This is a genomic window from Nostoc sp. CCY 9925 (assembly GCF_963920935.1).
In the GTDB taxonomy this organism is placed as follows: Bacteria; Cyanobacteriota; Cyanobacteriia; order Cyanobacteriales; family Nostocaceae; genus Nostoc.
Genome location: NZ_CAWUDO010000039.1, coordinates 1 through 57,671, shown reverse-complemented (window position 1 = coordinate 57,671; position 57,671 = coordinate 1). Strand labels below are relative to the sequence as shown.

45 protein-coding genes and 2 pseudogenes (1 of these 47 running past the window's edge) are annotated in these 57,671 nt (G+C 43.5%); 10 read left to right on the top strand and 37 right to left on the bottom strand.

All coding sequences use genetic code 11. The annotated features are described in order from the left end of the window. The 10 genes and pseudogenes from ACM0OY_RS20110 to ACM0OY_RS20065 all read right to left on the bottom strand — a co-directional run. Positions 1 to 225, bottom strand: the 5' portion of a protein-coding gene (locus ACM0OY_RS20110; RefSeq protein WP_414570621.1) for a Ni/Fe hydrogenase subunit alpha. 1,224 nt of this gene lie to the left of the window's left edge; only the first 225 of its 1,449 coding nucleotides appear in the window; it begins with the start codon at positions 223 to 225; its stop codon lies off the left edge, out of view. A gap of 62 nt (positions 226 to 287) precedes the next feature. After that, a pseudogene (locus ACM0OY_RS20105) lies at positions 288 to 368 on the bottom strand (CP12 domain-containing protein); the annotation flags it as partial. A gap of 191 nt (positions 369 to 559) precedes the next feature. Further along, entirely contained in the window at positions 560 to 1,012 is a 453-nt protein-coding gene (locus ACM0OY_RS20100) for a hypothetical protein (protein WP_414570620.1), read from the bottom strand. A 71-nt stretch (positions 1,013 to 1,083) separates the two neighbouring features. Next, the gene (locus ACM0OY_RS20095; protein ID WP_414570619.1) at positions 1,084 to 1,629 is read right to left on the bottom strand and encodes an oxidoreductase; all 546 of its coding nucleotides are present in this window, start codon (positions 1,627 to 1,629) and stop codon (positions 1,084 to 1,086) included. A gap of 56 nt (positions 1,630 to 1,685) precedes the next feature. Further along, entirely contained in the window at positions 1,686 to 2,402 is a 717-nt protein-coding gene (gene hoxU / locus ACM0OY_RS20090) for a bidirectional hydrogenase complex protein HoxU (protein WP_414570618.1), read from the bottom strand. Between the two features lie 141 nt (positions 2,403 to 2,543). Continuing rightward, positions 2,544 to 4,169: a NuoF family protein gene (locus ACM0OY_RS20085; protein WP_414570617.1), complete on the bottom strand. Its 1,626-nt coding sequence runs from the start codon at positions 4,167 to 4,169 to the stop codon at positions 2,544 to 2,546. A gap of 185 nt (positions 4,170 to 4,354) precedes the next feature. Then, positions 4,355 to 4,867 carry a bidirectional hydrogenase complex protein HoxE gene (hoxE, locus tag ACM0OY_RS20080; RefSeq protein ID WP_414570616.1) on the bottom strand — a complete coding sequence of 171 codons (513 nt, stop codon included), beginning with the start codon at positions 4,865 to 4,867 and terminating at the stop codon, positions 4,355 to 4,357. Positions 4,868 to 5,162: 295 nt separating this feature from the next. Further along, complete coding sequence (locus tag ACM0OY_RS20075; protein ID WP_414570615.1) at positions 5,163 to 6,695, bottom strand: MBL fold metallo-hydrolase; 1,533 nt, start codon at positions 6,693 to 6,695, stop codon at positions 5,163 to 5,165. Next, positions 6,692 to 8,989: a lantibiotic dehydratase gene (locus tag ACM0OY_RS20070; protein ID WP_414570614.1), complete on the bottom strand. Its 2,298-nt coding sequence runs from the start codon at positions 8,987 to 8,989 to the stop codon at positions 6,692 to 6,694. The genes ACM0OY_RS20075 and ACM0OY_RS20070 overlap by 4 nt, the downstream gene beginning before the upstream one ends. Beyond that, the gene (locus tag ACM0OY_RS20065; protein WP_414570613.1) at positions 8,989 to 10,746 is read right to left on the bottom strand and encodes an MBL fold metallo-hydrolase; all 1,758 of its coding nucleotides are present in this window, start codon (positions 10,744 to 10,746) and stop codon (positions 8,989 to 8,991) included. Before ACM0OY_RS20065 ends, ACM0OY_RS20070 begins: the two co-directional genes overlap by 1 nt. Before the next feature lie 185 nt (positions 10,747 to 10,931). On the opposite strand from ACM0OY_RS20065, the gene ACM0OY_RS20060 reads away from it, so the two are divergent. The 3 genes from ACM0OY_RS20060 (at position 10,932) to ACM0OY_RS20050 (ending at position 15,483) form a co-directional block, all read left to right on the top strand. Next, entirely contained in the window at positions 10,932 to 12,434 is a 1,503-nt protein-coding gene (locus ACM0OY_RS20060; protein WP_414570612.1) for a tryptophan halogenase family protein, read from the top strand. Next, positions 12,419 to 15,100 (top strand): tryptophan 7-halogenase, encoded by a 2,682-nt coding sequence (locus ACM0OY_RS20055; RefSeq protein WP_414570611.1) that lies wholly within the window; start codon positions 12,419 to 12,421, stop codon positions 15,098 to 15,100. Before ACM0OY_RS20060 ends, ACM0OY_RS20055 begins: the two co-directional genes overlap by 16 nt. Positions 15,101 to 15,261: 161 nt before the next feature. Next, positions 15,262 to 15,483, top strand: a complete 222-nt coding sequence (locus tag ACM0OY_RS20050; RefSeq protein WP_414570610.1) for a hypothetical protein — start codon at positions 15,262 to 15,264, stop codon at positions 15,481 to 15,483. A gap of 425 nt (positions 15,484 to 15,908) precedes the next feature. On the opposite strand, the gene ACM0OY_RS20045 is transcribed toward ACM0OY_RS20050, so the two are convergent. From ACM0OY_RS20045 to ACM0OY_RS20025, 5 genes and pseudogenes are all read right to left on the bottom strand, one after another. Further along, on the bottom strand, positions 15,909 to 17,126 hold the full coding sequence (locus ACM0OY_RS20045) for a cupin domain-containing protein (RefSeq protein WP_414570609.1): 1,218 nt from the start codon (positions 17,124 to 17,126) through the stop codon (positions 15,909 to 15,911). 9 nt (positions 17,127 to 17,135) lie between these two features. Beyond that, positions 17,136 to 18,824, bottom strand: a complete 1,689-nt coding sequence (locus ACM0OY_RS20040) for a TfuA-like protein (RefSeq protein WP_414570608.1) — start codon at positions 18,822 to 18,824, stop codon at positions 17,136 to 17,138. A 127-nt stretch (positions 18,825 to 18,951) separates the two neighbouring features. Continuing rightward, a complete protein-coding gene (locus tag ACM0OY_RS20035; protein WP_414570607.1) occupies positions 18,952 to 20,184 on the bottom strand; it encodes a YcaO-like family protein in 1,233 nt (410 codons plus the stop codon). A 552-nt stretch (positions 20,185 to 20,736) separates the two neighbouring features. Further along, positions 20,737 to 21,099, bottom strand: coding sequence for a hypothetical protein (locus ACM0OY_RS20030; protein WP_414570606.1), 363 nt, complete (start codon positions 21,097 to 21,099; stop codon positions 20,737 to 20,739). Positions 21,100 to 21,422: 323 nt separating this feature from the next. Beyond that, positions 21,423 to 21,608, bottom strand: a pseudogene (locus ACM0OY_RS20025) (transposase); the annotation flags it as partial. Positions 21,609 to 21,643: 35 nt separating this feature from the next. On the opposite strand from ACM0OY_RS20025, the gene ACM0OY_RS20020 reads away from it, so the two are divergent. Next, complete coding sequence (locus ACM0OY_RS20020; RefSeq protein WP_414570605.1) at positions 21,644 to 21,859, top strand: hypothetical protein; 216 nt, start codon at positions 21,644 to 21,646, stop codon at positions 21,857 to 21,859. A 54-nt stretch (positions 21,860 to 21,913) separates the two neighbouring features. Here the strand turns inward: ACM0OY_RS20020 and ACM0OY_RS20015 are convergent, their stop codons facing one another. Next, positions 21,914 to 23,392, bottom strand: coding sequence for a CoA-acylating methylmalonate-semialdehyde dehydrogenase (locus ACM0OY_RS20015; protein ID WP_414570604.1), 1,479 nt, complete (start codon positions 23,390 to 23,392; stop codon positions 21,914 to 21,916). Between the two features lie 768 nt (positions 23,393 to 24,160). Between ACM0OY_RS20015 and ACM0OY_RS20010 the strand changes: the two genes are divergently transcribed. Both ACM0OY_RS20010 and ACM0OY_RS20005 read left to right on the top strand, forming a co-directional pair. Next, positions 24,161 to 24,529 carry a helix-turn-helix transcriptional regulator gene (locus ACM0OY_RS20010; protein WP_414570603.1) on the top strand — a complete coding sequence of 123 codons (369 nt, stop codon included), beginning with the start codon at positions 24,161 to 24,163 and terminating at the stop codon, positions 24,527 to 24,529. Positions 24,530 to 24,604: 75 nt separating this feature from the next. Then, positions 24,605 to 25,135 carry a DUF6022 family protein gene (locus ACM0OY_RS20005; protein WP_414570602.1) on the top strand — a complete coding sequence of 177 codons (531 nt, stop codon included), beginning with the start codon at positions 24,605 to 24,607 and terminating at the stop codon, positions 25,133 to 25,135. Positions 25,136 to 25,169: 34 nt separating this feature from the next. Here ACM0OY_RS20005 and ACM0OY_RS20000 read toward each other — a convergent pair whose 3' ends face one another. The 18 genes from ACM0OY_RS20000 to gvpN all read right to left on the bottom strand — a co-directional run bounded on the left by ACM0OY_RS20000 (position 25,170) and on the right by gvpN (position 49,841). Continuing rightward, the gene (locus ACM0OY_RS20000) at positions 25,170 to 26,285 is read right to left on the bottom strand and encodes a hypothetical protein (RefSeq protein WP_414570601.1); all 1,116 of its coding nucleotides are present in this window, start codon (positions 26,283 to 26,285) and stop codon (positions 25,170 to 25,172) included. A gap of 115 nt (positions 26,286 to 26,400) precedes the next feature. Next, positions 26,401 to 28,638 (bottom strand): hypothetical protein, encoded by a 2,238-nt coding sequence (locus tag ACM0OY_RS19995; RefSeq protein ID WP_414570600.1) that lies wholly within the window; start codon positions 28,636 to 28,638, stop codon positions 26,401 to 26,403. A gap of 158 nt (positions 28,639 to 28,796) precedes the next feature. Further along, a complete protein-coding gene (locus ACM0OY_RS19990) occupies positions 28,797 to 30,071 on the bottom strand; it encodes a GAF domain-containing protein (RefSeq protein WP_414570599.1) in 1,275 nt (424 codons plus the stop codon). A gap of 29 nt (positions 30,072 to 30,100) precedes the next feature. After that, complete coding sequence (locus tag ACM0OY_RS19985) at positions 30,101 to 31,126, bottom strand: chemotaxis protein CheW (protein WP_414570597.1); 1,026 nt, start codon at positions 31,124 to 31,126, stop codon at positions 30,101 to 30,103. Positions 31,127 to 31,189: 63 nt separating this feature from the next. After that, positions 31,190 to 31,567: a four helix bundle protein gene (locus ACM0OY_RS19980; protein ID WP_414570596.1), complete on the bottom strand. Its 378-nt coding sequence runs from the start codon at positions 31,565 to 31,567 to the stop codon at positions 31,190 to 31,192. Positions 31,568 to 31,602: 35 nt separating this feature from the next. Continuing rightward, on the bottom strand, positions 31,603 to 34,764 hold the full coding sequence (locus ACM0OY_RS19975; RefSeq protein WP_414570595.1) for a response regulator: 3,162 nt from the start codon (positions 34,762 to 34,764) through the stop codon (positions 31,603 to 31,605). Between the two features lie 15 nt (positions 34,765 to 34,779). After that, positions 34,780 to 40,017, bottom strand: coding sequence for a GAF domain-containing protein (locus ACM0OY_RS19970; protein ID WP_414570594.1), 5,238 nt, complete (start codon positions 40,015 to 40,017; stop codon positions 34,780 to 34,782). A 69-nt stretch (positions 40,018 to 40,086) separates the two neighbouring features. Next, entirely contained in the window at positions 40,087 to 40,620 is a 534-nt protein-coding gene (locus tag ACM0OY_RS19965) for a chemotaxis protein CheW (RefSeq protein WP_334836078.1), read from the bottom strand. Between the two features lie 14 nt (positions 40,621 to 40,634). After that, positions 40,635 to 40,997, bottom strand: coding sequence for a response regulator transcription factor (locus tag ACM0OY_RS19960; RefSeq protein WP_414570592.1), 363 nt, complete (start codon positions 40,995 to 40,997; stop codon positions 40,635 to 40,637). Between the two features lie 169 nt (positions 40,998 to 41,166). Continuing rightward, complete coding sequence (locus tag ACM0OY_RS19955; protein WP_414570591.1) at positions 41,167 to 42,498, bottom strand: response regulator; 1,332 nt, start codon at positions 42,496 to 42,498, stop codon at positions 41,167 to 41,169. Between the two features lie 455 nt (positions 42,499 to 42,953). Continuing rightward, positions 42,954 to 43,637 (bottom strand): gas vesicle protein GvpC, encoded by a 684-nt coding sequence (locus ACM0OY_RS19950; RefSeq protein ID WP_414570590.1) that lies wholly within the window; start codon positions 43,635 to 43,637, stop codon positions 42,954 to 42,956. 75 nt (positions 43,638 to 43,712) lie between these two features. Continuing rightward, positions 43,713 to 43,934 carry a gas vesicle structural protein GvpA gene (gene gvpA, locus ACM0OY_RS19945; RefSeq protein WP_163931998.1) on the bottom strand — a complete coding sequence of 74 codons (222 nt, stop codon included), beginning with the start codon at positions 43,932 to 43,934 and terminating at the stop codon, positions 43,713 to 43,715. A 241-nt stretch (positions 43,935 to 44,175) separates the two neighbouring features. Then, positions 44,176 to 44,865: a GvpL/GvpF family gas vesicle protein gene (locus ACM0OY_RS19940; protein ID WP_414570589.1), complete on the bottom strand. Its 690-nt coding sequence runs from the start codon at positions 44,863 to 44,865 to the stop codon at positions 44,176 to 44,178. Positions 44,866 to 45,180: 315 nt separating this feature from the next. Continuing rightward, complete coding sequence (locus ACM0OY_RS19935; protein ID WP_414570588.1) at positions 45,181 to 47,007, bottom strand: AAA family ATPase; 1,827 nt, start codon at positions 47,005 to 47,007, stop codon at positions 45,181 to 45,183. A 110-nt stretch (positions 47,008 to 47,117) separates the two neighbouring features. Further along, the gene (locus ACM0OY_RS19930) at positions 47,118 to 47,867 is read right to left on the bottom strand and encodes a GvpL/GvpF family gas vesicle protein (protein WP_414570587.1); all 750 of its coding nucleotides are present in this window, start codon (positions 47,865 to 47,867) and stop codon (positions 47,118 to 47,120) included. Between the two features lie 36 nt (positions 47,868 to 47,903). Next, the gene (locus ACM0OY_RS19925) at positions 47,904 to 48,338 is read right to left on the bottom strand and encodes a gas vesicle protein K (protein ID WP_414570586.1); all 435 of its coding nucleotides are present in this window, start codon (positions 48,336 to 48,338) and stop codon (positions 47,904 to 47,906) included. Further along, positions 48,325 to 48,675 carry a gas vesicle protein gene (locus ACM0OY_RS19920; RefSeq protein WP_322673885.1) on the bottom strand — a complete coding sequence of 117 codons (351 nt, stop codon included), beginning with the start codon at positions 48,673 to 48,675 and terminating at the stop codon, positions 48,325 to 48,327. Before ACM0OY_RS19920 ends, ACM0OY_RS19925 begins: the two co-directional genes overlap by 14 nt. Beyond that, the gene (gvpN, locus tag ACM0OY_RS19915; RefSeq protein ID WP_414570584.1) at positions 48,672 to 49,841 is read right to left on the bottom strand and encodes a gas vesicle protein GvpN; all 1,170 of its coding nucleotides are present in this window, start codon (positions 49,839 to 49,841) and stop codon (positions 48,672 to 48,674) included. The genes ACM0OY_RS19920 and gvpN overlap by 4 nt, the downstream gene beginning before the upstream one ends. A gap of 212 nt (positions 49,842 to 50,053) precedes the next feature. Here gvpN and ACM0OY_RS19910 point away from each other — a divergent pair, with 212 nt between their 5' ends. The 3 genes from ACM0OY_RS19910 to ACM0OY_RS19900 all read left to right on the top strand — a co-directional run bounded on the left by ACM0OY_RS19910 (position 50,054) and on the right by ACM0OY_RS19900 (position 50,905). Next, positions 50,054 to 50,305: a gas vesicle protein GvpG gene (locus tag ACM0OY_RS19910; protein WP_099068605.1), complete on the top strand. Its 252-nt coding sequence runs from the start codon at positions 50,054 to 50,056 to the stop codon at positions 50,303 to 50,305. 109 nt (positions 50,306 to 50,414) lie between these two features. Next, positions 50,415 to 50,732 (top strand): hypothetical protein, encoded by a 318-nt coding sequence (locus ACM0OY_RS19905; RefSeq protein ID WP_414570583.1) that lies wholly within the window; start codon positions 50,415 to 50,417, stop codon positions 50,730 to 50,732. After that, the gene (locus tag ACM0OY_RS19900) at positions 50,729 to 50,905 is read left to right on the top strand and encodes a hypothetical protein (RefSeq protein ID WP_414570582.1); all 177 of its coding nucleotides are present in this window, start codon (positions 50,729 to 50,731) and stop codon (positions 50,903 to 50,905) included. Before ACM0OY_RS19905 ends, ACM0OY_RS19900 begins: the two co-directional genes overlap by 4 nt. A 288-nt stretch (positions 50,906 to 51,193) precedes the next feature. On the opposite strand, the gene ACM0OY_RS19895 is transcribed toward ACM0OY_RS19900, so the two are convergent. The 3 genes from ACM0OY_RS19895 to ACM0OY_RS19885 all read right to left on the bottom strand — a co-directional run bounded on the left by ACM0OY_RS19895 (position 51,194) and on the right by ACM0OY_RS19885 (position 54,913). Continuing rightward, on the bottom strand, positions 51,194 to 52,327 hold the full coding sequence (locus tag ACM0OY_RS19895; protein WP_414570581.1) for a S1 RNA-binding domain-containing protein: 1,134 nt from the start codon (positions 52,325 to 52,327) through the stop codon (positions 51,194 to 51,196). Positions 52,328 to 52,711: 384 nt separating this feature from the next. After that, entirely contained in the window at positions 52,712 to 52,996 is a 285-nt protein-coding gene (locus tag ACM0OY_RS19890; RefSeq protein WP_414570580.1) for a hypothetical protein, read from the bottom strand. Positions 52,997 to 53,041: 45 nt separating this feature from the next. Further along, positions 53,042 to 54,913: an ArsA family ATPase gene (locus ACM0OY_RS19885; protein WP_414570579.1), complete on the bottom strand. Its 1,872-nt coding sequence runs from the start codon at positions 54,911 to 54,913 to the stop codon at positions 53,042 to 53,044. A gap of 351 nt (positions 54,914 to 55,264) precedes the next feature. Here ACM0OY_RS19885 and ACM0OY_RS19880 point away from each other — a divergent pair. Continuing rightward, a partial coding sequence (locus ACM0OY_RS19880; protein ID WP_414570578.1) for an NACHT and WD repeat domain-containing protein occupies positions 55,265 to 57,671 on the top strand: 2,407 nt, incomplete at its 3' end.

The window sequence follows — 57,671 nt, the reverse complement described above, 5'->3', positions numbered from 1 at the left end:
TGCTTTGGCTGATGCTAACAAGTGGCTCACCGGACAAATTCCACAAATCCGCGCCGTAATTCCTGGCATTTCCCAAAGCGGACGACCCTCACAAAACTTCTCAAAACCACGAAATTCTGTGACATGAAACCGAGCATCGCTGACTTGTCCACTATCATCCAGATAAATACTGATTTTGGCGTGTCCTTCAATTCTCGTAACCGGGTCGATGATTACTTTTTTCATAATGATTTTGATCCCTAGCTAAGGTAGCTTTAAATCAAGTTAATATATTGAGGATGAGGAGCTTATCCACTACACCAGTTTTCATAAATTTCTTTGGCTTCTGGATATTCATCACAGTATTCTTCAAAGGCTGTTTTTAAAACTTTCTCTGAGGGTTATGCTGATTTTACATTCTGTGACATAGTTAGGTTTATTTTCACCGACTTACTTAGTTTCTTGACACTGTGCTTTACTGGAGCAAAAGTTAAGGTTTAAAATCTCAATTTTATGCATGAGGCTTAAGTTGCTGCATACCAATTACGAAATTAATAGTTATTACAATTTTAATTAACTGCTAAAAAGGTGAATGTTCTAGATTATTTTGCGATTTATTGGGTATATTATACAGCCGCATCCATTTAAAAGCAGTAATGTTTAATAATAAACCCACAAAGAATAACAAGACCATCAAGGCTATCTGATACCAAAGAACTGGCTGGACAAATAAATCTAAAATTATGTGTAGTAAATTCATGATGCTGTAAAAGATAGTTAAGCCAAAATGAATAATTCGATAGCGCTTGAAATCAGTAAAAGCAGTGACTATAATTGCCAATATTGGTAGCACAAAAAAGCCCAACATCAACCACATAATTCCAGAAATATCATTGATATTTGTAGCTCTTTGAGATTCGAGAACGGATAAACCGTGAAAAAGCGGCATTAAACCCAGTTGTGTATGAAACAGTGTTCCTAGTAAAAATACTGTCCATAAAGCAATAATTCTTTCCTGATAATTAATTGCCATAATTGTTTCTCAAATTCTTTTGTAATTGCCTTACCTTCAACTTAGATAAAGAAGTTGAGTAACTTGTGAGGTTAACCAAACTTAATAAATTCCCGCCCTTCTAGGTGTGGTTTTTCTCCTCTTAACAGTGGCTCTAATACTGCTTTAATCCGAGTTGCATCAGGTGGGCAACCTGGCAAATAAATATCAACTGGGACTACTGTATGAACTGGTATCACCCGATCTAGTAAAGTTGGTACGATACCAGGTTCATAGGGAATTTGACCATGAATATCTACTGCTTCGATGTAACAACGTTGAAGAACAGGTTCAGCACTACCTAAAGGGTTGCGTAAAGCAGTAACATTACCAGTGACAGCACAATCGCCAAAAGAGACAAGAATTTGCGATCGCTCTCTGACTGTCTGAATCCTTTGCAGATGTTCTTCATTAGCTACTGCACCTTCAACTAACACTACATCCACTCCTTCGGGATATTCTTTAGTATCAGCAAAGGGACTAAAAACTAAATCCACTTGTGCTGCTAAATCAATTAGCCATTCGTCCAAATCGAGAAAAGACATATGACAGCCAGAACAGCCGCCTAGCCAAACCGTTGCTAATTTTAAACGAGACATAATAATTCGTAATTCGTAATTCGTAATTCGTAATTGGGTGGATTAACAGTTGTTTTTTAAAGGTTCCATTGCTGTTTTTGTCGTGCTGTAACTAGGAAATCAAGTTTGGCGCGATCGCGTTTCATTTCACCGACGCTCGATCCTTGGGCAAAAAGCGCACCTGTCGGACAAGCATTAACGCATTTGCCGCAAGAAGTACAAGTATCTGAAGTTCCCCAAGGCTGATTTAAATCAGTGATGACGTGGGAATTTGTCCCCCTACCCGCCATATCCCAAGTGTGCGCTCCTTCAATTTGATCACAAACACGCACGCAACGGGTACAAAGAACACAACGGTTGTGGTCAACTCCGAAGCGATCGTGAGAAATATCGACTTTGCGGTTCGGGAACTGATACTCTAAACGCACATGATCCATACCCATTTCAATAGCTAAGTCTTGCAATTCGCAATTACCATTAGCTACACAAACCGAGCAAATGTGATTGCCTTCAGCAAATAGCATTTCTATAATTGTGCGACGGTATTTTTGCAAGCGATCGCTATTTGTTTGAACTTCCATTCCTTCAGTAATTTTTGTCACACAAGCAGGTTGAAGTTTATTACTGCCAGCAATTTCTATTAAACACAACCGACAAGCCCCAACATCTGTAACCCCTTGCAGGTGACATAAAGTCGGAATGTGAATTCCTGCATCCTGGGCAGCTTGAAGAACGGTTTCTTCTTCGCGGGCGCTAACTAATTTATCGTTGATTGTTAAAGTTTTTACTGACATTTATTACCTCAGTATTTTTAAATAGCTATTGGCTTTTCAAAACGCGATAAATCGCGTCTCTACAATTGCTGTATATTCTTTAACGAAACTCAGCTTGTTCAATCGTGGCAATTTGCTCACCTCCGATCACAAGTAGAGCTTTTACTTAATTAACGTCAAATACTCATCCCGGAAATAACGCAAGGTACTAAATACCGGATTCGGCGCTGACTGTCCCAAGCCGCACAAACTGGTATGCTTCACCATGTCGCAAAGTTCCTCCAGCAGTTCCAAGTCAGCAAAGGATGCTTTACCTTCACTAATCTTTGTTAACAATTTATACAACTGCACTGTACCAACTCGACAAGGAATGCACTTACCGCAAGACTCATCCATGCAGAATTCCATGAAGAAACGAGCAACATCTACCATGTTGCTACTTTCATCCATGACAATCATGCCGCCGGAACCCATCATTGAACCAAGTTGAGTGAGTGATTCATAATCTACCGCGCTATCAAAAGCTGAAGCAGGAATACAGCCGCCAGAGGGGCCGCCTGTTTGCACTGCTTTGGCTGTACCGCCATCTGGCACACCACCCCCCATTTCTTCGACAATTTGCCGCAGGGTTGTTCCCATTGGCACTTCTATGATGCCTGTATTTTTAATTTTCCCAGCTAGGGCGAAAACTTTCGTACCTTTACTTTTTTCCGTACCGATGCTGGCGAATACATCTGCACCTTTGCGAATAATCCAAGGGACGTTAGCATAGGTTTCAACGTTGTTAATTAAAGTTGGAAATCCCCACAAACCAGACTCTGCGGGGTAAGGTGGACGGGGGTGAGGTGTACCGCGTTTGCCTTCAATTGATGCCATTAAAGCGGTTTCTTCACCACAAACGTAAGCACCTGCACCGATGCGAATATCAATCTTAAAGTCAAAAGGTGAGTCAAAAATATTGCTTCCTAATAAACCGAGGCGTTGGGCTTGGCGAATAGCAATTTGCAGACGGTTGATAGCGATGGGGTATTCGGCACGAATATAAATGTAACCTTGGTTAGCACCTACAGAGTATGCAGCGATCGCCATTCCTTCTAAAACCCGATGCGGATCGCTCTCTAAAACACTCCGATCCATGAATGCGCCGGGATCGCCTTCGTCTGCATTGCAGATGACAAATTTGCGTTCGCTGTGCGCGCCGTAGGCATCGCCCTTCGCTTTGGCAACAGTTGCCCATTTTACACCCGTAGGATAACCAGCACCACCTCTTCCCCGTAACCCACTACGGGTAATATCATCCACTACCTCAGTTGGTGTCCGATCTCGCAGCACGTGATAAAGTGCCTGATAGCCATCAGCAGCAATGTAAGACTCTATACGTTCTGGGTCAACTTTGCCGCTATTCTCTAAAACAATGGGTAATTGCTTAGTAAAAAATGGCTGGTTCAAATCTCCTTTTTGTACTTTTATTTCATCTCCTTGCAATTCAGCCACAATGGAGGAGACAATTTCAGGAGTCACTTTTTCGTATAGTAGGGGTATAAAGCCTTGCACCTCTGAGCGATCAACTTGCACCAAAGGGGCTTGGCAACACAAACCCATACAACCAACACTGCGAACTTCAACTTTATCTGTCAGTCCTATTTCTGCTTTTGTCTTTTCTAAACTTTCTTTAACCGCGACAGCACCAGATGACAGACAACCAGCCGCCATACAGCAACGAATCCGAGTCGGCTTAGAGTTGGTGCGCTCCTTATGAGCTATTTCCTGTAGTTCAGTTAGATCCATGTTTTATACCAAGTTGAAAAAAGAATAGGACAGATTTAAACCTGGAAACTCTTATGACATCTGAATCTATTAATTTTTAATTTTTAATTTTTAATTGATATAGCCGTAGTCACACAGATTAGGACATTTTGAAAGCATGGAAGCTAGGAATAGTAATACTTTTACCTCCTGCCTTCTGCCTCCTGCTATATCAACCATTTTTCTATTTGCTCAGTAACTAACTCTGGCGTTTGGTGTCCGCATACAGTACCATCAAAAACAACCGCAGGCGCAATCCCACAAGCGCCCAAACATCTTGCTGTTAACAGTGAAAGTTCACTACTGGGGGTGGTTTCACCTACATGAACTTTGGCGCACTTTTCTACAGTTGTTAGTAAGTTTTCTGCACCTTTGACGTAACAAGCTGTACCCGTACACACAACGCAGGTATGTGTGCCTTTAGGTGCGAGAGAGAACAGGTGATAAAAAGTTGCTACGCCATATACTCGGCTGGGTGGGAGTTTTAAGCTTTGGGCGATGTAATGTAACAAGTCATTTTCTAAATAACCGAAAAGTTCTTGGGCTTTATGTAAGACTTCTATTAGTGCATCCTGCTGATATTGATGGCGCTTCATGGTTGCATCAAGTATTTTGAAGCGTTTATCACCGCTCGGATGCTCTTTTGGGGTATTTTTTTTATTGACTGTGTGAGAGTCCATGCTGATGTTATAAATGTTTTAGTTATAAATGTGCGATCGCAAGATGCCTACTAAAGTTTTACCTGAGCTTATATCGTTATAGATCAACAATTTGAGGAAGTTGTGAGGTTATTCTGGGCGATGCCCACTGTCACGGTTTCGCTCACGACAACCAAAACACCTGGAAGAATTTTGATGGTTTTGGTTCAGAATACAAGTCCATTCGTTATGAAGAAAAAGATTATAAGGTCGTAATAATTATGGACGTGGATGAAATTCTCAAACGCATTGAAGATGAGTGGCTCCACCTGAAACGTTATGAGCTTTCTTCACAGATTTTTGACGATATAGTCTTGCTACCCGATCGCGGTGATGCCATATATGGCCAAGATTGGTTTTGAACTACTTGCGTATCCTCTTGAGCAAATGCAAGAGCATCTCCAGGGCGAAGCAAGCAAATCGATACAGGAGAAGCGATCGCGCCATCTTTGCGGGTTCCAGAGCGCACAGTCGCTACCTGGCAAACATGCTCTGGGGTTGGATCGACAGCCATGATGTGTGCTTGCGATCCATCAAGGCAAGGACCAAGACCGCGCTGCCAATACCAAGGAGCGCCGCCATCGGAGTACGGTACAATTCGTTTGGCATTCCAGATTTCAGCTACATCAATTAAATCATCGGCATCGCACATCATTTTTTGGCGGACTTGCCAGCTTTTCTCTGGTACAAAAGGAAGATAGCGAGCGACTGATGAAAAGAGATATTGAATCGGATACAGCCCAAAACCTCGATATCCTCCAAATAAAGTATCAAGGCAACCATAACGCTCTAAGGCTGCGGCTGCCAGTTTTTTGACATCTCCCAGACAGTCACTTCCTGAATCTGCTGTCAGTGCAACACGGCGATCGCAGTACTCGACGAGATAGGTGTTACCTTCATTGCGAATCTCTGGATGCAGTGCCTCAGCAACCGTTGGCTGTTCTCCGTAGAAGGGTAAGGCAATAACTCGCATCCCACCAATTTGGGTTTCGTTAAACCAGCCAAGTGTGTGAATATTCTTGAACCCAAGCTGACGCAGCCGCAATGCCATGTCGATCGCCAACACAGATTCTCGCTTGACTTCGGGAACGAAGATTGGCACGTTTGCACCAAGTCGCAGCAAGGTTCCTAAATCAAAATGATCGGGGTGAGAGTGGGTGATGAATACAGCATTGGGTTGCCCCATTTCCTCTAAGCTCAGAGGTTGGTAGTTTGGCGGATATACCTCAGACTTGGGCAACAAAAATGGATCGAAGAGAATACTAGAGTTGCCATCACTGAGCCGCAGGGTTGAATGACCTACAAAGGTAGCATGGCCAAGTTCTAGCTTGACGGATAGTTCATTGAAGTCAACCAGTGCGCCATAGTCACTCAACACGTTCCATAACTCGCGGGCAATGGTTGTAGTCGGAGCTGTACTTCCTTGTTGCCATTCTCCTAAATACAAAGCCAAATCAGACAGGAGATGGGGTGATAGTTCTAGAATGACGATACTTTCGCCAGTATTACCTTCTAACTGAAGCGCAACAGGTTTAACAGCTTTGGTATCGGGATAAAGCCAATCTTCCAAGAGGACACCAGGACGCTGATACAAATCTGCAAGACCACCGGAAACCATTGTCGCTGCCAGTAATTCCCGGGAATGAGCCACCACATCTGCAAGCCCGTATTGATTGCGGTGTGCTGCAATGCTGGCGCAGTAGCGACGGATGAGAGTATCGCATTGTCCCGTTATGGCACTACCAAACTGGGTTTCGTCTTGGTAGATGAGTTGGAATCCAATGGTGCTGCTTAATCTTCGGCGTATCATATAACTGAGCTATTTCCTGTACGCAACGACCACCCATGTTCAGTACGGGCAAAGGGTAAGGCCAGTTCTGCCATGTAATGCTGTCCTTTTGGGTCAACTAGCCAAGGTTGATTGACTAACTCTTCTACAATTAGCCATCGGGTTTGTTTTTGCAGGTCTTTTTTGAAAAAGGATTCAAGGGCTAAAGGGCTATCTCGATGCAGAATAAGTGAATGCTTGCCCTCTATTTGCAGATTGAGCAGCATCGACCAGCTATACTCAGAAGCTAATTGCTGCCACTTTGCGAATAGCTCTGTTGCAGATAACGTGGCGAGTTCTGCTAAGATTTGCCCGCTCAAAACTGTCCTCCGAGGACGTAATATCGCTGCTTTTGGCAGTTGAACGCGAGGAGTGAAACGAGGCGCGGTCAGTTCAATCTGCATCGGTAGGGTGGCAGCACGAAAGATCGCCGTCGGATTATCTTGAAAGCTAGTCCAAAGTAATTGTTCAGAGATGGGGTCACGGGCATTAACCGCAGCCAAGGAAAACCAGAAAACTGCTACTGGGTTGGGGAGGGAATGTAGTTTTAAAAAAGGCAGTTGTGTTTTTGGGTCTAGAAAGATTTCTGCATCGGCTAGGGATGGAGTATCTTGACTCGCCCCCCATAACTCAATGGGAAGAAGGTTGAAATGGGGACGAGCCAGTACATTTGGATTTGACTCAAAAGGACTTTTTAGTTCTGCGATTTGAATTTGATGTTGGCTTGCCAAACAGTCAAGCTTTTCTTGAAACCAAGAATGCAATAAATTATTTTTATTCAATAAGTCTTTAAACCGAGCAAAGATTCGCACCGGCTCGTCACTAATCCCGTGAACTACCAGTTGAAAAGATTCAAATATACCCGCGAACAAGCAACCGAAAGGAGGTGTAGACACCGACTTTGGCGAATTGTTGCTGGTTTCGAGAACGACTACTTCTGTATTTTGCAACAGCGATCGCTCCCATGCTGCTAACCGAGTCACAACTTCAGGATGGCTATGAGCCGTTCTCATTTCGGAAACCAGGGTGGATTTGAGATCCCCTAGTGCAATACCCGTCGCAAATTCCTGTTTCAGTCGCTCACGAAACGCCATCCGCATTGCCGACGCTGGACTTGCACCCTGAATCCAACAGCATTCATAATCTGCAAGTGTTTCCAACAAAACGTTTTGCTGCACCTCATCAATGGCAATCCGAAACGGTAGCCCCAAATCGCAGTGCAACACTGGCTCGGATAGCTGGACGAGGGAAACACCAAGGGCTTGGGCGAGTTCTTGAATAAAGCTTTTTGCTTGTTGCAGAGAATCTGCAAGTGCATTCAGAGACATCACCTCAAGTTTTGCCGCGAGAGTATCACAAAGGCAATGCAGTTTTTGGATAGAACTATTCCAGAGACACCGATCTGGCTCGATTAGCTTGTCTGCCACCACTGTTAAGGCTTCCCAAGGATTTTCAAAGCGATGGGGTAAGTCTAGTCCGCCTAAAAGCACACCGCCATCAATGAAGATATTCAAAATATCTCCTATTTCTGCTGTATGGTTCCAGCGAGGTGAAGCTGCTACCGTTTTGGCTAGTTCGTCTAATGTTCCCAGATCTAGTTTGGTCAGTTCTTCCAATAAAATGTCTACGACTTCTTGGAATTCAATCTCACGCTGCTCGACTAACCCTTGTGGAGTGCGACCCCAAAAGTGCCAGGAACCATCTGCTTGTCGTCTCAAGGTGGGATTTAATCGCCAAGTTGCATTTTCACGATAAATTGAGCGTTGAGCTAGCGATCGCAATATTGTTTGAAAGGGACGCAGATCGGGTGTAAATGAATACTCAGCCGCAGCCGGATCGTGCCGCGTTGTCTTAGCAAACTCGACTAAACTCACACCAGCCCATAAGCCATAAGGTGTTGTTCGTCCCGCAGCCCGTGCTAGATAACGATACAGCGCCGTCTCCAGATGCCGAATTTTTTTAGTCCGTTTTCCCTGTCTTTGTGGCAGCCCGCGCTGTACCTCCGTAACGAGTGACGGATTAGACAACAGCAACGCTTTCATAAACCATGAATCTGCTACGGTCATCTGCCAAAGGCGATCGCGCTCGTCTTCATGCACTTGCTGATAAGCTGTTGTATATTCCTTCCAGGTATGAGCATCCTTTGTGCGGCTTGCTGCCAAAGCTAGGCTGGCAAGTTCCCGATCCCCAAAACTCTGAATATTCTCAATTGGCCAAGCAGCAGCCCGCAAGATACCAACGGGGGCAAGCTCAAATTGTTTTCTGGGATGGTTCATCAGTCGTTGGTATCCCGTCGGGAGCGGGCATATCTAGCTGTAGCTACGCGCCGATGATTGGCGAGGAGTGGCTCAATTACCCTAGTGTAATGCTGCTCCAGCTTCAGGACTGCGGTGAAATCTCGCATCACGGCTGAGTATCCCTCAAGACTCAAGCCTGCTTCCTTTAACCATTGCTCTGTATCTTCGCTATCGAGCAAATCAAACTGCTCTCGAAAAGAGTCGGACATTGTTTGAATTTCCATCTCAGAAATCTTCAGCCCCAAGCGCTCTGCTTCTTGAACTGCCAAATAAGCCAGTAGAACTTTTTTGTTCATCACTCCTTCGTTTTCCCCTAAACGGGTGAGAATCTGAATATCATTGGCACTTTTTGGTGATGGCGCTTTCTCAGACTGGTCATCAGCCTGAACGAGAGAAGTTTCGCCAGTCCCAAAATGACGGAGATAGTAAGTGAGTGGGTCTGAGGGGAAATCTTCGGGTGTCTTTGGCCACTTTGGACACTCGAAACGCCCATTGCGTACAGAAATGACCTTTTCATAACTACGAGCCTCACCCGCCAGCCAAAAAATTAGTCCCGGCATTTTGCCCGCCATCACATCGTCAAGAGCTTGTCCGGCGACGTGGGTAAAAAAGTTTGCTTCTGGATGCTCGCCTGGGAAGACAGAAAAATCCTCTGAACGAAAATCAATGGCATAGTTTAACCGTTCTCCATCTCCAGCATGAACCACCAACTGCCAAACAACCTCCTCGGCAGGGAAACTAGTCCAACTGCTGTGAGTCTGTTTGACTTGATGTTTGAGCCATGAAACCAGCGGCCCTGCCAAGAATACATCTAGCTTTTGTTGCAAGGTACGCCGTTCTTCTGGTGTAGACAATCCTGTGAGGGTGCTGATATCGATTGGTTCCCAGCGCAAGGCAGGAGATGGCTTTTCTCTAACGAAATCAGCTGACTGTTCGTGTCGTTGTGGAGGTTGTCCAGCTTGAAGTTCGATCGCATCACCGGGACGCACGGTTTTGGCTCGTTCTGGGGAACCAAGCCGACGTTGCAACAAGCGAACCGTTTCCTCCGAACTTAAGGGAAAAGCATAGCGGTTAAACCAGCTGTGCCGACCATTAAAGCACAAACCTGAAGCGTAAGGGAACACCAAAGCCGGGTTGCAAGCACACGCCGCTTCCAGCCAACTAACTACCCCTTGGCGATCGAATGTTGCTCCCATACCGTGCAAATAGCCCATACTGGCACGTACTACTGGCTGATACTTGGTTGAAATTAAATCAATAGCACCGTATTCTTGCGTAATTCGTTCTCCAATTTCCACCGTCACTTCTGCATCTGCCATGTGCCAGAATGTGCCAGTTGCATCTCGAACTAACAGCCCAAACTCTGGTTCTTCATGGTCTGAAGGAGTGGGGAGCAAGTGAGTTTCTCCCAAGGCGATCGCTTGCCAAGGCTGACAGATTATGATTTTTGAGAATCCGATCTTTTGCAGCTGTTCGACCAGTGCCGGTTCATCCGCAGTAATTACAGGCAGTTCGCGCGGCAACTTCTGGAGGGTTTCTAAATGAAAGTGATCGAAATGTCCATGAGTCACTACCAAAGCTGTCAAGTTTGGTAGTTTGTCTAATTCAAATACCCGACCGGGATGGTAAGTAAGTGTACCCCCGACAAGTGTATCCGAGAAGCATGGATCGAGCAGGATGCGTTGATCGATAGTTTCAATGTATAAAGCAGCATGACCACAGATAGTGACACGCATGAGAATTGTTTCCGTTGTTGGTACTGTCAGAAAATCCTAGCCGATTTAAACATTAGAAGGGGAAAATCTTTAAGGAAGTTAAGAAGCAAAGGATCGATTGCTAAGATTGGTAGCAAATAATTTCCAAATTCCATGAAGCTTGCATACTAGAGTACAGAACATTACTGATAGACAGTTTCATAGATGTGGAAAAAACAATACATAATGTCGTAGTTTTGGGCGGAGGTAGTGCTGGTTTTCTCTCTGCCTTAGCCTTGAAGGTGAAGATACCCTGGTTGAATGTGGTCGTAGTCCATTCCACGAACATTCCCGTTATTGGAGTGGGTGAAGCGACTACCGCCTGGATACCTTGGTTTCTTCATAAGTATTTAGAATTAAATCGAGAGCAATTTTATGAAGAAACACAACCTATTTGGAAACTAGGAATTAAGTTTATTTGGGGGGATTCTAGTCAATCTCACTTTAACTATCCTTTTGTAACTCATCTGGCAGATAAACTCAGTGTTCTGAGTAAAAGTACTGCCTATTATTGTCTTGATTCAACTACAGAATCGAGTATTTATTCACTGTTAATGGAGCAGAATAAATCGCCTTGCTTCCAAAGAGAGAATGGCGATTTTGTTGTTGATGAACGCTTTGGATACCATATTGAAAATACAAGTTTCGTTGCTTACTTAGAAAAAAGAGTATCAGAACTTGACATCAAAATTATTGATAAAGCTGTTGTAAATATTGAAGTCGGAGAAAATGGCTACATTCGCCAACTGATATTTAATGACAGCACAACATTGGCTGGCGATCTATTTGTTGATTGTTCTGGTTTTCGCTCCACGTTGTTAGGAGAAACTCTGCAAGAACCCTTTTGCAGTTTTTCTAGCAGCTTATTTTGCGATTCTGCCGTCACAGGCACATGGATGCGAGATGATCCAATCCAGCCCTTTACAACCGCTCAAACCATGCAGAATGGGTGGTGTTGGCAAATTGATTTGCAGGATAAAGTTAACCGTGGCTATGTATATTCATCTGCTTTTATCAGTGACGATGATGCTCTGCAAGAGATGAAACGTCAGAATCCCTTGATGGGCGATGAGCATAATCTTATTAGGTTCAAGTCAGGGCGACATCAACGATTTTGGGTGAAAAATGTGGTCGCCGTTGGCAACGCATCGGGTTTTGTCGAACCGCTAGAATCAACAGGATTACACATGATTGGCGAAACCATTAAATGTGTGTGTGATGTGTTGATTGATTCAGACCAGCAACCAACCCTAGGATTAATTAATCTAGCGAATCGAGCGATCGCCCAAAAGTGGGATGATATTCGTGACTTTTTATCGATTCACTTTAAGTTCAATCGCCGAGTGGAATCAGAATTCTGGCGACAGTGCTGGCAAAAAACCGATATTGGTGATGCCGAAACAGTAGTAGACTTTTTTCAAAACAATGGCCCATCGCCAATCGGTCAAATTCTACTTCGCAAAAATAGTGTTTTTGGATATAACGGCTATCTAAATCTGCTTATGGGTCAACAGGTTGCCACAAAGTATCAAAGCAACAATGACAGCTTGGATTTAGATAATTGGCGACAAGTCAAAAACTATTTCATCAAAAATTGTGCTAACGCCTTACCAATCCAGCAGGCGATTCAGGTTGTTAAAGAAAGAAAATGTCAATGGCTGACTTCATAGATAACATTCCCCAGGTGCCTCGAATTAATCCTAATGCCCATTTAATCCTCAGCGAAGCGGGTGAGGTTTGTAGTTGGGTAGGCGGCAAAGCGTTTGTCCTCGAAGGCATTCAGCCCAACATTATCCGCCAAATGTTGGCGCTGATTGATGGAGTTCGTCCCCTTGAAAGAATTTATGCTGAACTTGCAGATTTTGGCGATGTCTACGACGGGCTACGCCTACGCAATTACTTAAACGAGATTGTCTTGGCTTTAACTAAGCTAGATATTATTGAAGAGGTAGTAACTGAAGCCGCACCCCAAAATCATCACTGGGAGTTGCCCATAGCCTCTAAGCAAGCAGGCCAAAAGGCGATCGCTTTACTAGGCAATCACCAATTACTTGATACTCTCGATAAAACCTTTGCTGCCGCAGGTTTTGAGAATCGCCGCGCTTTTTACCTGAAGAATTTTGCATCCTGTCAAACGCTTGAGTTTCGCGTCCTTCAGGAAGAACGGATACTCGTCAACGGCACTTCAACATATCTGTCATCGCTAGCGCCGACAGTATACCAAGATAGTCTAGACTCTGTTAGTATCTCTGGCTTATCTCAACTATTTAAAGAATTCGACTTTGTTGTTTGTGCTTTGGAAGGCATACCATTTCAGGCACTGTTAGATGTCAACAAGTCGGCGCTAGCCAGTGGCACTCCATGTTTATTTGTCACCGCTTCCCAGGAAACAGCACTCATCGGCCCAACAGTTATTCGAGGTGCAACCGCTTGTTTTGGCTGTCGAGTCATCACTTTAGAAGGGTTGCCACCTGTTTTTGAAGATATTTGGCCGCAACTTTCAACCCCAATCGTTGCTAAGGCGGATAGCGGAATTTTATCCTCTGTAGCCCAGGCTTGTCTTGAAGAAGCTATTTCCCTTCTAGGGCCGACTTTAACACCAATTCGTGCAACTAACGTTTTGAAAATTACAGAGGAGGGTCGCACCATTAAGCGGCTTCTCCCTAGTAGTGAGTGTCACGAGTGTACCCCACGAATAGATGAACCGTTGGGAGTTATGGAACGAAGCGCGATCGCTGCTGCTGCTGAAGAAATTGGGCGGATCTGGCCAAATTCACCTAAGGCAGGAATCCCCCCAGCAGCTGACGCTTACCAAACTGTGGGCATTTTGGGGGGCGGTACGGCTGGTTATCTCACAGCTTTAGCCTTTCGCGCTTTCAGACCAGACATCAAGGTGACTTTGCTGGAATCGAGTGCCATTCCCGTGATTGGTGTGGGCGAGGCAACTACTCCAGAACTCGTTAAGTTTCTCCATAGTCCCCGCTTTTTAGGGCTAGATATCGTTGATTTCTATGAGAGAGTTCGTCCTACGTGGAAGTTAGGGATTAAGTTTCAGTGGGGACTGCCCGATGATTATGAATTTACGTTTCCGTTTCAGCGCGGACGCTTGCTAGAATCTCTCCTTTATGATTCAACGCTGAACAATCAGTCATTGGGGGCAATGCTGATGAGTGCCGATCGCGTTCCGATTTTCGATCGCGGCGATGGTACTCCCTTGTCTCTACTTCACCAGATTCGCTGGGCGTATCACCTCGATAATCGGCGGTTCGTTCGTTACCTCCAAGAAGAAGCGATCGCCGCCGGGATAGAACATATCGATGTGCAAATTTCTGATGCCCAGATATCTGCCGATGGTGAAACCATTACCCATTTAATTACCGAGGATGGGCGGCAACTAACTTACGATTTATATATTGATTGTTCAGGCTTCCGCTCGTTGTTGCTAGAGCAGAAACTTGGCTCAAAATTTGTGAGTTACCAAGACACCCTCAGCACTGATCGAGCGATCGCTGCTACTGTCCCCAATAATGGTACTGTTAAACCTTACACCCTAGCCGAAACCATGAATAATGGTTGGTGTTGGAATATTCCCTTTGAAGATGCCGATCATCGAGGTTACGTATTTTCTTCAGCATTTTGTAGCGATGACCAAGCTTTAGAGGAAATGCGTGCCAAAAATCCGGGGATGGGCGACCCTTGGCTTGTGAAGTTTCGTTCCGGGCGACACGAGGATTTTTGGAAAGGCAACGTTGTGGCGATCGGCAATTCCTATGCTTTTGTTGAACCGTTAGAATCGACAGCCATCCACACCATCGTTTTGGAATTAGAACTTTTACTTACCAACTTTCCAGCATCAAAGCGAGATGAGGCGGTCAAATCCGTACTCAACCGCAAGATGAGCGATCGTTGGGATGCCCTGCGTTGGTTCCTTGGAATTCATTACAAGTTCAATCACCGTCTATCTACTCCCTTTTGGCAAGCAGCCAACAGGGATACAGATATCTCTGGCGCAATAGAGCGATTAGCGTTGTTTACTGAGCGGGCCCCCCTCTCTTACCGAAATTCCCTGTTTTATACACTACATCCTCCAGACTTTTTCTCTGACGATCACTCCTATGACACACTATTAGCTGGGCAACAAGTACCCGCCCGCTTTATGGAACCCGTGGAAGATCGAGCCACTTGGCAACGCCAAATGGCAATTCTCAAAGGTCTGGCCAGCACTGCGATGCCCCAACATCAAGCCCTCTGGTGCTTGCGCGAGAAACGGCCAGATTTGCTTTACGACTTTGCCAAGCGCCGAGATAGTTGGTTACACACCTGGCTTCCTGCCTAGTGGTCTGTCCCATTAGTTTCGAGAGGTTTCAGAAACGAACCGCAAAGGACGCAAAGAGCGCGAAGGAAGAAAAATTAAGAATGAGCCATGATATTTAATGGCACAGACCATTAGTTACTATTTTTATTAAAATTGCTGCTTAGCATTGGGTGAGTTAATTTTTGCAGGTCGATGCAATAAAGGTGCAGGTCGATGCATCAAAGGTGCAAGTCAATGCAATAAAGGTGCAGGTCGATGCAATAAAGGTGCAGGTCGATGCAATAAAGGTGCAGGTCCATGCAATAAAGGTGCAGGTCCATGCAATAAAGGTTCAGGTCGATGCAATAAAGGTGCAGGTCGATGCAATAAAGGTTCAGGTCAAAGATTTCGTGTCTACACTGTAACTTTAACGTGAGTTCGATATTCTACCCCTCCCTAACCCTAACGCCACATGCTTCAAGTCGGCAAAGCCGCCCAACGCAGTGGCTCCCCCTTGTAAAGGGCTACGGTGTACACACAAGTCAGATCCAGTTTTATTCCAATACGCTTGGGATAAGCCAGAAAGCCCTCATGTAGAGACGCGATTTATCGCGTCTAAAAGACTGACACGTTCACAAGACGCGATAAATCGCCGTCTCTACAGAGAATTTACTCGTCAATTATTCGTTCACAGACTACTATTTCCGACTTGTGTGTACACCGTAGCTTGTAAAGGGGAGGGAACTAGATTTTCGATTTCCCCCCTTTATAAGGGGGGATTAAGGGGGGTAATTAGCTTTATCGAACTCACGTTAACCTTAGTAAGGGTTGGGTTTGTTGTATTTTCTTTTCAAACAATCGTTAACAATCCTTCTTTGAGCAAACGGCGTACCAACACGATTTTGCTATTGTCACTGGCAAAGTCGGGCAACGATTTGATGGGAAATGCAGCTTTTGACTCAGCAATGAAGCGGAAAGCTGGCTCTACATAGTCCGGCCCTTCAACTCTGTTTTGAGGAAATTGAATCATCACTGCATCTCCTTTCCTCACAGTTGTACAAATCATTCCTTGGCGTTTAACAACGAGGGTATCCAAGTCAATTTGTTGCAATTCGTCCAATTTACTGAAATGGCTATCTGCTAGTGGAGACAGTGAGCCAATAAACTTAATGGTCAGCCGTTCAACCGCATCGTCAATGTCGGCGCTACTAGCAAAGGTTTTGAGTAAATCTGTCAATTGATTTTTAGTCTGCGTCCTGGCATCATTTTCACGCAGAAAGCTAACAGGAACTGCTTTGCGAAATTCGACATTTTGCTGCACAATCGATGTCAAAGCCTCCTGAATCAGGTCAACCCAGCGATAAACAGGAATACCTACGGTGAGATGAAGTGAGGAACTATCCAAGGTCTTAACTTCATGCACAAAACCACGCGGGATATATAACAAGTCACCTGGCTTGAGTTCAACTTCATGAGTGGGTGCGTTCAGTTGTTCCCGCAGTACTTCTTGTGGTAATCGCCGAGCATCTTCAGGCAAAGGCAAATCCCAGTAGGAATCATAAGTGCGCCAGAGTTTAGTTCCAGAAAGCTGGAGAACAAAAACATCGTGTGTATCAAAGTGGGGAGGAAATCCTTGAGCAGTTTTAGGGGTTAGGTAAAGATTGACATTCGCGGGATGATTAAGATATTGTTCCAGATTTCTGCAAAGTATGGCGATCGCTTCCCAATGCTGTTGCAGATGAAAAAGACACAAAGTATTGCCTTGATGATAGGCATCATAAAATTGATAAATACTAGGAGATGCATTGGGATCGATAGAGCCTTTCCCACCTGATTTATTCCCTTGATTGGACAAATCCTCTGCCCATTTCGATACCTTAAAGTCAGAATAGCGAATGCCAGTAAAGCGAATGAGTGAGTCAAGATCCTTCATGGAAAACAGACCTGAATAGTAATCTGTGTCTCCTCTTGAAACAACAAGGGACTGCCGCTCCCAGTATTCTTTAAAGAAGGTTACGGTATCGATAGGTTGAATTAATTTCTCAAAATCAAAGTTAGGGCTAAACATAAGCTTTATTTACAGGCGTGTTTGCAGTTTTTTCACAAATTCTTCTGGTTCGCTAAAATCTAGCCAAAAAGCCACTTGGGTAATGTTACATTCCTGTGGAAAGGCATTTCCCTGAAGCCAGTTTCTCAGTTCAGCTTCCCAAGGATCGGTTTGTGTTTGTTCAGCCGACTGAATTATTTTGCTTAAAATTGAATAAAATCCAGACAGCCTTAAGGCATCGGGAAGAAAGCACTCAGTGACTGAAAAATAGTTGCTCATACCTCGCCCCCACCATCGGGGTACATTCACAAATCCCTCTAGCCGCGCGATCGCTTCCATCATCTGATAAAATTCAGCTTCAGTGAAGGAGTTGCTTGATAGCCAAGCTGGAAATTCAGCCTCGTTAGTAACTCCCCTTGCTTGGAAAAAGTGTTGCGTAATTTTTTGAGTAATACTAATTCTTAAACTCGCTTCAGATTGGCTGTTTGTCTGTTGGGCTAAAGCCCAAAGGATAGCAACCTGACGGTATAACCTACGTTCGCAACTCGCTAATTCGCTAACTGTTATTTGTTCGGCACTACTCTCTTCCTTCGCCCAGGAGATATCTTTACCAACAATCGTCAGGATGAATTGATGCAGTTGTTCCACCTGTTTGGCAAAGGCATCATGTCCGCTATGAAGTTTGAGTAATGCCTGAATGCGACCCAAACGTTCAACTAGGGCTGGCTCTAACTCTAGTTCATTAAGAGAACTCGAACCCAATATTTGAGAATTGTAAACGTCAGCTAAATCAGCTTCGGAGGGTTGCAGGTTCTTTTGTTGGGCTACAGCATCACACCAACGCAGTAGCCCAGCAAAATTACGCAATTGAATATAAACCCTACCTAAAAATCTAGCTTCCTGGGATACTTTTTCAGCCAGAGGCAACCAGGAATATGTTGTCCGTAATGGACGGATAGCAACTCTAGCCTGAAGTTCCTCGATGAAAATGGACTTGTTGAGTTGAAACTTTACCTGGTTATTAGCAGCAGTGCGATCGCTTTCTCCAACCATAGCCGCCACATGTTTCAGCAGCCCAACAGCATCTAGCTGTTTTTGATCCACATAGCCGCCATTTTGCACAAAATCCCAAAACTGGGCTAAAACTTTGCCATCGCCCCCCCGCGCCTCGGCATCAGCCACTGCTTGGCTCAAATGTCGTTGAGTGAAGAACTGCCGTTTGGCACAATTGATAATTAAATTAGCGATCGCCACATCAATAATGTTTTTATCTACCGCCAAGTTAACTGTGGCGCGGATGTTTACTAAGGCATCAGTCAAGGGTTGGAACTGGGATTCAGGGTTGCTATGTAAAATCGCCACTTCATCATCCCCGATGTACCGTCCGTCTCGGTAGGCTGTAAAAATAGCTCCAAATCCCTCCATGCCAAAGGCTTCCAGTTCGGCGGCTCGGAGTGCGCCCATGCTACTGGCCCCAAATACTCGTACGCCTGCTTCTAATGCCCAGAGAATCTCCTTATGCCAAACTGAAGCGCTTTGGTCAAAAAAACCGTCAATAATGGCAATTACACGCGGCTGTAACCGCAGACAGGCAAGAATATCGCCACAACGCACAGGAGCAAGATAACGGGCCGGTAAAATTTGACTGGCTTGGCTAACAGATAGCGTAGGGCCAAGAAAGATGAGAATTTGACTAGGTTCCAAAGAATTCGAGTGCATATTAAAATAATTCGTAATTCGTAATTCGTAATTCGTAATTATGTTTTGTGACGGGGATTTAAACTCCGACACAAAACCTGCTGCCGTAATTAGGCAGGGGACTTAAACCCCCAAATTTAGTTAAATTTTACAAAGATGAAGGGAGATGCATACCCGGCACAATGACATGCACTACTGGAATGTCATACTCCGGTCGCGTATGATTGACGAAGACAGCTTGCTTAAATCCCTGATTACTCAGACAATCAAGAATTTGTTGAATTTCTTCTGCAAAGGTTGGAGTAAAGGCAAGCTCAGGCTGAGTTTCAAAATCAATCAGGGTGGCGATCGGTCTTTTGCTGCTAGACTTCATCACTGGGCTACCTGGCATTCTGATGCGTCCAAGGGCATAACTATCTGGATGAATGTCATCTCGACTACCTGCAATAACCGTTACTCGTGACTGAGCGGCTTCAGTAATCGCCCGTGCTAAGGCTATTTCTTTGGAACTGTGGCATCCCCAGCCTGCTGCTGTGGGTCGTCCATGCCAGTTTTCGGTGTCACTAATCAAGCATTTATAAGTAGGTATCCCGATAGTCGAGGTTAAGTCAGTAATCACGCCTGTCGCGCCGGCAAGTTTAACTTGATGGAGTAAAGATTGCAGCAAAGGAGACTGGATGGTTTGACTATCAACCAAGCAGTTAATCCGTTCCTCCAGAGGAAAACGCCACCAACGCCACTCAGCTTCGCGTTCAATGACTTCAAACAATCCATGAGCGATCGCTTCTAATAAATGGTTTCCTGATGCTAGTCCATTGCTAGAAGTGCTGAAAAGATGAGTATCGCGTTTTTCAGTTGTGGTGTCTAAATCAAGATATGCCTGCGGTACGTAAACAGGTTCCCCCGTAAATAGATCGGTTCCACAAATCCAATCTAACGGCCGATCGGGATGATAAGACTGCGATCGCTTACCTGGCTCTAAAAGACTAGGATCGATTGCCTGATGATGTCGGCAGACTTCTTTATAGGAGGCAACCATCTCCGGTTCTGGGAGATTTTCTGCATGATAAGACTCCACAGATTCCATCGCCGCCGAGATCATCGCCAGCAGAAGGGAAATTCCCTTGCCTTGAGAACCAGAAAAGGCTTTTCCGTTAGGACGGATTGCTTGAGCGACAGGAATACCAATGCAGTCAAGGCCAGTAATGTCTGCAACACGCGTGATGCCAAAAACACTCAGAAGTTCTTGTAGCTTCTCCCAAGTAGAATTGGGTTCTTCAGTCCGAAACGTGCCATTAAGATTCAGCTTAGGAGCATTCAGATTTTGCCACATTCGCTTGTTTCGTTCTCCTACCATTACTGTGAGTAATAATAAGTACACGCAATTTAATGCATTTCAGTGGTTTATAATATGTCGTATTAAGCACGCAGTATATTAAGTTTTGACTAGTGCTTTGGAAAATTGCGATATCAAAACCATTCTAGTAAAAGGTTAGCGTTGCAGAAAAAAAGATGAATTTAAAACTAACTTTTTATCAGACTGGTGTTGTTAATGCTGATTTACAAAATAAAACTTAGGCATCTCCATTTCTTTCTTTGGAAGTGCCTTAAGATTTTGTTTCTCTGGTAGGCGTTGCATGAAAATATTAATATGAATTGAGGTGAATGCTGATAGCCATCAAATTGCTGATCGGACATATATTATGCCGAGGTAAACTGAGAACACAAATACTCATATGAGACATTTGGCTCGTCACTATCAGAAAACACTGTGCTATTTCAAAGGCAAAAAATACTGAGAAATTCTCTTTGATGTTACTGCACTATCTCAAATATTATTCTGTCCTTTTGTCAGCCTAAAACATATTTTTATTTAGCAACGCCCTCAGCCACAACGTTCATTCGTAGTGATACTGCAAGCCTGAAACTAAGGCTACCAGCAACACATAACTGTCTCTTTAACTGTGGATGAAGCTAGTCCACCAGCTACACTTTCTAACTCATCTTCTGACAATTCTCGGTTAGCTGGTCTTGCTTTAATACCGTTAACGCTATTAATAGACCGGATATTCACAGATGGAGAAGCAGTTGACAAACCTAGAACCTTTCTTTCGGCGGAAATCATTACAGATTTCACGTCGTCAGCGTTAAAATCAAAACCGTTAGACTGGCCTTGTTCAACAGCGATTCTTGCAAACTCGCCTGCTTCAGTAGCATCCAAAGCCTCACGCAACTGAGAATTGCCTGGTTCCGCTAAAAAATTTTCGTAGTATTCGACAAAACTTTGCTGAGACATTTTAAACTCTCCTTAAGATAAGATACTTGGCTTTATACTTTGGCATCTCGAAATAGATAACTAAATCTGAAGCTAAGCGATCGACTTCAGAAGTATTATTCTTAAACCGCTAGGCAACAGAATAGTTATATAACTTAAGTTTTAGTATTGGTCAATACAATAATTGCTTAAAAAATGCTCTAGTGTCTAGATCGTTTTGGTGAAATTTTGTAACTAATAAAACATTAATTTTGTATTTTACAATACAAAAAAGAACATTGAAATTGACAAAATAGTGCTCTTGAACCTTAGAGGCTGTTTGAAAAGTTTTGAGAAGTTAAATGTTATGCCAGTCGCCTTACCATAATACGGATGATAGCAAGGTAGATAAATGTCTCCGATGTTTCAGGCAATAATTCATAGTCTCTAACCAATCGCCGACATCCCATTAACCAACCAAAAGTCCGCTCCATGACCCAACGTTTTTTGAGCAGCACAAAACCCTTGGTTTGTTCTGGTCGCAGAACTACCTGCGGATGCTCAAGAAATAGCAGAGTTTGGGGCAGTGTTTACTGCTGAGCAACTCAATGCAGCAGTACACGCTCTAGAGAGCAGCAACGCTGAAGAACTGATTAGAAACCTCCTGATTTCAATGGTGACGCCAGGGATGTCAAAAGAGCAGTTTGAATGGATTGTTGAGTGCAATCTTCGCTTGCCATCTAATTTGATGGCATCGGTAAGTGAATTAGATCAACGCCAAACCAGGCTTTTACTTGATTGATTAACGGTATTCTGATACCTTCATTGTTAAGTAGATTACGAGCGCACGCTTGACTTAAAATTGACGCGACCATTCATTTGGCCAACGTTCAATAATAACTTTGGTTTGGGTGAAAAACTCGACTGCGTGATGGCTTTGCCCATGTAAATCACCAAAAAAGCTGTCTTTCCAACCGCTAAAAGGGAAAAATGCCATTGGAGCAGCAACACCAATATTAATGCCGATATTACCAGCTTCGGCTTCATAACGAAACTTTCTCGCGGCTGCACCATTACTGGTAAATAAACAAGCCATGTTGCCATATTGACCACTATTGACCAAAGCGATCGCCTCGTCAATATTATCTACATTTATTAAGCTCAACACTGGACCAAAAATTTCTGTGCGGGCAATTTCATCTGCTGGATTAATGTTTTCTAGAATTGTAGGACGGATAAAATTACCTTGCTCATAACCAGTAATCTGTGGATTTCGTCCATCAATCAACAACTTTGCTCCTTGAGCAGCACCTTGTTCAATTAATCTTTCAATTCGCTCTTTACTGAAAGAACTGATGACAGGGCCCATTTCTACACCCTCATCTAAACCATTACCCACTAACCGTTTTGTGGCTATTTCAGCGATTGCTTCTGTAAATGTGTGCCTTGCTTCTCCGACTGTGACCGCTATTGAGGCCGCTAAACAGCGTTGTCCTGCACAGCCAAAAGCACTCTCAGCAGCAATCCGAGTTGTCATTTCTATGTCTGCATCTGGCAAGACAATAATCGGATTTTTTGCTCCTCCTTGACATTGAACTCGTTTGCCATTGGCTGCGGCTCGACTATATATATATTTAGCTACGGTTGTCGAGCCAACAAAGCTAATTGCTCGAATTTGTGGTTGTTCTAAAATTGCATCTACGGCTTCTTTAGCACCATTGACTAAATTGATTACTCCTTTAGGTAAGCCAGTTTTTTCTAACAATTGAAAAATTTTTTGCATTGTCAATGGAACTTTCTCTGAAGGCTTGACAATGTATGTATTACCGCAGGCGATCGCGTAAGGTAGAAACCAAAAAGGAATCATCCCAGGAAAATTAAAAGGACAAATTACTGCTGCTACTCCCAAAGGTTGGCGAATCATCATTTCATCAATGCCCCTAGCAATATCCTCTAGGTTAGTTCCCTGCATAATCATGGGGATGCCACAGGCAACTTCTACATTTTCTATAGCGCGACGCATCTCACCCTTTGACTCAGCCAAAGTTTTACCACATTCTAGGGTAATGGTACGTGCTAAATCCTCCAAATGTTCTTCGAGTAGATTCTTAAGTTTAAATAAATACTGGACTCGCTCGGTTGCCGGAGTGCGTCGCCAAGTCACAAAAGCCTCAGCAGCTGCGAGGGATGCTTGATTTACTTCAGATGCTGGTGATAAAGGCACATGAGCTAGTATTTCTGCTGTAGCTGGATTAACTACATCTAAGTATTGTGTTGTATTAGATGTATACCACTCACCATTGATATAGTTGGGTAACACAGGAATAGCATTCATAGGCATTTATGGAACTCCAGCTATGTGACTATATTGTATGCCCTCAAGAATCTGGAGTAGCACAGAGAAATAAAGCTGCAAACGAAGGGTATACTTAGGGTTTTCTAGAGAAACAACGCGACCTCTATTTTTATTGCTTTTCTAAAATTAAGAATATGGGAAAGTCAAAAGAACCTTTCCAGCCATCAATCCGGAAATAGTCGGCACAATTGAAGAATTGCGTCAAATTTACTAGTTGCCCACAACAGACACGCAACCAGAAGTTTGACCTACGCTAGCTGAAGGTGTCACGAGCAACGATGCGATCGCTGTTGCAACCTCAACTTTTCACCCCATCCACTGCACGCAATCAGTAGCAACTGCAATTAACTGACCAAACTTTTGCGGGTCAATGTCCTCAAATTCAAGGGGCGACAATCGAGCTAAAGTGCTTGCTGTATAAGCGTCATAGCCCGTAAACCTCGCCGATAAGATGCCTGCTTATTGCGAATCGAACCGACCAGTTCCTCGCTTTATTCAAGTATTTTTCTAAGAAGTTTTGGTAGAATGATGCCAGCATTATTATGACGGTCTTAATCAAATTACGAGACCGTTCTTTTTTACCATTAAAGTGTCCCATTTTTTCAGCTTCCCATCAAAGAATTACATAATCGGGTAATCTCACTCGATGAATTATGGAGCGATCGCGCTTACCAATTGCAAGAAAAGCTGCTTAAAGTTTCCAAATAAGAAACTCGCTTCCGCATCTTAGAAAATTATCTCCTAAGTATGATGATGCAATCATCCCAACAATATCCAGTTGTTGATTTTGCATTACATCAGTTTGCAAAGTTACAGCCACCTACCATTAAAGAAATTACAAACCAAATTGGTATTAGTCCCCGTTATTTTGGAGAGTTATTCAGCAACTGTGTGGGATTAACACCCAAGCTATTTTGTCGCATTCAACGCTTGCGAAGAGTTCTTTCTCTATTAGCTGGAAAAACACACGCTGACTGGACTGATATCGCTTTCACTTGCGGCTACTTTGACCAAGCACATTTTATTCACGACTTTCGCAGTTTAGCTCTCTGCACTCCTAGTGACTATATCAAACACCGAGGTTTTCATCCCTGCCATATTGTATTACCCGATTAAGGTCAATTTTTTACAATATCTACCATTCTTTATCCACGAAAATTAAGATGCAACACAATCGGGAGGTCCCTATAAATGGAATCATTAACAGAATTTTTATCAGCTAACCAAAAAAACGATATTTTTACAATTGGTAAATACATTGAAGCTCACATAGCTGTCAATTGGGAAACCTTAATTCAAAAGCATAATGATAAATTACTGCGTGCATTTACCAAAGCAGGAGATATGGCTTATGGAGCTTATTTAAATTTCCTTTTCCGCTCCATTCATATGCAGCTAAAACAGGTTGGATTATATCCAAACCCGAGATTTCCTGGTGATTTTAGCATATCTAGAGAATGGGGTAATCGTGAAGAAACAAACCAACAGCGTTGGATGTGGAGTACTATCAAGTCAATAGAAGGAGATTCTCTAGGAACAATTGTCACAATTACTTTTCACGACCACAACCAGTTTCGCATTCTTCAAAAGCCCGGAATTATCGCTTTAGCCCAAACAGATAAAGATGCTGTTTTAGACGCGCTTTCGCAGTTTTCTACTGATTTCAAGAATGCACGCGAATTCAAGATTGAATATGAAGAATATTTGCAAAGTCAAAATTGAAGTTCTCAAAATTAAAAGAGAACTATCCGCCGTGTTATTCAGCACTAGGGATAAATCCAGTCTCTTTGAGCAGCCGCTCTAATTCTGCGTGCGGAAATTTCGTATCCTTGTTTTTGTTATCCCACATCGCAGAAAAGAAGTTTTGCATCAGCGCAATGATGCTACGGTATTTAACGATGCTGGCAACATAGAAATCATTTAACTTGATATCGCCGTCAGTATATATTTGTTCGATGTTGTCGAGTAATATTGAGCGCTGTTCATAAGGTTTTAAGCTTTCTTTAATGCTATATTTTTCTCTGATTCTGCGTTGAGCATTTTCTGAACATGAATCATAAGGTGCGCGAATTAAGTGCCCCAGATTCCTCAGAACTTCGCCATAATCGTAAAATTTGTTTTGCTCAAAGAAAGACTCTTCTACTTTCGTCAACGCGAAACTCTTGTCCAACACCAACCCAAAATCGCTTAAATAAATCTGCCCGCCGTCAGTGAGAACATTGCGAAAGTGTGCGTCGAAGTGGATAATTCCCTTAATCCTCAAAAAGTCAATCGTTGTACGTAACTCATCTAAGGGTTGCTGAAGTTTGTCGGGGTTTAAGAGTAGCCATGTTTCCAGAACATGGGGAATGTATTCTAGAAACAGAACTAATTCATAGTCGGCATTTGCTCTATCTAATAAATATTTTCCGGCGTTTTCACTATTGCCCCAGTACTCGACGTAACGTTTATGATGCTCTATGTCTACATCAGCACGCTGCCCAGAGAAAGGAATAATCCGATAATGGTACATCAGGGGCAAAGTAGCAATTTCACCTTCTAATACCCAGTTGGTTGTCTTGATATGGGTCACGAGTTCCCGGAAGACCCCAAAACCAGTGGAACCGAAGCCGTAATTACAGTAAGTTGGCAAGTTATAGAGGTTTTTGGTAGAGAAGAGGTTGTAAAACTCGATTTCTGTCATAGGAATAAGTTTCACAAAAACCTGGGATTCTCCTAGAGTGATGGTGTGATTTCTTCCCCAACCTGTACTCGACTCATCTGACTGACTATTGTTAAACAAAGAAAGCAATTGTGCATTATCCAACTGAGCAATTTGTGAACTGAGATGGAAGTATTTTTTTCTTCTAATTTCTAGAGAATTTTTAGCCATTTTCCTCCGTCTAGCTACAGCGCATTGAATGTCAGCAGTTAAGGAATCTAGATGGAGTGGCTTTTCCCGCATCCTCTTGACAAATGTGCAATTACCTTAACCTCTCGGGTATGGTTCAAGTTAGAGATTTTGTCAGAAGCTGACCATCCAAAACCAGACTAAGTTGCCCATTGGCAAGAATGCTAGTTCCTTGGATATAAGGAGCAACTGGGATTGTTTCCCCCAGAGGATGAATCGCAGAGGATTGCTTGCTGATGATGCAATCTACTTCTAAAGCACATCGTTTGTCTAAGTAACGAAATATTAATAACGGCTTATCCTGCTTGAAAGCATTTAGTGTATCTATACTGTAAGTGTTAACTGGGGTGGGAAGGTGGTTAGGACAAATCAGCACATCAGTCAATAAGTGGATAGGAACGAGCATTTCTGTTCTTAGATCCTCATCAGCACAACCAAGGAAGCCACTGGATCTGCCAGATGACTGCAAAAATAACATGCGTCCCGCTTGAGTTTGGATAATTTGTTCGGACTGGGATAGACAAATCTGCTCTACAGAATCGGCAACAAATGTATAGACTCTGGAGTTAGCTTGACAGACGATAAGTTGAGCAATTTTTTGATCGAGGGGAATTTGGAGCGAGAAGGCTGTACCATGTCCAACTTTAGATTTTAATATTATTGTTCCTCGAATAGCTGTTAATTGTTTACAAACTTCAGTTAATTCTACTCCTAACTCTAAGGCAGCACGATCGCATAAAACAGATGAAACCTCTGGTTCAAGTACCAGTTCACTCAGTTGAGTTGCTTGTAAGATATCTCCTGGTTTTGTAAGGGCGAGTCCTTGGGCTAAAGCCGGTTGATAAATTTGAGATAAGTTAAGTCCTGCGCCATCGTCACAGCCATCAATAATCAGTTGATTTCCCTGCTGGTAAACTTGAATTTCGATGATACCGTTGCTATTTTTACTTAGTTGTTGGCGTGTTTGGCAAGACTCAATACTTTGCTCTAGTAAATAGCAACTTATATGCAATAGGAGGGCACGGAGGCGATCGCTAAACGCCCGATCGACTTGGATATCGCTAATTTGTAAACGTAGTGTAGCAGACTTATCTTGTAGAGCTTGTAACTGAGACCAAAGCCGATGCAATGGTTCTAAGGCTACTTTTAAAGAAATAGTTGTAACTGTTTTGACTAAATTGGCAGAACTGTTAACCAACTTTTCCTGCTGTATGAGTTCTTGTTTGAGTTGGCGATGATTGTTATTAAGGGAATGAACAGTTGATTCCACTTGAGACGCTTGGGCCAAAACAGATTGAAGAGTACTGTACAATTGCTGAGAGCGAGAAGCAGCTAGAGGAGAAAGGTTATCTGAAATTGCTACTAAACGTCCTGACCATTCCTGTAGGTTATCCAGCAGGTGTTGTAATCGTTTAACTTGTCGGAGCAATTGCCCGATGGTATGTTGCTGTTGTTCTTCCTGACAAGCTTGTTGATTATAGGTAGTTAGTAATGTTGTAACCAGCGCGTTTAGTTGTTCGAGATGCTTAATATTGATGGGTGTGGCGGCTGGAATACTTGCTGCAAGAATGGTAGGAATGGATTCTTGCAAAGAGAGTGTATGGTGAAGAGGAAAAGATTTAACTAGGGATGCTTCAGTAGGTTGGGAAAAATCCCCCAACCAAGCATGAGAATCTCCTTCCTCATACTCCTTAAGGTTTGCTAGTTCCCCTACCTTAGCGGGAAGCTGCTTGGTATCTACGTGACAAAGGCTGCCAGACTCGGCGAAGCTAGTTTCACCTATTAGTTCCTCGTCCAGGTTTTCCTTGATAACTTGCTCTGGTAGAGATGCAGAAGATTCTATCTTGGCCAAGCGATCGCCAAACTCGATGACTGGTTGATCTACCGACATATCAAGGTTTGTTTCCTGGGGGATGACGCTTTGTTGGCGATCGCCAAACTCTGCTTGTAGACGAGCAACAATGGCAGACATGCGCTCCAGAATTTCTACTTCCTCAATTTTCGAGGCTGTTAAAAATGCCATCAACAGCATCTGTAAGCAATCTAATCCTTCCGACAACAGAGAGGCGATTGGGGCGTTGATAGTTGCCCGATACTGGTACAAAAGCTGAAAAATCTCCCCTAATGCAGCCGCAACTATGGCAATGGCATCTAGCTCGGCTGCTATGGCAATCGAATGCAGAGAGCGAGCAGCTTCCATGAGAGCCAAAGCTGTACCAGGGTTACTGTCTTTTGTATAGTTAGGCAACTCCTGTTCCAAGAACAGTAACAGATCGATCGCTTCTTCTAGAAAGTGATCGTCGTTCTGCGGTTGGGGGACAAAATCGGTACTCATGAACACAACTCTCAGTTTCTATGGGGTTTGTGGCAATTCTATGGCTTCGACATTAGACTTCTTGCAGAAGTGGGGAAAAGGGTAAGGGGTAAAGGGGAAAGCGGCTCATAAAAACCCTTTTCCCTTTAACCTTTTCCCTTTCCCCCCTCTTGCAAAAGTTACTTTTGCAAGAGGTCTATTGGTTTGAGGGTACAAGCAGCGATCTGGGCGATCACTCTAAATTGCTCCTGGATTTGCGCGATTGACTCCAGCCCAGCACTGATTTGGCGATCGCACGGTTCGACAGCAGAACTAACATCTGCTGCTGCCACCTGGAGTTCTTGAAACCATTCCTCTATATTTAGCGTGCTTTCGCGGGCTTGACGGGCGAGAATTTCCACCTGTTCGGCAGCAGCTAGTAAACCTTGCTCCTGCTCGCTAGTTTTTGTTGCTTCGATGGCTGTATTCAGAGACAAAACTTGAATTTTGGTACTCAAGCCTTCCACAAGGCGAACAAAACTAGAAGCTTGCTGGCAAAACTCACCAAGGTATTGCAGCTGTTTATTAGTAACAGCAACAGTATCTTGAATACACATTAAATGCTCGTTGGCAAGCTCGGCGATTCTTGCTCCTTCTTGTACAACCTGGCTCACCTGCTGAAATGGCACTAGTAACTCTGAGCGATCGCAGGATTCAGCCTTTTGGGGAGGCGATGACAGCTGTTGAACAGGTGGAGCTACTATTTCAGCCCACTGCAAGTTAATTGTCAACATCATTCCTACTTGTTGCAGCAAACTACGCTCTGCTTCCTGCCATTGTCGGGGTGCAAGGCAATGATGAATAACTAAAAAACCCCAAAGCTGTTGTTTGACAATCAAGGGCAAGCACAAGCTAGCTTGCACCTGAAAGCGTTGCCAAAATTGCTGTTGGCGCCCAGTTAGTTCTAATACTTCAGTTAGGTTCTTGAGCAAGTTTTGTCTGTCACCGCCATCGGTAGTAACAAACAAATTTATCGGTAGGGATTGGTTGAGCAGGGATGTCCAACCCGCTTGTGTCGCTTCAGTGATCGCCCGACTGCGATTATCTTCCTCAAAACGATAAATCAGGATGCGATCGGCGTTGAGAATATCTCGAAGGCCGGTGACTGTAACCTCCAAAAGTGCAGTTTGACCTTTTGCCTGCTGCATCTGTCGGTCGATTGCCGCAAGTTGTTCTCGCTGGATCTGAAAAGCCCCTTGAACATTGTCATCATTGTCATTGGGCGAATCCTTAGCCAAAGCTTGGATAAAAGCTTCGATTTGACTCACTTTCTGCTGCAATTGAGCGACCTTTGGCCCCTTAGCAGATAGAAAGACTGCTTTGAGTACAGCCACATTAGCCAAAATTTCTTCTATTTGGATTTGATTGTCAACAGGCTGGGTTTCAGAATTAGGGTTTAAGGTTGCGATCGTCACGGAAAACTCCTTGGCAGCATCAAGTTAAATCAGTGGGTTTGCCATTGCAATGTCTGGGCGATGGCTCTGGTGTCTAAAATCCAGCGATCGCCTGGCAGAATACCTCGAACAAAATTTAGTAGTTTGTTTGGGGAAAAGTCGGTTGGTGCTGATTGTGTTTGCTGTAAATCCTGCCACTCTACATCGTAGACATGAGCGACCAAAAATCCGACTACCTGATTTTGCAGTTCAACAACCAGAACCATCGGCTTTTCTGGTCGTGATTGCCGCTTCAGAAGCGGTGCATAACCAAGCAAATATTCTAAGTCAACCAGTCGCAGCATCTGTCCTTGCCAATTATAGAAACCTAAAATCCAACTTGGTAAGGCCGGGGCTGGGGAAATTTCTTGGCTACCGACATGAATAATGTCCAGTACTGAGTGGAATGGTAGTAATCCACTTCCTTGATTCCCCAAGGAAAAACGCAGAAATCTTTGCCGTTGTTCGCATGATGCTAACCCAGGAGCCAATGGCTGGGTTGTTCCGGGCAACCCCAACCTATCAGCCAATATCTGGTTCATGCCTAGAAGCAGGACTTTGAGTGGTTCCTCGTTTGGTGCTACAGACAAGACAGCCATGTGGCTAATACAGTTTAACTCCGCCACTTGCCGATAAGACCACGGCACTAAACGCACAACTTCCAAAGGAATATCGATTAAAGCAGGGGGCTTGTCCACAGGAATGCCACAAATCTCTCCAGTCCGGGTTTGAGTTAGAAGTAAGAAGCGCCCTGAAGCGTCAACCGAAGAGAGAACTTGATGCCCCTGTTGGGCTTGTACTTGCGGAATGAACTTCTGGCGCAAGTCCACAATCGCGATCGTTTGCGTTCCCAAATCAACCATCCCAATACCACTTTCAACCGTACTGCTAATAGGAGGACAAGGAATCACCTTGAGAACTGCACCAACTGGCAGAGCAAATAAATAGTCTGCGATCGCAAAAACAACGACTCGTAGTGAGTCGCGATCGCTCACAGCGCCAGATAATCGCTTAAACGGAAAGGGAGTGTTGAGCATAAATACTAATTCGTAATTCGTAATTCATGAAGAAAGGGGAAGGGGAAAAGGGTAAAGGTTTTATTATTTTAATGACTGATTTATAGATTGAATTTGATTAGATAGCATACGGCTCAACTCCATAGCTTGATTAGAAAGTTGTGTATAAGTTGGTTGGTCTAGATAGCCCACTTCTAACGCTACTTTTAAAAGACTGCGAACTTCGCCAGCAGACCCTTTAGCAATATTTAGAAAGTTTAAGTATTCTTTGCGAGAATATCGTTCAAATCCTTCTGCAATATTTGTAGGTATTGATACAGTTGCACGTCTTAACTGATCTCTTAAACCAAAGTTTTTACTTAGTTCACCTTCCTTAGTCCTTAAGTATATTTGTTTAACTAAGTCAATACCTTTTTGCCATACTTTTAAATCCTCAAAAGTTTCTATTTTTTTCCTTTCCATTCCTTCCCTTCCCCCTTACCCTTTCCCCCTTACCCCTAAGGGCTATGAACGAGTTCAGCGATGGTAGCTAGGAAGTTTTGTTCTGAATAGGGTTTAGTCAGGTAAGCTTTCGCCCCTAGAGCTAAAGCTAATTGGCGGTGCTTCTGTCCGCTACGAGTAGTCAGCATCACCACAGGAATCCCCGACAAACGCTCGTCTTGGCGATGGTGTTCTAAAAACTCAAATCCATTCATACTCGGCATTTCAATGTCACAAATCACTAAACCAACATCCCTGTGTTGAACCATTTGCGCGATCGCCTCTCGACCATCGCCTGCTTGCAACACTTGATAACCGGCTTTCTGGAGCGTCTGCACCAAACTTTGCCTTTGTACAACCGAATCTTCCACCACTAACACCGTCAGTTGCTTAGGTTGAGCAACGGCTGTATTGATTTCCATTGGCTGTTGCTGCGGTTGTATTATAGTTAGCTCGGATTGTTGCCCCTCTAGAGTAAGAACAGGCTCAGACGCGGGCAATAGTTTAGTTGCAAGACTTGATGCCGGGGAAGACGGCATCATATCTGTCTCCCAGTTTTGACGGACTAACTCCAACGGGTCAACAGTTAAGGTGAGGCTACCATTTCCCAACACACTGTAGCCTTGGATGTAACTAGGTAAAGTCACGATGTTGCCGAGGGATTTAATTACTAATTCCTGCTCGACTAAAATCTGCTCGACTTGCAAACACAGGTATTGATGCTCTGTTTGCAACAGTAGCAGAGGTTCGATGGTGTTCCGTTGTTTGACTGGAAAAGGACTTAGAGTTAAATTGTGGTCTTGGGTGAATAAAGGATATTTGTAATCCAGCAAATTGGCAAGTGGACGGATGGGAACTAGTTGCTGACTTTGCCCTTCTCCCCACTGCCAGAATTTTTGGATGCCTTGCCCGTGTAAAGATTGCTGGACTTGAATCTGCTCTGGGTGCGGTAATAAAACCTGGCTGATTCCTTCAGACAGCAGGGCATAAGTAATACCTTGGGATTGACAAACAAGCAAGCGTGCTGTTGTCAAGCTCAGAGGCAATTGCAGGATGAAGGTGGTTCCCTGCCCTGAAAGCGATCGCACCACAATCGAACCTTGTAAAGCTTGTAATTGAGTGCGAACGACATCTAAGCCGATACCACGGCCAGATAACTCACCAATTTGGTTGGCGGTAGAAAAGCCTGGTTCAAATAATAACTCTGACAGTTGGTCTTCACAGGCATAGGCGGCTTGTTCTGAAGTCAGCAGGTGTTTTTCTATAGCTCGCTGACGAATTGATTCCCAGTTAAAGCCTCGACCATCATCCCGTACCTCAATAGTAGTGCGGTTGCCTTGATGATAGGCTTGAATTGTAATTGTTCCGGTTTCTGGTTTACCCTGCTGCCGACGGGTTTCTATCGGTTCGATGCCGTGATCGAAGGCATTGCGAATCATGTGCAGCAAGGGATCGTACAGCTGCTCGGAAATGGCTTTATCTACTAGTACTTTCGTACCAGTAAGCTTGAGTTCAACAGGCTTATGATAAGTCGCTACCATCTGTTGCAGCAGCCGGGGAAATCGATTCAACACTGTTCCCAGTGGAACCATTCGGGCTTGCAGCAAATCTTCCTGCGCTCCTGAAAGCAGTTGCTTGCGCTTTCCGAGACTAAAGCGAGATTGCTGAACTAAGCCATTAAAAGCCTCAATCCGTTCTCCCAATTGCACCATGTCTTCTGTAAGATTTTGCAGGAGAATGTGCAACTCGCTATAGGTATCGATTTCTAAGGCATCAAATTTAGATTGTGCCTCGCTAGTTGGGGAAGCAGGGATAACTGAGCGTGGAGATACATGCATGTGTCGCTGCTTGCGTTCGGGAAGCAGAAAATGTCGATCCGACCAAGTAGAAACTTTACTAAGTTGTTGTTGACAGTACAAAAACTGTACTAAAGTGTCTTGAGCTGCTTTCTGGATGTGGTTCGATTGCAGGTTTTGTTGGTTTTCGTTGATTAGCAATTCCCCAATTGTATGGCTGAGGCGATCGAGTTGTTCTATCGCTACTCGGATACTGGGAAGTGATGCTGATGACTGAGCCTGGAGGCTTGGTGCTGGTGGTGGAGAAGCGGGCCGTTCTGAGTCTGTGTATCGGCAGGATGTCTGTGGATCTCCTATCCAGATTGATTGTAAAATCCGATCTATGGCAGAAGGAGCTACTACCGCATCCTGAGAAATTGGTTCCAGTACCTCCGGTGCTTTCGCTACAGAGTTATCGGTTCGTTTCGGGAAAAACGACCAAATTGATTCGGCTTCGCTGGCACTGAGGAGGGGGGATGGCTGATTTTCAGTTGTAGTCGTTTGTGTTGGTGGGGCAGCTACGGAAACTGGCTGCTTTTGCGCTTCTGGGACAGGAGTAGTTAGTCCTGCCCATTCTCGCAATTGTGGAGATATTTCTCCGCCTTGAGTGCGATCGCCAGCAAGTACTGCTGCTTGAGCCGCTTTAAAATTTTCTAAAGCCACCTGGGCGATTTGCAGTACTTTGTCTGGATGCTGGTTTAGTGCATTTAGCGTACCCAGGGCAATTTCTTCCAATCCAGATAAGCTATAAGATGCTGCTAGTTCGGCAAAAAATTCTGCTTGGGAGTTGAGTGTTATTTGAATTTGTTGCGGATCTTGGCTTTGAATGTCAGCTTCCAGCTGTTGCAGATCCTGGAGTACACTCCCGGAAAAGATTGACTCTACCACATCAAAGCCAAGTTCTTCCGAACTGGGAAGCGGAGCCTCACGACCAAAAAAGTCGCCTAGTTTATGTTGGAGTTGGGCGAAGATTGAGGCAGTTCGATCGAGTATTTCTGCCTCATTGCAGGTTAAGCCCATCAAGGTTGCACTCAATGGAGTTCGCAGGCACTCATAAGCATCGAGAAGCAAAGCACCCAATTCTGGATCGATTTCCAGTTCTGGAGCATATAACGCTTGGAATACATCTTCCAAATGATGGGCAATTGTCTTAATCGTTTCCTGTCCAACGCTGGCAGCACTCCCTTTAAGAGTATGGGCGCTTCGCATCAAGGCGTGAACTCTTTCTACTGTTTTTTCATCAAGTAGACCGATAAGACTCTGCTCAATGGTTTGCAACAACTCTGCTGCTTCAGCAAGAAAAGCCTGCTCTAGCTGCTCTTGATTACTGGGATCGGGGTTCATAGCAGTTTTGGGAGATTAGTCAACTTTGAACTGGCTAACGCTGGTTTCCAGTTGTTGTGAAGTCATCAGCAGTTCCTCAAAAGACTCGGAAATGTGGATGGTAGTTTGTGAAGTCTTGCGAGCGATCGCCGAAACATCTACCATCGCTTCTGTCAATAGCTGAGATTGCTGACTTTGAGTGGAAACTGCTTGAGTAATTCCTTGCACCAGTCCACCAATTTGGTTGGTGGCTGCCACGATCGCACTCAGGGAATGACGAGTCTCATCGATCAAGTTCGAGCCTTGGACAACTTGGGTAATCCCTACTTCCATTGCTTCGGTAACTTCGTTGGTGCCACTTTGAATTTCTTGCACGAGTCGCTCAATTTCTGTGGTTGCACTAGCCGACTGATAAGCCAGAGAACGAACTTCATCTGCAACCACCGCGAAGCCTTTGCCATACTCTCCGGCACGGGTAGCCTCGATCGCAGCATTGAGCGCCAGCAAATTAGTTTGAGTGGCAAAGTTTTCAATCAAACTTACTACTTTCGAGATTTTCTGAGAAGCTTCACCGAGGCGCTTAATCTTCTTCGCTGTTTCGGACACAGTTTCCCGAATCTCCAAAATGCCATCTACGGTTCTTTCCATCAGGGAATCGCCAGCTTGGACGGTTTTATTAGCTTCTTGAACCGCTTGCCCTACTTTTTGGGCATCAGCAGCAACTACCTGGGTGGAAGTTACCATCATTTGTAATTGTTCCTGAGCGTGTTCGAGCCGTTCTACCTGCTGTTGAGCTTGGTCAGATAGTTTTACTACTGAGGTAGTGTTATTGCTGGAAGTTTCACTCACCCTGCTGGCAGCAATCTGCACTTGTCGGACTAAATCTCGCAAACTTTGGATCGTAGTGTTGTAACCATCAGCGATCGTGCCAATCTCATCTTCAGATAAGGGAGCGCGAACGGTGAGATCGCCCCTGAAGGATGGTTCCAAAGCCATGAGAACGCGTATTGCTCCTTGTTGCAGTTTTTCCCGCGCGGTGCGTTCGCGCTCTGCTGCTTCTGCTAGTTGCTGCTCTTGAGTCCGCACCTGTTGTAGGTACTCTGCAAGATTGAGGGCAATACCAATCTGGACGCTAGCTTGGTTGAGAACATCCTCCTCGGATTGCTCCCACTGGCGCGGTGCGCTATTTTGATAAACTCCCATCAGCCCCCATAGCCGATCTTCTTGGAAAATCGGAGCAATCATGTAGGCTTTAGTTCCCCACGTTTCTAACAATTGAATGTGACATTCGTCATGACCGACACTATATATATTGTCAACCCGCAAACTTTCTTTGCGGGCATAACGCCCTCCTTTGTTGTACTGGAGATAGGTATCTCTAACTTTGGCAAGGCTAGTTCCTACAAGCTTGGACCAATCCCCAGTTACAGACTCAACTACAAATTCTCCAGACCAATCATGCTCAAAACGGTAAACTCCAACTCGATCTACTTTGAGCAGTTGACGAAGTTCGTGGGTTGCAAATTGAACAAATTCCAGAACATCACCATGACTTTGGGCCATCTCTGTTAACCGACTTGGCAGGCGATAGGAAAATCGGGCGTTTGCTACTTCCCGTTCTGCCAGTTTTATCAGTTCCTCATTCTTGCTTAGGGTTTGTTGTAAGTATTGCGATTGCTGGACTGCAACCCCAAACTGTGTGCCGATTTTCGTTACCAAGTTGATTTCATTATCTTGCCAGTGCCGCGGTCCATCATTCTGATATGCTCCTAACAAACCCCAGAGCTTGTTTCCGGCAATAATTGGGGTGATGATATAGGCTCTAATCTGGAATTGTTCTAGAATTTTCAAGTGGCACTGGGCATGACCAGCAGTGTAAACATCATTAATTACAAAGGTCTCGTTGTGCCGATAGCGTCCACCTTGGGTTTGTTGTAGGTGTTCGTCTTCCCATACAGTCTTAATATCGGGGCCAACCAAAGCCACCCACTCACGACTTACGGATTCGGCAATAAACTCCCCACCCCAATTTGGATTGAAACGATACACTGCTAGCCGATCGCATTCCAAATGCGATCGCAATTCTGGTAAGGCATTGCGGAAAATTGTATCTAGCTCTTGAACTTGGCGGATTTTTTCTGACAGCCGTGTTAGCGCTCGTTCACCTTCTGCGGTTCGCGCTAATTCTGCATTCTTCTTCTTGAGCTGTTCGACATACTCAATCTGCTGCAAGCCTATACCCATTTGCACGGCTACTTTTCGCAACAGTTGCACATCCTTGGATTTCCACTGCCGAGGGTCAGTATTTTGGTATGCTCCTAAAAAGCCCCAGAGTTTGCTGCCAATAAAGATCGGAGCGAGGGCGTAAGCCTTGGCCTGAATTTTTTCTAATATCTCTAGGTAGCACTGAACGTGACCAACAGTATAGATATCATTGACAACAAAGGTTTCGTGATTGCGATAGCGCCCGCCTTGAGTTTCTTGCAAGTGATCGTCCATCCAAATCGTTTTGATTTCAGAACCAGCTAAAGACAACCATTGATTTTTTACGGATTCGGCAATAAACTCCACACTCCAGTCGGAACTAAAGCGAAATACTGCTAGGCGATCGCACTGTAGTTGTTTGCGTAAACTTGGCAGCAAATTCCGGAAAATTGTGTCTGTATCCTGGGCTTGACGGATTTTTTCTACCATCCCTGTCAGCACCTGTTCTTCTTCTGCTGCTCGCGCCAACTCTGCATTCTTGGTTTTCAGTTGTTCGATGTACTCGGCTTGCTGCACACTCAAACCCAACTGAATGCCCAATTTGCTCAGTAATCGCACCTCATCGGAATTCCACTGTCGCGGCCCGCTATTCTGATAAGCTCCTAACCAACCCCAAAGTTTGTTTCCAGTAAAAATGGGAGCGATGGTGTAGGCTTTAACCTGAAACTGCTCCAGTAGGTCAATGTAGCACTGGGTATGACCAGAAGTGTAAATGTCATTGACGGCAAGGGTTTCATTGTTGCGATAGCGTCCGCCTTGGGTTTGCTGTAGGTATTCATCTTGCCAGATGCTCTTGACATCGGGGCCAACTAGAGGTATCCAGTCATTTCCTACAGATTCGGCAATAAATTCACCACTCCAGTCAGAGTTGAAGCGATATATTGCCAGGCGATCGCATTTGAACAACTGCCGCAATTCTGCCAAGGTAGTACGGTAGAGCGTTTCTAGGTGTTGGGACTGGCGCATTCTCTCCGCCATTCGGGCGATCGCGTTTTCGACTTCAGCTACTTGGGTCATTTCTATATTTTTTAACCGTAGCTGTTCGATATATTCAGCTTGCTGGAGGGCAATACTCAACGATTCACCGATCTGCAACAAAGCACCGGTCTCTTCTTCAGTCCATTTGCGAACATCAGAATTTTGATAGGCTGCTAACAAACCCCAAAGATTACCAGCGCGGAAGATGGGAACAATAATGTATGCTTTGGCTTGGAATTTCTCTAATGCTTCTAAATAGCAAGGTGAAAAACCAGCAGCATAAATATCGTTAACTTTGCGGAAGCGCCTTTCTTTGGCGTACATTCCACCCTGCGTTTCCTTGAGATATGTATCGGTATCAAGTTTCCCAGGGGAGCCATAGTCCTTAACATGGCAACGCTCTGAAGATACCATGCCTGTTTTTAAAATGCTTTCTTGTTCCTGAATATCCAACAGTGACGACCAACCCGCAGCCACAGATTCAGCGATAACTTCTCCACTCCAGTCTGGATAAAATTGATAAACGACTGCGCGATCGCATTTTAAAAATCGACGCAATTCTTGGGTTGTAGTGCGGAAAAGGTTGCGAAGATCCATTGCTTGCCCAATCTTTTCAATGATGCCGAAAACTGTACGTTCTCGTTCAACAAGTTTGGCTGACTCCTCAGATCGGTTATAAAGTTGTTGCTGATATTGCAACTGTTGAATAGCAATACTAGTTAGGGATGCAACCTGCACCATCAGTCGAACTTCACTATCTTTCCACTGACGAGGCTGAGAATTTTGATAGGCAGCGAGCAAGCCCCACAATTGTTCTCCCTGGAAGATGGCAACAATAATGTATGCTTTGGCTTGATAGGCTTCTAAAACTTTGATATAGCAGTCAGAAAAACCAGTACTGTAGATATCATTCGTGACTCGATAAATCTGTCCGCGATGGAAAGTTTTGCCTTGGGTGTGCTGAATGTAGCTATCTGCGCTGTGCGATCGCCCTGTTGTCCCAGCTAATCCCCCTTCGTCTGCAAAGTTCCTAACACTGCAATAGTTAACGTTCTTGACAATTGCTGGATTGTTTCGCTGTTCTTCTAACAGAGAAACCCACTCAGATCCAACAGATTCAGCAACAAATTCCCCACTCCAATCTGCCTGGAAACGATAAATTGCCACGCGATCGCATTTTAGTGACTGTCGCACTTCTTGGGTGGCAACGCGAAAGATGGTATCCACATCTTTGGACTGGAGAATTTTATTCGCTACACCAGTAAGGATTTGGTCTTTTTCCACTTCTTGTTGCAATGTAGCCTGAATCACGGCAACTTGCAGTTGCGCTTCTAATTCCTGCGCGATCGATTTTAGTAACTGAATTTCAGCATTCTGCCACTGGCGAGCAGCATTGCATTGCTGCACTACCAACAAACCCCAAACCCCATCTTTTGTTAAGATTGGCAAGCTCAAACAAGCTCTGACCTGAAACCGATCCATTAGCTGCTTTTGGTAAGGAGACAAGCTTGCAGTATAAGTATCGGCGATCGCTGCTAATTTTTCTTGTTGATAAACCTTGGCAGAACCTAACCCAAAAGTGACGGCGGGCAGTTTTTCCTTCAGCATTGGAGTAAAGCCATCCCTCATCGCCTCCGCAGCAACTATCCCCAGCGTCGGATTCGTAAACTCATACAACACCACGCGATCGGCTTGCAGCGCAGTTTGTACCTCCGCTACAGCATTGGCGAGCAAAGTATCTAGATCGGAAAATTGGCGGATTTTGCTGGCGATCGCCTGTACTTGCTCTACCTCTAATCCATGTGTGTCTTGATATGGCAACACATTTACCAGTTCTTTTAGCTTGCGGATTCTGTCTCGCAATGGCCCTGTTTCCACCCAATCAGCTTGATCCAGTTCAGTTCGCAATTCTTCTAGAGTAGAGATGATTTGCTGTTGTCCAGGTAAACCAATGGTATGGCCATTGTCGGTGTCCTTATGACCGTTACTGGAAGTTGAGTGTGGTTGGCTGGGTGTAAGATTGTGTTGCATTACCATAATCTTTCTTGCTATTAAGATTGCCGGAGTTAATAAGTAGAAGCTAGAACGGAGATCTAAACTTTAAAGAGACTGAAGGGCTTGAATCACAACATGGGTGTCAAGTAACATCAAAGGGCTACCTTGAGAATCTACAAAGTAACCCTGCAAGAACGAGCTTAGTCGGCCGGGCAACATTGATGCCGAAATCGCTAATCGCTCTTGGGGGTCATAAACTTCAATGGTGTTGACTTGCTCCACCAACAGCCCGACAGTTTGATTCTGGACTTGAACCAGCATCGCCATGCCAGAGTTACGGACATTTTCTCGCCGACACCAGTGTGTTGCTCCCAGTAAATTTGCTAAATCAATAATCCAGATAGCTTCTCCCCGCCAATTCATGATGCCTAACAAAAATTCTGCTACCTGCGGTACTGGTAAAATCTCTGTGAGTGCAACGTGAATTACTCCTCGCAAATCACCTAGTGGGAGTAACCCATTCACCTTTGCATTCAACGGAAATCTTAAAAACCTCTGGTTGTTTCCTTGGGCAGAGCTTTCAAGTCGAAATTGGCTATTAATGGGTAGTGAAGAAAAGCTATCGTTGACTTGTACCATTGCCCCAGTTTCCTTTAGCGAATAAATTTATTAACAGTCTGGAGCAAGGTATTTTCATCTACAGGTTTGACTAAATAGCCATCGGCACCACTCATAGTGCCCCAAGTTTTATCAACATCTGTGTTTTTAGTTGAGCAAATCACTACCGGGATTGCTTTTGTTGTCGGATCGGCTTTCAACTTGCGGCAGAACTCAAATCCACTTTGACCTGGCAAAATCAAATCCAGTAAGATCAAGTCAGGTTTTTGTTGTTTCAACCTAAGTTGAGCCTCTTCACCACTGCGAACTTCATAAACTGAATATCCTCCTTGCTCCAGGTAACGTGTCATCCTTTCGGATTCTGTGAGGCTATCTTCAACTAAAAGAACTTTTTTCATTTTTATTTCCTAACTATTTAATTTAGAATTTGAAAATAAGGCAGAAGGCAGGAGGCAGAGGGCAGGAGGAGGTTTAAGAATTTTCATACTTGGTTGTGCCAAAACTGGGCATGAATAGCTGTTTTGAAAATGGGCGTAGGGGAGCCACTGGCGTGACTGTCGCTTCAACCTAAACGCTTAAATACTTGTGAAGTACATTGAGTACTTTATCTGCTTCTACTGGTTTACCCAAAAAGTCAGTTGCTCCTACTAATTTTGCTCGCATCCGATCTACTATTCCGTCTTTCCCCGTTAAGATGACAACCGGCACATCTTTGAGACTTGGAGTTTTACGGATTTGAGAACAAATTTCATAGCCATTCACTTTTGGCATCAAAAGATCCAAAAAAATAAAGTCGGGCTTGCTTTTAATTAGCTTTAAAATTGCTGTCAAGGAGTCTTGAATACCAACAAAGCGATAACCTTGATGGGTCATAATTTCTTCCAAACTGCGACAGATAGTCGGACTATCATCTACACAGGCTACTAAAGGTCTTGAGATATCAATAATTGCTTTGTTAGCCGCTGGAGGGGCAACTTGTATAAAAGTGTTCTCTTCTTTCTTCAGTGAAGAATTGGAATTATTAACTGCACTGGAGGTAGTGATAATTTCTTTGCTAGGCGCTGGGGGAGCAACTTTGTTCAAATTGGGCCCAGCTTGTATAAAAGTGTTCTCTTCTGTCTTTAGTGAAGAATTGGGATTATTAACTGCACTCGATGGGTTGCCAGTTTCTTTACTAATCTCAACCTTCCTGGGGCTTGGGGTGGGTGAAAAAGCGATCGCCCCTGCTTTTACCAATGGCATCAAAAACCGGGCCAAAACTAAGGCATCCCGACCGCTTTTTTGCCCTAGACCTCGTAAAGTTTTTGTGCCATCAACTAGAGAAATAATCTGTTTAGAGGATGCTTGTCCTTGGAGTAGCTCAAGTTGTTGAATGACAGGATATAAATTAGGCGAGTAACTTGCCAATCCTGCATCTCGCCATTGTTGCCAAGCTTGTGTAGCCTGTTTTAAGACTTCCTCAGTTGGTATTACAGCTAGGAGAAACCCAGGAACTGCACCAACAACGGTAGTAGGTGACAACTGCCCTGTTGGATTGTTGCCATTTCTTTTGGCTTCAACGTACTGCATTATATCAAACAGGACTTCAGCTATTAAGCTTGTAATCAGGCTAACAAGTTGTTGTTGTTCGATTAATTTTTGTTCTCGCAATTTACTAAGAATGCAATACTCGCGATAACTTTCCTGGGGAGAGACAAGCTCCTCCAACTTTGTTGCATCCAGATTAGAACAGTACTGCGACAAGTGTCGTCGCCATCGCTCATCGGCATTAGAACCGCCAGCCTGCCAAATTAATCGTCCTAAACGAAAATATAGCGTCCAAGTCGGCCCATCCTTTGCTTCAAGATTTAGCCTGCCTGTGAATAATTTAGTTTGAAGTTGCTCGATCAATTGATTCACAATGGATCGCGCCTCCTTATATATCTTGAGTTTTGCATTTACATTAGAATTCCTCAAACAATCCAGCTTACGAACCTCATCGTGCGATCGCCAATAGCACAGTTCAAAACCTCGATTGAGCTACCCCAACTTGTTATATCCCTTTTCAATCCGGGCATTTTTAAAGTTAAAAGTCGGAAGCTTGAACAAAGATTTAAGCTCTTTTTCTAATTATTAATAGGTTAACTATATTACTTTTGCCATGTTACATATAATGAGCAAATTGCTTATATAGATGTAGTTGCAATACAGACCTTAAAAAGATGGAAATGTTGAATACTACAAAGCATAGACCAGCTTTAATGCTTATTGATTGTGTACTATGAGGCTTAAGGCGACAGACACAAGCGATCGCATTCTGCTAGTCTGCATATACAAAAAATGAGCTTGAATTAAGTTTGTCAAGAAATTGCTTGTTACCGAATAAAGTATTGGCGATCGCGTTGTTCTAGTACCCCTTGCTTGATCAAGGAGCGCAAGATATCTATTGTTTGCACCCGGCTTAAGCCTATTACCTCTTCAATTTCTATGAGAGTAGCTCCTTCAGCTTGCTGAATGTATTGCTGCACTTTAGATTTAACAGTATCTGCATTCAAGGCTGGCACTTTCTTAGTCATGGTATTGACGGAAGAACGAAAACCAGTGGCTTTAATTGAAGAACGGGAGATTGACCATTTTGGAACTGTTGCAACTAATTTCTCTTTTTCAGCAGGAGTCGGAGAAACTGCTTGTTCGTGACTGCAATCGCCCCAAACACTGTTATGTAAAGTTGCCCGAAAATTTTGCAAATCTTGGAATAATGCCTGAGCCTTTGCTGTCCGCTGTTGGCGGTATTCTTGCTGGCGCTGCGAGACATCTGTTTTTATTTGCAATATTTCCAATTGCCGCTCTACAATCTCTTGCTGAAATTGCTGCTGTTGCAAGTTTCTATTGTTGTGAAGGCTGGTAACAAAACTGCTCAATTCTTGATGAAGCAAATCTGCTTGCATCTGAAATTCTTGTTGAGTTAGCTGTTTCCACTGGTTAACTTGTTGACGGCGTTCAGCAGTTATTTGCAATCGCTGCGATCGCTCTTGTTCCCACAAATTATTGAGAGCCATCAGCTGAAATCTCCTATTTTGTTAACTAGAAACATTAAATGGGAGCCATGAAGACTCCCTTTTTCTAATGTGCTGTTAAGCAGCAGATGGAACAGCAGCCTGAGATGTTAAACCAACTGCCTCGGCATATCTTAAGTAAGTTTCAACTGATGCAATTACAATCCGAGCTTCGATTGATAGCAGTTCAATCCCAACTAAAGAAACACGTACCCAAGCATCAACTACAATTCCTTTGTCCAAAATCCGGTCAATAACTTCAGCTAGACTAGAAGATGAGTTAACTTTTTCAACAGCCATTTTCTTTTACTCTCACAACTCTAATTATTGGTTTTATCTTGCTCTGATCGAGCAGTAGGTAAAACTTACACAATGTGTTTTATTCTTCCTGGGTTTAGTGTTCCCAAAAACATAAGATAAATAAAAGAAAATAAAAAAATACTAAAAAGTTAACAATATTTTTTTACACAAAAAAATAGCAGAAAAAATCATCTTGTCTTTATTTTTTCTTGACAAGGATTAAATATTATTTTTTATAAATTTATATGAGAGGATTTTTGAGAAAATGATACGGTGGCAGAGGTTCGCTCAGTGCCAATTGCCAGTGCAAGCATTGTACTTGCCAAAGAGAAAATTGCTCCGTACTGACCGTTGAATTGTTGCGCTGTGCCAAAAAGTGGATTTGTCGCACATCTGGCTGTCGAGTCTCACAGATAACGTTTGTATACGTTTTGAGAATTAACTGGTTCAGGAGTTCCCACTGTTCGGATTGTTGTGCTTGAAATGCTTGCTGTGTTTGGTAGCGTTGTTTTTTAGCTAATAAATAGGCTTTCCCCCTAGCATCACTAGTGTCAGACTCGTCAAGCAAATTACAGGGTGTAGCTTTTAAAGTGTACTCAACTTTGTCTGCTAGGTAAGTTAGGGTTTCTAGATATTGCTGTTGGTGTTTTTCTAGATGATTCAGCAGTGTTTCTTGCGAGGTAAAACCGTTTCCAAAGCGTAGGGGGAGAAGGGGAGTTTGTTGAAAAAGTTCTCGAATCACGCGATCGTGGATTAATACAGCTTGAAGTAAACGCTCATCCGTTGCTTGTATTGCCTCCAGTGAGATTTCCATCTCTACGATCGCGGCTAAACCAGAAGAGTAAACCAGTTCAGTATTCCTCTCCATCCCTAAAGGTAGAACAAGCTCTGATGCGATCGGTACTAGAAGAGCATAGGCGTATATTGACATAAACTTGGGATACTTATTAAGTAATTAAGTCTGTACAAATAAAGTTAACTATAGTAATTTCCTCTGTTTCATCGAAGTTGGGAAGTCTTCCGGAACGCTTCTTTTTACATCAAATATGTTCCCGGAGGGTAAGTATCGCCGTGTGCAACTTTCTCTCAAACCTAACCCCCAGCCCCTTCCCTACAAGGGAAGGGGAGCAAGAATCAAAGTTTCTCTCCCTGTGGCGGAGAAGATTGGAGAGGGGTTCTAAGGATAAGTTGCACATCGCGTTAAGTAGCTTCCTCTGTGAACTTCTGCGTTGTTTCAAATAAGAGACTATTCAGATTGGCGCTGATTAGCAAGCATTTGGTATGTAGCTTGAAAATCATCATTTGTAATCTGAATTAGGCTGGAGTCGCTCAATCCCTGGGCGCGGTATCGACGAATTGCGCTTAAAGCAGCTTGATTGCTCAACAAAGCCAAGTCTGCCCCATTCCAACCCTCGGTAACTGTCGCCCAGGTTTCTAAATCGACATCCACGAGGGGACGATCTAGATTGTGAACTCGTAAAATCGCTAATCGGCTGGCTCGATCTGGGAGATCGATTTTGATTTGTAAGTCCAATCTTCCAGCTCTGAGCAAGGCAGGATCGAGGGTTTCTGGACGATTGGTTGCTCCTACTAACAGTACTTTCGGGCATTCATGCAACCCATCCAATTCGGTGAGCAGTTGACCGACAACGCGATCGCTAACTCCAGAATCACCACTGAATCGTCCCCGTGCTGGTGCTAGGGTATCAATTTCATCTACAAACACAACGCAAGGTGCTGCTTGCCGAGCTTTGCGAAAGAGTTCTCTGACTGCTTGTTCTGCGGCTCCTACCCACCGGCTGAGTAATTCCGGGCCATTCACAGCAATAAAGTTGGCTCTAGCCTGGGAAGCGATCGCTTTTGCAAGTAGTGTTTTTCCCGTTCCCGGCGGCCCCCACAACAAAATCCCCCGGGGAGGCTTGGCTTTGGTTTGCTCGTATAGTTCGGGATAGAGGAGTGCGCCTTCTACAGATTCTTGAAGTTTTTGTTTCACATCATCCAAACCACCAATATCATCCCAGCTGACACTCGGTGCTTCAACTGCTACAGACCTGAGAACAGAGGGTTTTATCTCCTTAATTGCTTCGAGAAAATCCTGCTGTATGACAGTCATGTTCTCAGGAATGGGACTGTTGAGCGAGGGGACTTGACGACGCAGGGCAATGTAGGCTGCTTTTTGACAAAGAGCTTTGATATCGGCACCGACAAAACCGACGGCTAAATCAGCGATCGCTCCTAAATTAACCGAAGTATCCAAAGGCATGGCACTTGTCAAAATCGTCAGAATTTCCAATCGTCCATCGCGATCGGGAACCCGAAAATGAACTTCGCGATCGAAGCGTCCCGGACGACGCAGGGCCGGATCGAGATGATCGGGACGATTTGTTGCCGCTAGTACAAGTACGCCCTCGGTTTTGGCAAATCCATCCATTAACCCAAGCAACTGCGCCACTAGTCTTTTTTCAACTTCACCTTCCACTTGACTGCGATCTGGAGCAAGGCTGTCAATTTCATCAATAAATATCAGACAGGGAGCAGAACGAGTTGCTTTCTCAAAAATGCTTCGCAAACGAGCTTCTGCTTCCCCGTAATACTTGCTCATCACCTCTGGGCCATTGATGGCAATGTAGTTTAACTCTAACTCTTCTGCCAAAACACGGGCTGTTAAAGTTTTTCCCGTACCGGGCGGGCCAACTAGCAAAACCCCACGCGGAGGCTCTAACCCTAATTTCACCAATAAATCTGGACGTTTAAGGGGAATTTCAACTAACTCTCTGATTTCCTTGAGAACATCAGCCAAGCCGCCGACACCTTGCCAAGAAGCTTTTGAGTTCTTGTTAGCTGATGGGGTGGTGACATCATCAGCATTATCCATTGGTGTAGCTGCATCGGTAGAATTGGATCGAACTCGGCTGGAACTAGTTTTTCTCGGAATATTGCCTTGCCGGGGAATACTACTGAGATGATGAGACCGAATTTCAATAGAAGTTTTTAACTCCCCTTTCTCTACTTTTTCTTCTAAAGCTTTGGCAATTTCTAATAGCTGTTCAAATCCTTTAAATATATCGTCCATTGATTTTACTTAAATAAAAGGCAGAAAAAATTAATTTCCCAAAAAATTAAAAGTTTCAATAATTTTTGATTTTCAATTTTTATTGCTGTTCAACAGTGAAAGAAATTAATTCAGTTGGAAATCAATAATCGAAGACGAGCAAAGTTAAAGGGGGCAGTGAAATTGTTGTAGCGAATTCGCAAACGCTCTTCAAATTGATGATCGAGTGCTTCAACGTGTTCGCTAAATTGCGATTCTGCTTCCCAAGGAATTAGGTAGGCTGCATTGTAAATCATTGTCTCCATTTGGGGAGTATTTTCCACCATATCGACAGCAATGGAGTTGAGCGTGCCTTGAAATACATCGATGATGCCTTGCTTGCGATCGTTCATTCCCTGTTCGATGGCTTGCCCTATTTGGATAGCTTGCTCCATACTCAAGGGTTGACCCACTAGCTTATCCCTTTGAGTTTTGAGATTTGGATGTTCTGCTAACAATCCCTGAATTTCTGCCTCAGTATCCCAAAAAACTTTGACACTAACTTCTCGACAACCCGATAACTTCGCAAGCAATTGCGTCAATTCTTCTTGATGAGGACGAATTAATTGCTCTGAAACCGTTTCCCAGCTTGAAATCAAAAGTCCAAATTGCATGGGCAGTAAATTGCGATGGCCTGCTTCCATGATGTCCTCAAGGACTTTCTCGTGACTTAGCAGGTTACGACGGCTTGCTAAATAACGCTCTTGCTGTGCTTCGGAGTAGATGACTGCAAAACCATCCAAAATTTTAATTTGTACAGGTTGCTGATCTATGCCCTGTAAATTTAAATTTTGTGGAGCAGGCAAGGTCAAAATTCCGTAAATGTAAAAGCCATAACTCATAAGAATGTCTTACCAAGAAGAATATAGATAAAAAAGTTACAGGGGTTTAGAAGTGAGTACTAATCTTAACTTGGCATGAACTAAGCTTAACTGAGCCAGTCCTAAGTCCAAGTCACCCTCAACCACAACACCCGTATTTAATAGGCGATCGAGGAGTTCTAAAATAGAGGGTTGACTAGAGGTTTCGCCGGGGTAGTATCCTCCAGATTGGGGAAGTAAATTTCCCATTTCACCCAAGTTAATATTTAGATCGGCTGGGTCAATATCAAATATCTCGCAAAGCTGAACAACTTGCTGTTCAAGCTTTTGCAGGCTTTCGGCAGCTTGATCTAACTCAGAGTCGCTGAGGTTGCCAGCATCCATTCGCCGAATTACCTGAGCTTCCATGAGTTGGCGTATCAGTTCAACAACCGTCAGTAATAACGGTGCTAAACCTGAATCGGAACCTTTTGATTTGCTAATCGCCTGCATTCTGATGATTAATAGGATTGAGTGCTTTGAGCGATCGCAGTTCTGTTTCTAGACTGGCAACACGCTCTTGAAGTTGTTGATTAGTTGTTAATAAGGAACGAGCTTGACTATTAAGATAGGGGTCGCTCTCCCACCAGTTAATTCCAATCTCTTTAGCTTTATCAACAGAAGAAATCAACAAACGAATTCGGATGTTGAGCAGTTCTGTAGAGCCGACAGAAACAGAAATATCTCCTGCTATCACAATGCCTTTATCTAGAACCCGTTCTAGAATATCTGCCAAGGTAGAACCTTGAGTTGATGTGGTGATAGCTCCCCGATTAGTATTAGTACTCATTTATTTATTAAATGGACAGAATCAAAAGCAACTGTCTGTGAGATGTTCGGCAGTTCAGTGCCTTGCATTTGCAATAATACTCCTTGCTCTCTGAGAGACTTGAATGCAGCCACAATTTGACTGCGATCGATCCCTAATTCTGTTGCCAAATCAGAGAAACGCCTTCCAGGAGACTTGTACAGGTAGTTGTAGACTTCATGCTCGTAAGGTACTCGTTGTTCCAATACAATCTGATTTTGGCTGTCTGGTATTATCTCTGTCGGCTGAGATTGAGTATTTGTACTATGATGCAATTCACTCAAAACCTCTTCCAGTAGCCGAGTTGCTTCCATCAGAGGTTGATTTGTGCGAGAAAGCAAGATATCGGCACAAATATCTTGGAAGTAAGAATCTCCGAAATTGATAGAAATTTCGTGTTCGTGGCAGATTCTAGCAATCATCAGACAGGAACGTAATCCACCGCCCATCCCAGAGCCAGATCGACTCCAAAACATCCGCACTAAGCGCACGATTTTTTCTGCTTTCTCAGAATCTATGCCTGTTTTATGAACTACGATTTCCTGCTGAGTCAGTTCATCAGGTGGAGGCATATCAATGGTAATAACACGATCCATCAAAGCATCCTGAGTTGCATGGACTCCACAATACTCTTGAGGATTTGATGTTAAAATTGCCCGAAACTTAGGATGAACCTGGATATACTCTGCTCGCTGTTGATTTGTTGGCAATACCAACAACCTCTCCTCAAGTACGGAGAGTAAAACGTTATTTACCTCCGGGTGCGATCGGTTGAATTCGTCGTAAACCAGCGTAAATCCTTCTTTACAAGCTAGGGTTAATCGTGCATCAACCCAGTGTTGTCGAAGTTCATCCTCAACTTTCACAACGCTGTGGATGAAATTATCAACAACCTTTTTGCGGGTATAACCTAATTGATTACCAATCAAGTCTGAGGTTTTAAACTCATCATCTCCAAATAAGAGGATGATAGGCTGATTGAGCAAATCAGCTAGATGCATTGCCAGAGTAGTTTTTCCGACTCCAGCCGCACCACGTAAATGTACTGAAAAACCCGACTGTAGATAGCGCAAAGCGCGTTGAGCGACGCGTTGAATAGCAGGGGTATTGACAAATCGCTGAGGAGATGCATTTAATACTGTTGTCAAGCTCTAAGTACCTCCTAAATAGTAAATTTATAAAAAAGTAATTTTTTGTACATCGGATATATAAAATACGGATGTCAATAAGCCTTAACTGGACTCAAATCCAACACATTTTGGCATCAACATAAGACTAGTAATGTTTAATATTTATGTCATCAGCATGATTACGGTCTTGCGAGGACAGGTTTAATAAATCCACACGAGTTTAAACTGATATGGTTCTGCGCTTTTTACTATTACCGATTACCGGCCCATTAATGGGGGTAACGTGGCTTGGGGAAAAAATTTTAGAACAAGCAAGTACTGAAATTGATGATAAAGAAAATCTCAGCAAGCAGCTTCTTGCACTGCAACTTGCTTTTGATATGGGAGAAATTCCGGAAGAAGAGTTTGAAATTCAGGAAGAAGCCCTTTTATTAGCGATTTTGGAAGCAGAAAAGCAGGAACGCGATCGCACACAAGAGTAAGGCAGAGGAGGAACTACACCCCCGATCGCGAGGCTTTTTTCATCGAATTTAATCTGTAATGTGTGGATGAGAGAAAATATAAGTATTGCGATTCCGAATATAATCAGCCATGACTGAAACCAAACCCACTCGTACCGCACGCAGGGGACGAATATTCCCTGAAATTCAGTGGAATGAAGAACAAAAAGCACGACATGAAGCCGAACGCGAGGCTTTTTACCAACGTTGTAAACCTATTTTTGAGCGAGTCAAATCAGAATTAATTGAAACTCACTACAACTGGTTTGTTGCAGTTGAACCGGATAGTGGAGAATATTTTGTTGATAAAGATTTAGAAGTAGTTTCATTACGGTGTCGCGAACAACATCCAGGCAAAATACACTATACTTTTCGGATTAATGAGTCTGGGGCTTGCGGCACGATATGACGATTTCCGGTTTTTTTGGTGATGAGGATGCACTACTTTTTGAAATTAATTTAATAACATTAGAGGGATTGGAATTACCTGTTGAGGCGATGCTTGATACAGGTTTTTCGTATTGGTTAGCGATTAATGAGCAAGATATAGATTTTAGATATCGATTCTCCAATGCTTGTTAAATGATTGCTAGTAATGGATGCGATCGCATTTCCTCACTCCAGAGTAATGTTACTTTTATTTAAGTAGATATTGTGTTGATAAACTTACTGTATTTTCAATATCATTTGTTGGGTTCTACTACCCTTCGGGTGTCTACGTTTTATGTAATCTATAGAAGATGGCGATCGTACTAAAAGTAAGCAATGGGTAAGAAACAACAAAATTTGTCCACTGTAAATGTACTAATGATAAAGGTAATAGACAGATAATGCTGTGTATCTCTATTGCGAGGTCGGGGATTTCAAGCACTACTCCCTTTCCAACTTTAATACGACGTTTTGATAATACCTAGCCGCCATTTCTTCTGCTTTTTCATAGACAACTAATGGGTTTTTTAGCATATCACCTGGTTCAAGCTCTAAATCGCTAGTTGAAAGTGAGACTCGCCCTTTTTCAACATTAATGCTGATAATGATTGCTCTAACCCACTCACCTACTTGAAAAACTTGCTCTGGATGGTCAACAGTTTGTTGAGAAATTGCAGCGATATGTAGTAGCGCGTAATATCCACCAATATTAACGAAGACACCATAGGAGTTAATTTTATGGATAGTTCCATCTACAAGTTGACCAAGCTTTAGTGTTTTTAATCTTGCTTTTGCTGACGCACTATGATTATAAGGTGTTCGTCTTTCTATGAAGTTTTCACGCAGTCCATATTTTTTGTTTAACTCAATTCTTCGCTTGGAATACCAACTTGCATCAAATTCACCTAAAGCAATATCAATTGGTAAATTTTTATATAAGCTGACAAGTGCGTAGGCTTCTGTGATTTGACCGTTAGCTGTTAAATTCGTAATCCATAGCATTACATCATGTATGATTACTAGCCATTGTTGTAAGGCCGTTAGTTGGTTCCATACAGTTTCACGTCCAGTTTCACTAGCCCTACCACGTCCTCCCCAGTACATTGCTAAACGTGTTCGCCAATTTTGACCATTCATATTAGATGGCTCAAGCAAAGCTCCCCAATTTGTATTACTCAGATCATCAATATATGACCATTGTGATGGTTGATACTCATCTTGAAGAAATGTGCTAACTCCATCGTGAAAAGCCTTGATCAATTCACAACGTTCAGCAGTAATCTTGAGGCGTGTTGTAGTGTCATGACCGCACATCCACGGTTCAATTCTCAATTGCACAACTGCATTACTCAAGGACTCCGCTATAAGCTCTACTCCATGACCTTCCTCATCAATGATCATTTTAGCGGGTAGTTGGGAGTCTCGAATTTGCCCCAGCCAGATGTACAGTTCTTGATAAGGATTGAATGTAGATGATGTCCAAATTTGAGTACAAAGATGACCAGCTTCTATGCGGAGCAAAATCCATCCTCTGAGAATACGTTCATTTGAGAATTGCGTAAGGGTCACTCTCATTTATTCAAAGCGATATACCGCGCTCGCTCACAAACAAAACCAATTTAGCATCACCGAAACCATACACAAGTTACTAAGTATTATTTTCAACATTCGGTTTTCTGCTCCCCTAGCCATTACCGCGCAATCAAGGTGCGAAATATTGGCTACTAAAAACCTTGATAAATCGATTATGTCGTGAACTGCAAGAGGCAAACGAGGCATACGCGCGATCTCTTGAGCGTTAATCCGGGCTAAATGTTTTACACTAAAAGCTTTTACCCCAATTTCAGTTAACCTTTAAAACACAATATCCAATAACACGATCGCAATTTTCTCCCCCAGCCTCCCAACTTCGACCGCGCAAGGAAGTTGCGAAGAATAAGCAAGCTGAAATCTTAGTACTTAATATTCCAATGTTATGGTGTTGAATTTTGGTGTATTGTCCTCTAAGTCAGTATTTGCTTGCTGATGGGTGATGTCTTCTTCAGCAATGATTTGATTATTTAAAATAGCAAGACGCTGCTGAATCTGATGTCGGCGTGCTTCGAGTTTCTGTAGTTCCTGCTCTAAACGCTCTTTTTCCAACATCATTTTGTAAGCATTTAAGTAAACTCTTGCTTGAGAACGTTGAGGAGGCATTGAGCTAAGTTTGGCTTGAATTTGTCCGCGATTTGGAGTGCGATGCATAATAAATTTCTCTCTGGGTATGAAAGTATTTAGTCTAATTAGTCTTTAAAATAAACAGGCTGCGGCTGCTTGGATGCGTTCTAAAGGCTGAACTGAGCGAGGAAGCACTGGTAAGCGAACTATTGTTAAACCAGGAAAATCGCAATTAATGGTTGCTGTAGAAGTAAAGCGGTTGAGAACAAGGTAATTCTGACTCACACCTATTTCTTGCAGAGATTTGAACAGGCGTTGTTGTTCGGCAAGTACGCTAGCCTGGTTAAGTGTAACCCCAATGAACTCTGCTTGCTGTAGGTCTTTTAGCACTTTTTGGGCTTTGACTACGCGCTGTCGCAAAGTTCGTAAACGCCCCATGAACTCTGTACGACCAAGGACATTTTGATACTTGATCCAGAGTTTGAAAATCCAAGCTAGCCAGTCTGCTAGTGCTGTTGGCATTTCTAGAAAACGCAGAAGATGACCTGTAGGAGCAGTGTCTAAAATAATCAAGTCTTCTTCTTGTTGCTCTAGCAATTCCATTACTGTTAACAGAGAAAGCATTTCATCAATCCCTGGTAAAGCTTGACCGACAATTTTGCGCCAAGCAACAGGAGCGTATGCCATTTCAATAGTTTCGCTTGTTTGGGTTTCGCCACTCATCATTTCGGCCAGTTCCCACAGGTAATCGGCTCTGAATTGATCGACAATGCGATCGCTATCTACTTCCTGACCTCGAAGATTGGGAGTTATTTGATATGGTTCGTGTCCAAAACTCAGACCAAAGGCATCACCCAAGGAGTGGGCTGGATCGATGGAAACCATGCGAATTTTGCGATCGGGATGTTGTTGAGCCATAGCCCAACCAATCGCAGCTGCTACTGTGGTCTTGCCTACTCCACCTTTACCGCCAATTAGTAACAGGCGACGACCTTGGGTGAGAAAATCTCCAAAGCTAGGAGGAATTGTTTCAGGCCATTGAACTGGGAGTAGATCGATAGGAGGTAGCGGTTCAAGCTGAGGAATATGGATTTGGTCGATCAGATGGCTGAGGGCTACAATTCCTAAAGGCTCCTTATCTTGCTGTGGCACGATAAAAATCGGCTTTTCGTGAGCGAGAGCCGTATACTGACCGATCAGTGGTTGTTGTTCTTGGTAACGATCGCGGTCAGTCGCACTGGCAAGAACTTGGTTGACAAACAACCCTCCGCAAGGCATCTGCATGGTTTGTAAGGCTTCTAGAAATCGTTTGGACTCCAACCAACTCATTGGTTCGGCGATCGCAACTAACAAACAAGCAGTATGCTTAGGATCTTGAAGCAGACGACGACCTTGCGACAGTTCAGCTTTCAGGGTTTGCAAAAAGTTGTCAGCGCGATCGGGTGTGTAACTCCCAGCAAAGGTCTTGCTAATATACCGATGCTTTTCTTGAAACAATTCCAGAGAGTGGAGGAAAGTGTCTAAAAAATCCATCAATCCAAACAAGTTGAGAGTATGACCGCTAGGAGCCATATCCACTACTACTCGATCTACCTGCTGTTCGTTGAAAAGGCGTTGGATCTCTAACAAACCCATCAATTCGTCCAGTCCAGGCCAATTTAAATCCCAAACTGGAGACAAGTCTTCTCCTTCAACAAAACTACCCCGTTCCACTAGCAGTTCTAATACCTGACCATAACGTTCTTTAAAGTCTTGTAGCAGAAGCTTTGCATCCAACGCCCTTACTAGTAGATTGGGTAATTCCGCTATGGGACGAGGAATGTCATCAACGCTAACTTGTAAGACATCTCCAAGAGAGTGAGCTGGATCGGTTGAGATTAAAAGAATTTGCTCATTGCTAAATTTCTGCGCCCAACGATATGCAAAGGTGCAGGAGATTGTCGTTTTTCCGACTCCACCTTTGCCGCTAAACATAGCAAGGTGTAGGTTATCAAAAAGTTCCATCCCGTTTGCCATTTATGGCGTTTTAGGATAAAGTTACTACATATTTTTGAAAATTATTTAAGTAATTTCTCTGAATAAAGGTATTTAAAACCTTAATTTTTCCCAGATGGGATTTAGAAAACTTCTATATACCGCGGGGACAGGGAAAACTTCATAAGAGAATCTTTAAGATTAGACCCTTTTGGCAGAGAGCAAGAATTGTATTTTCTTCCTTCTGCCTCCTGCCTCCTGCCTTCTGCCTTCTGCCTTTCTTCGGTAATTATTTTTGTTGAGGTACTTACAACGATTAGCCGAGGGACTATAACTAAGGGAAAGATTTAGCCAGTGGTGTACAAAGGTAAGGAGATATAGATGGTTAACAGTTATAAAGGCGATATAAATATTGGGTGTAATGTCCCAAGTATTCCTGAATATAACTTTTTTTCTGATAGTAAGTCTGAGGATATTCATCTTTTTCCACTCAAAACAGACTCTCCTTACATAGGACTAAAAAATTTTGGAATCAAAGATAAAGACAATTTTTTTGGTCGAGAGAAGTGGATTGCTAATCTGTGCGATCACTTAAAAAAAGATAATGTAATCTTGCTTTTAGGAGCATCAGGCAGTGGCAAATCATCATTAATTCGTGCAGGTTTAATTCCTTACTTAGAAGCTAATAAAATTTTATTAACTAATCTAACTTTTCAGCCAGATGAAAATCCTTTTAAATCTCTGTATAAGAGTCTGTTCCTTGCCTATGGGAAACAATCAAAAATAGCAGATATCGCTCTCAAGCCGAGAGAAAATACTCTAATTAAAGTTGTCACATTACTCAAAGAATATTCTGAGTGCCTTCTGATTTTTATTGACCAATTTGAAGAACTGTTTACGAAAATTAAAAAGCCAGAACGGGACAAATTTCTTGCTAGTCTCTTTCAACTGCTTCAGCAGCAGGATAGCTCTGTCAAAATTGTTTTAACAATGCAATCTAATTTTGTAGAGAGATTTAGTGAGTATCCCCAACTTGCGAGTATCTATAATCACTATAGTTGTATACTCACTAGAATGAGCGATCGCGAATTAAAGTTAGCGATCGCTGAACCTGCTGCTAGAAATGGCGTTACCTTTGAACAAGGATTAGTTGAGCAAATTATTCATGATTTTCACCAACAAGATGATTCTTTACCACTTCTGGAATACACCCTGAATGTACTGTGGGAAAGGGAAAATATTACCAGCCGGGTTCTGAAGATAAAAACTTATAAAGAACTAAAAGAGCAAACGTTTGGTTATTTAAGCGAACAAGCTAATCAATTTATTAATACTAGTGTTGGATGGCACGATTCCTATTTGGCAGAAAAGGAACAAGAGATTCAAAAATTAAACCTTGCACTGACTGAATTAAAACTGCGCGAGCAATCCGCCAGGGTTTTGAATTTACTTCCTGTCCAACCGCTAGAGGGTTTGGTGCTGGCAATTCAAACAATGGGTGAGAATTTAGAGAAATACCCAAACCAGCTTCTAGCTTCTGTTGTGGGAAGCTTAAAGGAAGCAATGAACACACCCACAGAGGCAAATAGCTTGCGCGGACATGAGCAAGAGGTGAATTGTGTAGCCTTTAGTCCTGATGGCAATTTTATTGCCAGTGGCAGTAGTGATTCTACGGTGTGCTTGTGGAATATCATAGGCAATCCTACTGCTCAATTTTTGTGTGGACACGAGCAAGAGGTAAATTGTGTAGCCTTCAGTCCTGATGGCAAGTTTATTGCTAGTGGCAGTATTGACGGAATTTTGTGTTTATGGGATCTACAAGCTAATCTTATTACTCAACCGTGGCAGGGACATGAGGAAGGAATTATTTCTGTCGTCTTTAGCTCAAATGGCGATCGCATTATCAGTGTTGATTTTGACGGAACGGTGTGTTTATGGGATTTACAAGCTAATCTTATTACTCAACCCTGGCGCGGACATAAGGAAGGAGTTATTTCCGTCACCTTTAGTCCAAATTGCGATGGTGCGAGCGGGGATGGCTACAACAGCAGTGCTGTTGTAGCGTTGGCTTCGCCAACAGCAGAAAAATCGGAGATTTTTCTGCCCCCGCCGCACTTGCATAGTGATCGCATTATCACTGTTGGTTTTGACGGGACAGTGTGTTTGTGGGATTTACAAGGTAATCTCATTACTCAAGCGTGGCACGAACATGAGGCAAAAATTATTTGCGTCGCCTTTAGCCCCGATCGCAAGTTTATTGTCAGTGGCAGTAGTGATTCTACAGTGCGGTTGTGGGACATACAAGGTAATCCCATCGGTCAACCTTGGCGCGGGCATGAAGGACATGTAAATTCTGTAGCATTTAGCCCTGATGGTAAGTTTATTGTTAGTGGTAGCTGCGATCGCACAATACGCTTGTGGGATATTGACGGCAACTCCATCACTCAACCTTTGCGAGGACATCAAGGACAAGTTAATTCCCTAGCCTTTAGTCCCAATGGCAAACTGATTGTCAGTGGTGGCGATAAAACTGTGCGTTTGTGGGAGCTACATCAAATATTACAAGATCGGGTCATCGGGCGATCGCAGCGCAAATATGAGAATTGGGTTAATTCTGTCGCCTTTAGCGCTGATGGCAAGTTTATTATCAGTGCCAGCAATGATTCTACAGTCCGCTTGTGGGATATTGACGGCAACCCCATTGGTCAACCTTGGCGCGGGCATGAAAAAGAAGTTAATTCTGTCGCCTTTAGCGCTGATGGCAAGTTTATTATCAGTGCCAGCAATG

What these genes read in the sequence shown, in the direction of transcription:
- ACM0OY_RS20100 (WP_414570620.1), bottom strand. Translation starts at nt 1,012, where the DNA reads ATGGCAATTAATTATCAGGAAAGAATTATTGCTTTATGGACAGTATTT.
- ACM0OY_RS20095 (WP_414570619.1), bottom strand. Translation starts at nt 1,629, where the DNA reads ATGTCTCGTTTAAAATTAGCAACGGTTTGGCTAGGCGGCTGTTCTGGC.
- hoxU (WP_414570618.1), bottom strand. Translation starts at nt 2,402, where the DNA reads ATGTCAGTAAAAACTTTAACAATCAACGATAAATTAGTTAGCGCCCGC.
- ACM0OY_RS20085 (WP_414570617.1), bottom strand. Translation starts at nt 4,169, where the DNA reads ATGGATCTAACTGAACTACAGGAAATAGCTCATAAGGAGCGCACCAAC.
- hoxE (WP_414570616.1), bottom strand. Translation starts at nt 4,867, where the DNA reads ATGGACTCTCACACAGTCAATAAAAAAAATACCCCAAAAGAGCATCCG.
- ACM0OY_RS20075 (WP_414570615.1), bottom strand. Translation starts at nt 6,695, where the DNA reads ATGATACGCCGAAGATTAAGCAGCACCATTGGATTCCAACTCATCTAC.
- ACM0OY_RS20070 (WP_414570614.1), bottom strand. Translation starts at nt 8,989, where the DNA reads ATGAACCATCCCAGAAAACAATTTGAGCTTGCCCCCGTTGGTATCTTG.
- ACM0OY_RS20065 (WP_414570613.1), bottom strand. Translation starts at nt 10,746, where the DNA reads ATGCGTGTCACTATCTGTGGTCATGCTGCTTTATACATTGAAACTATC.
- ACM0OY_RS20055 (WP_414570611.1), top strand. Translation starts at nt 12,419, where the DNA reads ATGGCTGACTTCATAGATAACATTCCCCAGGTGCCTCGAATTAATCCT.
- ACM0OY_RS20045 (WP_414570609.1), bottom strand. Translation starts at nt 17,126, where the DNA reads ATGTTTAGCCCTAACTTTGATTTTGAGAAATTAATTCAACCTATCGAT.
- ACM0OY_RS20040 (WP_414570608.1), bottom strand. Translation starts at nt 18,824, where the DNA reads ATGCACTCGAATTCTTTGGAACCTAGTCAAATTCTCATCTTTCTTGGC.
- ACM0OY_RS20030 (WP_414570606.1), bottom strand. Translation starts at nt 21,099, where the DNA reads ATGTCTCAGCAAAGTTTTGTCGAATACTACGAAAATTTTTTAGCGGAA.
- ACM0OY_RS20015 (WP_414570604.1), bottom strand. Translation starts at nt 23,392, where the DNA reads ATGAATGCTATTCCTGTGTTACCCAACTATATCAATGGTGAGTGGTAT.
- ACM0OY_RS20010 (WP_414570603.1), top strand. Translation starts at nt 24,161, where the DNA reads ATGATGATGCAATCATCCCAACAATATCCAGTTGTTGATTTTGCATTA.
- ACM0OY_RS20005 (WP_414570602.1), top strand. Translation starts at nt 24,605, where the DNA reads ATGGAATCATTAACAGAATTTTTATCAGCTAACCAAAAAAACGATATT.
- ACM0OY_RS20000 (WP_414570601.1), bottom strand. Translation starts at nt 26,285, where the DNA reads ATGGCTAAAAATTCTCTAGAAATTAGAAGAAAAAAATACTTCCATCTC.
- ACM0OY_RS19995 (WP_414570600.1), bottom strand. Translation starts at nt 28,638, where the DNA reads ATGAGTACCGATTTTGTCCCCCAACCGCAGAACGACGATCACTTTCTA.
- ACM0OY_RS19985 (WP_414570597.1), bottom strand. Translation starts at nt 31,126, where the DNA reads ATGCTCAACACTCCCTTTCCGTTTAAGCGATTATCTGGCGCTGTGAGC.
- ACM0OY_RS19980 (WP_414570596.1), bottom strand. Translation starts at nt 31,567, where the DNA reads ATGGAAAGGAAAAAAATAGAAACTTTTGAGGATTTAAAAGTATGGCAA.
- ACM0OY_RS19975 (WP_414570595.1), bottom strand. Translation starts at nt 34,764, where the DNA reads ATGAACCCCGATCCCAGTAATCAAGAGCAGCTAGAGCAGGCTTTTCTT.
- ACM0OY_RS19970 (WP_414570594.1), bottom strand. Translation starts at nt 40,017, where the DNA reads ATGCAACACAATCTTACACCCAGCCAACCACACTCAACTTCCAGTAAC.
- ACM0OY_RS19965 (WP_334836078.1), bottom strand. Translation starts at nt 40,620, where the DNA reads ATGGTACAAGTCAACGATAGCTTTTCTTCACTACCCATTAATAGCCAA.
- ACM0OY_RS19960 (WP_414570592.1), bottom strand. Translation starts at nt 40,997, where the DNA reads ATGAAAAAAGTTCTTTTAGTTGAAGATAGCCTCACAGAATCCGAAAGG.
- ACM0OY_RS19950 (WP_414570590.1), bottom strand. Translation starts at nt 43,637, where the DNA reads ATGGCTCTCAATAATTTGTGGGAACAAGAGCGATCGCAGCGATTGCAA.
- gvpA (WP_163931998.1), bottom strand. Translation starts at nt 43,934, where the DNA reads ATGGCTGTTGAAAAAGTTAACTCATCTTCTAGTCTAGCTGAAGTTATT.
- ACM0OY_RS19940 (WP_414570589.1), bottom strand. Translation starts at nt 44,865, where the DNA reads ATGTCAATATACGCCTATGCTCTTCTAGTACCGATCGCATCAGAGCTT.
- ACM0OY_RS19935 (WP_414570588.1), bottom strand. Translation starts at nt 47,007, where the DNA reads ATGGACGATATATTTAAAGGATTTGAACAGCTATTAGAAATTGCCAAA.
- ACM0OY_RS19930 (WP_414570587.1), bottom strand. Translation starts at nt 47,867, where the DNA reads ATGAGTTATGGCTTTTACATTTACGGAATTTTGACCTTGCCTGCTCCA.
- ACM0OY_RS19925 (WP_414570586.1), bottom strand. Translation starts at nt 48,338, where the DNA reads ATGCAGGCGATTAGCAAATCAAAAGGTTCCGATTCAGGTTTAGCACCG.
- ACM0OY_RS19920 (WP_322673885.1), bottom strand. Translation starts at nt 48,675, where the DNA reads ATGAGTACTAATACTAATCGGGGAGCTATCACCACATCAACTCAAGGT.
- ACM0OY_RS19910 (WP_099068605.1), top strand. Translation starts at nt 50,054, where the DNA reads ATGGTTCTGCGCTTTTTACTATTACCGATTACCGGCCCATTAATGGGG.
- ACM0OY_RS19905 (WP_414570583.1), top strand. Translation starts at nt 50,415, where the DNA reads ATGACTGAAACCAAACCCACTCGTACCGCACGCAGGGGACGAATATTC.
- ACM0OY_RS19900 (WP_414570582.1), top strand. Translation starts at nt 50,729, where the DNA reads ATGACGATTTCCGGTTTTTTTGGTGATGAGGATGCACTACTTTTTGAA.
- ACM0OY_RS19895 (WP_414570581.1), bottom strand. Translation starts at nt 52,327, where the DNA reads ATGAGAGTGACCCTTACGCAATTCTCAAATGAACGTATTCTCAGAGGA.
- ACM0OY_RS19890 (WP_414570580.1), bottom strand. Translation starts at nt 52,996, where the DNA reads ATGCATCGCACTCCAAATCGCGGACAAATTCAAGCCAAACTTAGCTCA.
- ACM0OY_RS19885 (WP_414570579.1), bottom strand. Translation starts at nt 54,913, where the DNA reads ATGGAACTTTTTGATAACCTACACCTTGCTATGTTTAGCGGCAAAGGT.